Source organism: Boseongicola sp., assembly GCF_057460485.1.
Window position 1 is genome coordinate 1 of sequence record NZ_JBVCWP010000002.1, and the last position, 57,026, is coordinate 57,026.

The window sequence follows — 57,026 nt, forward strand, 5'->3', positions numbered from 1 at the left end:
CGACGGGAATGGATGAAGGCGAGCTTGCAAAGATCGCGGCGGCAGGACGACATGCCACGATTATTCGCGCGGGCAATATGACGCTTGGGGTTAACTTGTTGACACTGTTGACGAAGAAAGTTGCCGAGGCGCTGGACGAGGATTTCGATATCGAGATTGTCGAGGCGCATCACCATCACAAAGTGGATGCGCCGTCTGGCACGGCGTTGATGCTTGGCGAAGCTGCTGCTGAAGGGCGGGGCGTGTCACTTGATGACGTGTCGGACCGTGGGCGCGATGGGATCACCGGCGCGCGCAAGCGTGGTGACATTGGGTTCAATGCGATCAGGGGTGGTGACATCGCGGGTGAGCACGACGTTATCTTTGCGGCCCCCGGCGAGCGGATTGTTCTGCGCCACATTGCGACGGATCGGAGTATTTTTGCCCGAGGTGCACTGAGAGCGGCGCTTTGGGGGCAGGGCCGCGACCCCGGTGAATACGAAATGCTGGATGTGCTTGGTTTGAACTGATCCAAGTGAGGGCGGCCCTCGTATCATGTGTGATATAATAGGGAGATGTTGAATGGGCCGCCTTGTGAAGCTTTTTACACTTTCGACCGCGGTTGCCGGGCTGTTTGCGACGACCTCTTTGGCGGAAGGGTTTGAGCGCATCGAAGAAGAGCTTAATTTTGTAAGCTTGATGAAAGACCGCAATCTCCGGCGCTTTGGCATTCGTATTCAGGTGCAGGACAATGGCCAGATACAGGGTCGCGCGTTCGGCCAAAGCGTGACCGGTGCCTGGGACTGGAACGGTGGGTTCTTTTGCCGCGATCTTTTCTGGGGCGGCAAGGAACTCGATGCAGACAATTGTCAGCTTGTCGAGGTCATGGGAAACACAATCCGCTTTACATCCGACATGGGCAGTGGCGATTCCGCTGACCTTAGTATCGAGTAGCGCTCGCCAGACGGTCTTCCTGATATTAGCAAATCAGAAGTCGACTGCGATCCCTTTTTTCTCCCAATCACCGTAGCGGACAGGTTCGGGACCATCGCGCCCGCCAAGTTCTGTCGCAAGCGGATCGCCCTTGGCGCTCTTGCGCCGTTGTTCGGCTTCGGCCAAAGCGCGCTGGGCAGCCGCAGGCAGGGGGAGTTTTTCGTCTGACATCGCAAAAGGCTTCCTTGTTGTAGTATCCCCTTTGATATACGCGGGCGGCAACTTTGGACAAGGCGGGGCAGGCGGAATGACGCAAGCAGGTTTAGAGCCCAGACGGCGCGCTGTCGCACTGATGACGCAGGTGACCGAAGAGCATCTGCCGCTTCATACGCCGCATCGCCTTGATGAGGTGCTGATAGGGTTGCCGCCGGAAGAACGTGCGCGCGCTTTGCGTTTGGCCACCGAGGCCTTGCGCTGGGCCAACCGGTCGGATCGCCTTCTTGGCCCCCACCTGCGGATGAAGCCTGAGGATCAGGTGATGAACGCGCTGCGACTGGCGCTTTACGAAATCAATGTGACCGGTGCGCCAAGTCACGCGGCCGTCAACGCAGCGGTGTCGATTGTCAAGAAGAGCAAGGCCGGGCTGGTGAATGCTGTTTTGCGCAATGTCGTGCGCATGAAACAGGACTGGGATGCGTTGCCCCCCCCGCAGACTGCCAAATGGCTGCGCAAAAGACTTATTGCGACATGGAAAAAAGAGGCCGTCGCGGCGATGGAGATCGCGCATTCCCGCCCGCCAGCGTTGGACCTGACGGTGAAATCCGATGCAGCCGCCTGGGCCGAAAAGCTTGGCGCCGAGTTGCTGCCAACCGGCAATTTACGGCTTGCGGAGGCCGGGCAGGTGTCGGCAATCGAAGGCTACGACGATGGTGCATGGTGGGTGCAGGATGCGGGCGCCACACTGCCCGCGCTTATGCTTGACGCACAACCCGGAGAGCGCGTGCTTGATTTATGCGCGGCACCTGGCGGCAAGACCATGCAGCTTGTTGCAACCGGAGCAGATGTCACGGCTCTTGATATTTCAGACAACCGCGTGGTGCGCCTGCGCCAAAACCTTGCGCGTGTGGGGATGACGGCCGAACTTGTCATTGCGGACGCTTTGGAATGGACGCCTGAGGCCGCGTTTGACGCCATTCTTCTTGATGCGCCCTGCACCGCAACCGGCACATTGCGCCGCCATCCTGACCTTGGATATGCCAAAGACGGCACCGAGCTTGAAACACTTGTTCCGTTTCAGTCTGAGTTAATTGACCGCGCCCTCGGGTGGCTGAAACCCGGCGGACGTCTGGTCTATTGTACGTGCTCGCTGTTGCCGGAAGAGGGCGAGGCGCAATTGGCAGCTGCCTTGAAACGCCATCCTGATTTGACCGTTGGGACGTTTGTTCCCGAGGGCGTCGATCCTGCTTGGGTCGCACCGGGTGGAGGCTTGCGTTTGCGCCCTGATTACTGGGCAGAACGCGGTGGGATTGATGGCTTCTTTACCGCATTGCTGCAAAAACCCGCCTGAGCCGAATAATTTTCATGACGCGCCTAGGGGTCTTCGGATATCCTTTGCGTTAAGGTCCGAAGCAATCGGACGGTAGAGGCAGGGCGACCACGTTGTCCAGAGACGAAAGTTGGAACGCGCGAAAGACGCGCTTTATGAACCGTTTGCACGCGCGTGTGGCTTCGTTCTCGCGCCCGGCAACGGCATTTTCCACAACGCCTGAACCCCGAACAATAGGCTCATTTGCCCGGGGTCGTCAGATCACGGGCGGCAACTTCCTGTTCGCCGGTTTTCTTGTTGAAGCACCAGAAGTCGCAATTTGGGACTTGCCGATGCCGGACGAAGGCTTCGAAATTGAAATCCACGGGTTCACCTGGCTTGATGATTTGGCGGCTGTTGGTGATCACCATGCGACGAAGCGGGCGCAGCAGTGGACGCATGAGTGGATCGCTCGCAACGGTCGTGGCGCTGGCCCCGGCTGGACGCCTGATCTGACCGGGCGGCGGTTGATCCGCTGGATTAATCACGCGATCCTTTTGCTGAATGGTCAGGAACGGGAAACCAGCGAGGCTTATTTCCGGTCTTTGGCCTCACAAACGCTTTTCCTTAGCCGCCGGTGGAAGGCAGCGTCGCCCGGTTTGCCGCGGTTTGAAGCCCTGACAGGTTTGATTTACGCGGGCCTCGCGCTTGATGGGATGGACGCGCATGTGGGCGAGGCAACCCGCGCCTTGGCGCAGGAATGCGCGCGCGAAATTGATGCAGGCGGCGGGCTTTCGACCCGAAATCCCGAGGAACTTCTTGAGGTCTTCACGCTGTTGAATTGGGCGGCGGCGGCGCTTCAGGATATGGGGCGCTCACCGGGCGTGGCACATATTGCGGCGATCGAAGCCGTGGCGCCGGTGTTGCGGGCGTTGCGCCATTCAGACGGTGGGCTTGCGCGGTTTCATGGCGGCGGGCGTGGACTTGAGGGCCGACTTGACCGGTCCCTGGCCTCGTCGGGCGTGAAAGCCGTCACTAACGAAGGTCTGGCGATGGGCTATGCGCGTGTCAGCCATGGACGCACCAGTATTATTGCCGATGCGGCCGCACCACCACGGGTGAATGCCTCTGCCAACGGCCATGCCTCGACCCTGGCGTTCGAGCTGACGTCGGGTCGGCGGCCCGTCATCGTGAATTGTGGTTCCGGTGCGACGTTTGGCAAAAGTTGGCGCCGTGCAGGCCGTGCGACCCCAAGCCATTCTACGCTGGGGATCGAAGGTCTGTCGTCTTCTCGTCTTGGGGCGGCGGGCAAGATGTCGGATCGTGATTCGGAATTGCTGACGGATGCGCCGCGCGACGTCCGATTCGAGCGCGACGACGCCGACGGCGGCACGCGACTTGTCGCCGGGCATGACGGGTATCTGACAAGCCATGGGCTGACCCATGTGCGCACCCTGCACCTTGGCTATGACGGGCGCGCTTTATCGGGCGAAGATACGCTGATCGCCTTTAACGCATCAGATCGCAAACGCTTTGATCTGGTGTTTGATAAATCAAAGCTGCGCGGCATTCCGTTTTCCGTGCGGTTTCATTTGCACCCCGACGTCGATGCAACGCTAGATATGAACGGGACCGCAGTTTCGATGGCGCTTAAGAGTGGCGAGATCTGGGTTTTCCGCTCCCATGGCGAGGCCTCGATGGCGCTTGAACAAAGCGTCTATCTTGAAAAATCGCGCCTTTCTCCGCGTGCGACCAAACAGATTGTTCTCTCTGGCACGGCGATGGAGTATGCCACGCGCGTGAGCTGGTCCCTTGCCAAGGCGCAAGAGACCCCGTCGGCCATTCGTGACTATGCGATGGACGACATGATGGCCGTGGATTGAGAAAGAAAAGAAGACATCAATGATGAGTGACGTTCAGCCGGTACGCCGGGCTCTGTTGTCTGTTTCAGACAAGACGGGCCTTGAGGATTTTGCAAAAAACCTTGCGGTTCAGGGGGTTGAGCTGATTTCGACCGGTGGGACCGCCAAGGCGCTTCGGGCTGCGGGTCTTGAAGTCAGGGATGTGTCCGAGCTGACGGGCTTTCCTGAGATGATGGATGGCCGTGTGAAAACACTACATCCGGTGGTGCATGGCGGCCTTCTGGCGCTACGCGACGACACCGATCACGTCGCTTCGATGGAAGAACACGGGATTGGCGCGATCGATCTGGCGGTTGTGAACCTGTATCCGTTTGAGCAAACCGTGGCAGGCGGTGCCGACTATGCCACCGCGATCGAAAACATTGACATCGGTGGTCCGGCGATGATCCGCGCCGCGGCGAAGAACCATAAATTTGTCAGCGTCGTTGTTGATGTCGCCGATTATGAGGCGGTCCTTGCGGAGATTACGGCCAACGGCGGAACGACCTATGCGTTCCGTCAGCGTCTTGCGGCGACGGCTTACGCGCACACGGGGGCGTATGATGCCGCTGTTTCGACTTGGATGGCGAATGCCTTGGGGGATGCGACACCGCGTCGCCGGGTCTTCGCGGGCGTGTTGGCGCAAGCGCTGCGCTATGGCGAAAACCCGCACCAGGCGGCGGCGTTTTATACCGACGGCTCGGATGTTGCAGGGCTTGCGACCGCAATCCAGCATCAGGGCAAAGAACTGTCCTACAATAATATTAACGACACGGATGCGGCCTTCCGCTTGGTCGCTGAATTCGCGCCCGAGGGTGGTCCGGCCGTGGCGATCATCAAGCACGCAAATCCAAGCGGTGTCGCGCGGGGGGCTACATTTGCCGAAGCGTTCGGGCGCGCGTTTGATTGCGACCGCACCTCGGCTTTCGGTGGGATCGTCGCATTGAATGGCACACTGGACGCTGAAACTGCTCATGCGATCACCGGGATTTTCACCGAAGTCGTGATCGCTCCGGACGCAACCGAAGAGGCCAAGGCAGTCTTTGCGGCGAAGAAGAACTTGCGTCTTTTGACGACCCAAGGCCTGCCTGATCCGCATCTTGCGCGCCTTGCCGTGCGCCAGGTGGCCGGAGGCTGGCTCGTGCAGGATGATGATACTGGGCATGTGGGCGAAAGCGATCTGAAGGTTGTCACGAAGCGCGCGCCGTCCGCTCGGGAAATCGCTGATCTGCAATTTGCTTGGACAGTTGCGAAGCACGTTAAATCCAATGCGATTGTTTACGCCAAGGATAGTGCGACCGTGGGCATCGGGGCAGGGCAGATGAGCCGCGTCGACAGCTCGACCATCGCCGGATTGAAGGCGGGCCGCATGGGGGGCGACATCGGCGCGGCGCAAAGTCCCGCTATTGGATCTGTTGTGGCGTCCGATGCGTTCTTCCCCTTCGCTGATGGACTTCTGGCAGCAGCCGAGGCTGGTGCGACGGCGATCATTCAGCCAGGTGGGTCCAAACGGGACGACGAAGTCATTGCCGCGGCCGACGACGCGGGCCTTGCGATGGTCTTCACGGCCATGCGACACTTCCGTCACTGATGGTTAGCCTTGCCCCCATGACCCGGACTGCAATTGCGGTTTTTGTGATTGATCAGATCGTTAAGATCTGGGTCGTGCAGTTGTTGGACCTGAAAACCGTTGGTACGATCCTTGTGGCACCACCATTTCTCATACTTCGGATGGCGTGGAACGAGGGGATCAACTTCGGGTTATTTTCCGGGGCTGGCGATGTAATGCGCTGGGTTTTGATCGCGCTGGCTTTGGCCATTTCGGCGTGGATCGTCATCTGGATGCGGCGCGACAGGCCGGGCCCTTCGGTGCAGATTTCGGCCGGGTTTGTGCTTGGCGGGGCGATTGGCAACATCATTGATCGGCTGATTTACGGGGCTGTGGCGGACTTTTTGAATATGTCGTGTTGTGGCTTTGAAAACCCCTGGTCCTTCAACGTTGCGGATATTGCGATTTTCGTTGGTGCGTTTGGTCTGATTATTCTGGCAGGCGATCCGCCAAAGGACCGTGACGCCAAGGCCAAAGCGGGCTAAGACAGGCGTTATGATCCGAGGAAACTGGTACATGTCGACCCGTACACTACTGTTGCTTGCTGCTTTGACGCTTGCCGCCTGCGGTAACAGCACCGAGCGCATGCCGAACCTTTTGAATATCTCGCAGTCAGGAAGTGCGGGTCCCGACGAGTTCGGGGTTTTGCCGACCGAGCCATTGGTTATTCCCGAAGACCTTGCTGCTTTGCCGCGACCAACCCGCGGTCAGACAAACCGTACCGATCCAACACCGCGCGCCGAGGCGATCGTGGCGCTTGGTGGCAATCCGGCGGTTCTGTCACGTGCCTCCAATGATGGGGCTTTGGTGCGCTACACCGGGCGCTTTGGTGTCTCGCCAGACATTCGGACAACGTTGGCTGCGTCGGACCTGCGCTACCGCCAGCAAAACGATGGCCGTCTGCTTGAACGGATGTTCAACGTGAACGTCTACTTTCAAGCCTACGAGTCGCTCTCGCTTGATCAATACGCTGAACTTGAGAGGTTGCGGCGCGCAGGCATCCGCACGCCTTCGGTGCCACCAAATCCGGCCCGATAGCGCAAGTGTGCCTCACAAGTCCGTTGGTCCAACTTGAAGCAGCGCGCAATCGCCCTCATTTGTTTGCGAGACACTTTATTTAAGGAGAGGCCATGCGTCGGTTCATTACGGTCATTATTCCCTTTGTTATAGCCCTTGCAGGGCCGTTGCGGGCGGCGGATGTCACCTCGTTTTCACTGGATAACGGTATGGACGTGGTGGTTTTGGAAGATAATCGCGCGCCTGCGGTTGTGCATATGGTCTGGTACCGGGTCGGCTCTGCGGATGAGCCGCGCGGGGTTTCTGGGATTGCGCATTACCTTGAGCACCTGATGTTCAAGGCGACCGACGAGCTTGAAGCGGGCGAGTTTTCGGCGACAGTGGCGCGCAACGGTGGCAGTGACAACGCCTTCACGTCCTACGATTATACCGGCTATTTTCAGCGCGTCGCCTCGGATCGACTTGAGTTGATGATGCAGATGGAAGCCAGCCGGATGGACGGTCTTGCGCTTGTGCCGGAAGATATTGCAACCGAACGCGATGTGGTGATCGAAGAGCGCAACCAGAGGACTGAAAATGATCCCGGCGCACTTTTTGCCGAACAGCGCCGTGCCGCGCAGTACCTTAGCCACCCCTATAGCATTCCGATCATTGGCTGGAAACATGAAGCCGAGGCGCTGACGCTGGAAGACGCCGTTTCGTTTTATGAGCAGCATTATGGGCCCAACAACGCGATCCTTGTGGTTGCGGGCGATGTGCAACCGGACGAAGTGCGTCGTCTTGCCGAGCAATACTACGGTGTGATTCCACCCAATCCGAATGTGAAGCCACGTGAGCGTGTAACCGAACCTCCCCAGCTTGCTGAGCGCCGGCTCTCCTATGCGGATCCCCGCATCGGTCAGGCTTATGTAATCCGCACATATCTTGCGCCCGAACGGGATGCGGGTGCGCAAGGAGAAGCGGCCGCTTTGACGCTTCTGGCCGAGTTGTTGGGCGGGTCGGGCACGACATCGTTCTTCGCCGAGCAGCTTCAGTTTGAAAGCCAGGTCGCGATCTATTCGGCGGCGTTTTACAGTGGACTTTCGCTTGATGAAACAACGTTTGGTCTGATCGTTGTGCCAAGCGAGGGTGTCAGTCTTGCCGATGCAGAAGCGGCGATGGACAAGGCTTTGGATGCCTTTCTAGAGACCGGTGTGGATATGGCAGACCTCGAACGCATCCGCATGCAAATCCGGGCGTCAGAAATTTACGGGCAGGACAATCTGTCGTCTCTCGCACGCACCTATGGTGGCGGGCTTACCAGTGGGCTGACAATCGAAGACATCGAGGCATGGCCGCAAATCCTTGGCGAAGTGACAGCCGATGACATCATGGCCGTCGCGGCCACCATTTTTGAGCGCCGAAATGCTGTCACTGGTTGGGTGATGCCCGAAGGGTCCGAGGAGTTGATGCAATGATCCGTGTTGTCTTTGCCACGATGATGGCTATGGCTATGGCGGCCCCTTTGAAGGCGGCTGTTGAAATTCAGGAAGTTACGTCGCCCGGCGGCATTGAAGCCTGGCTGGTACAGGAGGACTCGATCCCGTTTGTGTCGCTGCAAATCCGGTTCCTGGGCGGTGCATCGCTTGATCCGACAGGCAAACGCGGTGTGATTAACTTGATGACCGGATTGATCGAAGAAGGCGCGGGCGAGATGGATGCCACCGCCTTTGCGGAAGCCCGCGATGGATTGGCGGCAAGCTTTGATTTTTCCGTCCAGGACGATGCTTTGAGCGTGTCGGTCCGAATGCTAAGCGAAAACCGCGATGAAGCCTCTCAGTTGTTGCGCGACGCATTGGTCAACCCGCGCTTTGATGAAGATGCGGTTGAGCGCGTGCGTGCGCAGGTTCTATCAGGCATCAGATCCGACGCCACGGATCCGAATTCGATTGCGAGCCACACATTCGACGCGATGGTGTATGGCGATCATCCCTACGGCAGCGACAATAGCGGAACCCTTGAAAGCGTGGCTGCGCTGACGCGAGACGACATTGTTGCGGCACATCGCGCTGTTTTGGCGCGGGACCGCATCTATGTCGGCGCGTCCGGTGATATCTCGGCCGAAGAGCTTGGGCTGTTGCTTGATAGTTTGCTGGGTGGCTTGCCTAAAACGGGTGCAGAATTGCCGGGGACGGCGGAGCTTAACATCACCGGGGGCATGACAATTGTACCTTTTGAAACTCCGCAATCGGTCGCGTTTTTTGGCCATGCGGGTATCCCGCGCGATGACCCGGACTTCTTTGCGGCCTTCGTTGCCAATGAGATTTTCGGCGGCTCGGGTCGCCAGTCTCGGCTTTCGGAAGAAGTGCGCGAAAAGCGAGGTCTGACTTATGGCGTCGGGTCGTATCTTGTGAACTTCGACAATGCCGACATGCTTTTGGGTCAGTTTGCTTCTGCCAATGACCGCGTTGCGCAAGCGATTGATGTCGTGAAAGCTGAATGGGCCAGGATCGCCGAAGAAGGCGTCACCGAGGAAGAACTGGCCGAGGCCAAAACCTATCTGACGGGTGCGTATCCCTTGCGTTTCGATGGGAACGGCCCGATTGCGCGGATCATTGTGGGGATGCAGACCATTGGGCTAACGCCTGATTACATCACAACCCGCAACGACCGGGTCGAGGCTGTGACCCTGGATGACGTCAAGCGTGTGGCGGCCCGGCTATTTCAGCCCGAAAACCTGCGGTTTGTCGTTGTAGGGAAGCCGGATGGATTGGACAGTACGAACTGATTGGACGAAAAAAAGGGCCGTGCAAGCACGGCCATCCAGTCAGGGAGGAACTAATATGCTGCGCGGTCGTAAATCTGCGCGGCTGGAATAAGAATCTGCTAATTCGTAAAGACACAATACCTATCAAAACGAGACTACACAGTCTGCGGACGCTGTGCGTGATTTTTCTTCATCACGCCTAAAAATGTGGCAATATTACCTCATCGCCGAATGTTATGGATCGCGCGACGCGCCTCAGATGAGGTTCTCCGCAAAAAGCCCTCAGATTGATAAAAAACCCTATTGTTGACCTGCATCAATGATTGTCACGTCGACACTTAACGCTTCTGCGCCCGAGCCTTGAGACACCCCTCGGATGGGCGCGGCATCGATCGCATCAAAGCCCGACCCAAGCCGGATATAGCGTTCGTCGGGGCAAACTCGGTTCGAGGCATCAAACCCAACCCAGCCCAAATCCCGCACATATAGCTCGGCCCAGGCGTGGCTTGCTTCCGCGATGGCACCTACGGCGTGAAGATATCCGGTCACATAGCGCGCGGGAATTTCCAGACTTATGGCTGCTGCGACAAGCGCATGTGCGTGATCCTGACAAACGCCACGCCCTGCTTCCAGCGCTTCTGCGGCCGTGGTCCGTTCGTCGGTTTCTCCCGGAACATAGGCAATCGCTTCACCGACGGCTGTGGCAAGTGCATGCGCTTCTGCAATTGGGCTTCCGGCGTCTTTTACGGCGGCTTCGGCAAGGTCGCGTATTGCGGGGCTTGCGTGGGTGAAAGGCCCGCGCCTGACGTACGCCAAAGGCGGTACTTTCTCGGAGTGGCCGCGCAGGACGCCAGACAGATCTGTCGTTTCGACCGTTCCGCTGACCTCGACAACGACATTTTCGACGGAGCCAAGGAAGGTCGCGGTTTCGATCAGATCACCGGCGCCGTCACGGAAGCTTGCGCCACGTACCGCGCCTTCGATATCCACGTTCCAATCCAGAATTTTCTGACCGTCAAACAGAGACGGCCAAAGCCGCAATGATTGCGCGACACCCCGCTTTGGCGGGTCAAATCGGTAGCTTGTGCGGTGGTTTACTTGTAAGCGCATTACCGGGCCTCCCCACTTAGATAGACGCCGCTAATGACAGCCGCCAAAGCCGCGATCTCGTCAATTGACCGCGACAAGAACTCGTGGAGCCCCTCTTCAAAGATATCATCGACGGTAATCTCGCTCATGTTAGCCACCAGAAGACGGGCCTGGGTTTGGGCTTCGGTTGTTTGCCCATAAGCGCGGGCAAGCCGGTCCAGATGCCAACAGGCCTCCTCGGCGCAGGTGATCAGCGATCGTGGTGCCTTACGGTTAAGGATCAGGAAATCGGCAATTTTAGCCGCTGTAACCTCGCCGCCATAGGCCCAACTGAACGCCCGGTGGGCGGACAGTGCCCGCAAAATCGTCCGCCACTGGTAGTTATCAAGTTCGGTCCCGACGAAATCCACCTGTGGCAAAAGCACAAAGTATTTCACATCCAAAAGGCGCGCGGTGCTATCGGCGCGTTCAAGGTATGTGCCGATATTCAGGAAATCGTAACCGTCGATCCGAAGCTGCGTGTCTTCGATTGTGCCGCGGATCAATGCGGCTGTTCGCAAGGTCCAATCAATCAGATCGCTCATCGACAGTTTCGAGCGTTCTGTCCGCTTCAACTCGCGCATTTCTTGATTGGCGTTGTTCAGCGCGTCCCACGTCTGGCTGGTCAGTGAGGTGCGGACAATGCGCGCGTTTTCGCGAGCATGTTCAATACACGAAGCGACGGACGAGGGATTATCGGAATCAAAAAATAGGAAGCTTTCCACGTTTCGTTCTCGAATATCGTCCCCGTATTTGGCCTTGAAGGTACCGGCCGAGCCGCTGGCGCGCAGGACAGATTCCCACTCGTTGCGAAAGCCGCCCGCAGTGTTTGGGATCAGCGCATTGCGTGAGCCAACTTCGAATAGACGGGCGACGGTTTCGGCGCGCTCAACAAGGCGCCCAATCCAAAAAAGGTTCTCGGCGTGGCGGGCAAGAAGGGTCATTCGGCCAACACCCAGGTGTCTTTGACGCCGCCACCCTGACTTGAGTTCACCACCAGCGAGCCGTCTGTCAACGCAACCCGCGTGAGGCCACCCGGTACAAGTTCTATGTTCTCTCCGACAAGGCAATAGGGCCGCAAATCGACATGGCGCGGTGCGATCCCTTCCTCGACGAATGTGGGACAGGTCGACAGCGCGAGTGTGGGCTGGGCGATGTAGTTTCCGGGATTGTCTTCGATTTTCAGGCGGAACACTTCGATCTGCTCCTTGGTCGAGCGCGGCCCGACCAACATCCCGTACCCACCCGATCCATGGACCTCTTTCACGACCAGCTCGCCAAGATTCTCAAGCACGTATTTCAGCTCGTCTTTCTTGCCGCACTGCCAGGTCGGGACGTTGTTCAGGATCGGTTCTTCGCCCAGAAAAAAGCGGATCATTTCGGGTACGAAGGTATATATTGCCTTGTCATCGGCGACACCGGCCCCCGGCGCACTGGCGATGGCAACACCGCCCGAGCGATAGACATTCATCAATCCTGGAACGCCGAGCATTGATTCCGGTCGAAAACAAAGCGGGTCAATGTAGGCATCGTCGATACGGCGATAAATCACGTCAACTTTCTTGGGGCCTTCCGTCGTGCGCATGTAGCAGAAGTCGCCTTTGACGAACAAATCCTGCCCCTCGACTAAAGCCACGCCCATCATGTCAGCCAGAAAACTGTGCTCGTAGTAAGCCGAATTGAAATGGCCGGGCGTCAGGATTGCAACCGTCGGCTCGCCATCGCATTTTGCGGGGGCGACGCTGGCAAGTGTGCGTCGCAGTTGCGCCGGATAGCTCTCCACAGGGGCAATCCGGTTTTCGCGGAACAATTGCGGGAACATCCGCATCATGATCTCGCGATTCTCCAGCATATAAGAGACACCTGACGGGGTGCGACAGTTGTCCTCAAGGACGAAAAATTCGTCGGGGCCGGTCCGTACAAGGTCGATGCCAACGATATGACTGTAGACACCGCGCGGCGGCTTGATCCCAACCACTGCTTTCTCGTAGGCCTCGTTTTGATAGACAAGACGCCCCGGAATAATCCCGGCTTTTACGATCTCACCGCGCCCGTAAACATCCATAAGGAAAGCGTTCAACGCCTTCGCACGCTGTTTGACGCCGCGTTCCAGCTTGCGCCATTCTTGGGCGGCGAAAATGCGCGGGAACATATCAAAAGGGATCAGCCGGTCCGGGTCGCCCCCTTCGCCGTAGACCGCAAAAGTAATGCCGATGCGCCGGAACAGGGCTTCGGCCTCGGATTGCTTGGTGTTGCGGAATTCCTCGGGCATCTCAGCCGCCCATGCACCAAGTCCCTCATAGGGTGGGCGGATCGCATTGCCTGAGCCCATTTCATTGAAGTAGTTTGGTTTTTTCAACATTATTCCCCTTGTTCTCGCTGACTATGATCGCCGAGGCTGGAAAGTCAAAGGGCAAGCGCGCCTGGCTTTCGGCAGGTAAAGTCTGGATTTATGCAATTGCCTGCTGTTCGGGCAGTTTTGGGACGCTAAGATTAAAGGTATGGGCAAAACGCCAATTCTGACGTTCACCAAGAAGGGTGTCTTTTGCCCGGCTGGGGGCTTTTATATTGACCCTTGGCGGCCGGTTGACCGGGCGTTGATTACGCATGGACATGCGGACCACGCAAGGGGCGGCATGGGGCGTTACCTGGCGACCAAGGCCGCGGCCCCGGTGATGCGGCATCGCCTTGGTGACATCGCGCTTGAGACCATCTCCTATGGCGAGCGCCGGCAGATCGGCGATGCAAAAGTCAGCTTCCATCCGGCCGGCCATGTTCCGGGTTCAGCACAAATTCGCATTGAAGTTGGCGGCGAGGTCTGGGTTGTTTCGGGCGACTACAAAGTCGTGGACGATGGTGTCAGCGAGCCTTTCGAGCCGGTGCGCTGTCACACGTTCATCAGCGAATGTACGTTCGGTTTGCCGGTCTTCAAATGGGACGCTCCGTCATCGGTGGCCGCCGATATGAACTCCTGGTGGGCTGCAAACGCGGCGTCGGGTCGGTTCTCGATCTGCGGGGCCTATGCGCTGGGCAAGGCACAGCGCATCCTTGCAAGCCTCGATCCTTCGATTGGCCCGATCCTGACGCATGGGGCGATTGAAAACACAAATGAAGTCCTGCGTGCACAAGGCATAAGACTGCCCGCGTCCATCCGTGTGACGCCCGATCTGAAGCCCGCAAATTATCCGGGGGCGTTTGTTCTGGCCGTGCCTTCAGCCATGGCAAGCGCCTGGGCCGGTAAATTCCGCCCGACATCCACGGCATTTGCAAGTGGCTGGATGGCGCTGCGAGGTGTGCGGCGTCGCCGCTCGGCGGATCGGGGCTTTGTGCTGTCGGATCATGCGGATTGGGACGGTTTGAACATGGCAATCAAAGCTACCGGCGCCGAGCGCGTGTTTGTGACCCACGGCTATACGTCGGCGTTCCGGCGTTGGCTGGAGGACCAAGGATATGACGCCGGGATCGTCGAAACCGAATTTGGCGCAGACAGCGAGGACGATCTTTGACGGACCGTGCGAAGCTAACTTCTTTTGGCGGTGGTTTTCCTCGGGCCACGCTTTCTATATGGTCCGCGAAAATCCCAACCTGAAAGGCATGAGATGAGCATCCCGAAACCTGTGGTTCTGTGCATTTTGGACGGCTGGGGGCTCCGCGCGGACCGCGAAGCAAACGCGCCGGTTCTTGCAAATACGCCGACGTTTGATCGGATTATGGCGACCTGCCCGAATGCGACTTTGATCACCCATGGGCCTGACGTTGGTTTGCCGACAGGGCAGATGGGTAATTCCGAAGTGGGTCACACCAACATCGGTGCAGGCCGCGTCGTTGCGATGGATTTGGGGCAGATCGATCTGGCGATTGAAGACGGATCGTTCTTCGACAACGAAGCCATTGGCGCTTTTGCCAAAAAACTACAGGGCAGCGGTGGCACGGCACATATTATCGGGCTGGCATCACCGGGTGGTGTACATGCCCATCAGACCCACATCGTCGCGGCAGCAAAGGTGCTGACCGATCGCGGTGTGAGTGTTGTGGTTCACGCAATTACAGACGGCCGCGACGTGCCGCCGCAATCAGCGCACGATCAGGTCGCTGCTTTGGCGCAAGCATTGCCGGAGGGCGTCAAAATCGTTTCAGTTTCCGGGCGGTATTTCGCGCTTGATCGCGACAATCGCTGGGACAGGGTTGAGAAAGCCTATCGTGCCATGGTGCTAGGCAAAGCTGATCCCGTGGCTGATGCGGTCGAGGCCATTGCTAAGCGGTATGAGCTTGGTCAGTCCGATGAATTCATCGAGCCCTATATCGCTAATGGTTACCAAGGGATGAAGGACGGCGACGGCGTATTTTTTGTCAATTTTCGTGCGGATCGTGCGCGCGAAATTTTGAGCGCGATAGGGGCGCCTGTGTTCTCGAATTTTGACGTCGGCGAGCGTCCGAAATTGGCGGCCCTTCTGGGAATGGTGGATTACTCGCAGGCGCATAACGCGTTCATGACCGCCGCTTTCCCCAAAAAGAAGATCGCCAACACGCTTGGTGAATGGGTTGCAAAGCACGGATTAACTCAGTTCCGCTTAGCAGAAACGGAAAAATACCCGCACGTTACGTTTTTCCTGAACGGCGGCAAAGAGACACCCGAGACCGGTGAGGATCGTTTTATGCCGAAGTCGCCCAAAGTGGCGACTTATGATTTACAGCCTGAAATGTCGTCGGTCGAAGTGACGGAGCATTTCGTGGCGGCGATCGAGGACGGCTATGATCTGATCATCGTGAACTACGCCAACCCGGACATGGTGGGTCACACCGGTGATCTGGCCGCCGCGATGAAGGCCTGCGAGGCCGTTGATCAGGGGCTTGCGCGTGTGATCGTCGCCTTAGAGGCGGCGGGAGGCGCGATGGTGCTGACGGCTGATCACGGGAATTGTGAGACCATGGTCGATCCTGAAACCGGCGGTCCGCACACGGCGCATACGACCAATCTTGTGCCGGTTGCCGTGATCGGCGCGCCGGATGGGGCCACTCTGATGGACGGACGACTTGCGGATCTTGCGCCGACGCTTCTTGATCTTCTCGGGTTGAACGCACCGCCTGAAATGACCGGGCAAAGCTTGATCACGCGATGAAGCATCTTCTGCTTTGCCTGTCACTGGCCTTCGCTCCGGCGGTTTCGGCGCAGGACTCCGCTGCGGATTTGGCGCGCGAAGCGTCTGATTTTCTGCAGGAGGCAGCTTTGGCTTTGTCCGAGGCAGACGGCGCAGGCAATCGGATTGCGGCTTTGACGGTCACGGTGCGCGCTTACGAGCGTGGGCTTGCCGCCATGCGCGAAGGTCTGCGTCTTGCAGCCCATGAAGAACGCGCAATCAGCAGCGCTTTGGAAGGGCGCGATGCCGAGTTGATGCAGCTTTTGGCGGCGCTGCAAAGCATCGAACGCAGCGGCGGTGCGGCGCAAGTCTTGCACCCCGACGGCCCGCTTCCGGCGATCCGCACCGGTATGCTGGCCAGCGAGTTGGTCCCGGCGCTTAATACGAGGGCGCAATCAGTCGCGCGCGAACTAGAAGGCATACAGGATATCGTTGCCTTGCAACTTGCGGGGCAAGCGCAGCTTGAAGATGGCTTGGCGGGCATTCGCGCGGCGCGGCTTGCTTTATCTGAGGCCGTCTCAAATCGCAGTGATCTGCCGCAAGCAGCCGCGACCGATGATGCTGCGATGGAGGCGTTGATAAACTCCTCCGAGACACTCGCCGCCTTCGCCGACAATTTTGTGACAGCAGCCCAGGGGCCGGACGCTGCCGGTGAAAGCTGGGCTTTGCCAGTGGTCGGCCGGGTCCTGCGCGATTTTAACGAGGCCGACGCGGTGGGTGTGCGGCGCCCCGGTTGGATTATTGCGACAAATGCAGCGGCAATCGTCACCACGCCTGTGGCGGCCACGGTTCGGTTTGCGGGCGCTTTGCCGGACTTCGGAAAGGTCGTGATTTTGGAGCCGCGTGCAGGCGAATTGCTGATTTTGGCGGGCGCGTCTGATCTGTTTGTGACCCGCAGTCAAATCCTGGCATTGGGCGAACCAATTGGCCTTATGGGCGGCGATTTTGCACGTGAACAAGAGAAATTGATCGAAAGCGAACAAGGCAGTGGTCAACCTGGCCGCGAAACGCTTTATATTGAGCTAAGACAGGGCCGGGAGGCCGTCGACCCCGGGTCGCGGTTTCATCGGCAGATAGATTAAGGAACTGTAATGAAAAGATTCTTTCTAGCGTCCGTCACCGGTATCATGCTTGGCGCCGTTGTGACTACGCAGGTGGCCGGACCGTTGTTGGCGCAAGAAGCCGACCGAAAGGCCTCGGTTTACGAACAATTGGACCTGTTCGGTGATATATTCGAGCGGATCCGCGCGCAGTATGTCGAAGAAGTAGACGAGGGCGACCTGATCGAAGCTGCGATCAGGGGCATGCTGACATCCCTTGATCCGCATTCGTCGTATCTGTCGCCAGATGACGCCGCCGATATGCGTGTGCAAACACGTGGTGAATTTGGTGGGCTTGGCATCGAGGTCACACAAGAAGAGGGCTTTGTGAAGGTCGTCTCTCCGATCGACGGAACGCCAGCTGATCAAGCCGGTGTCGAGGCGGGTGACTTCATCACCCACGTGGATGGCGAAAGCGTCCTGGGCCTTGGTCTTGATCAGGCAGTTGACCTGATGCGTGGCCCGGTCGGCAGTGAAATCATCATCACAGTGGTGCGGGAGGGCGCAGGCGAACCCTTCGATGTCTCCATCATCCGCGATATCATCACTTTGACTGCGGTGCGCTCGCGCACAGTTGGCGACACTGTCGTATTGCGCCTGACGACCTTCAGCGATCAGACATTCCCGTCGATGCGCGACCAGCTTGCTGAACAAGTGGAAGAGCTTGGCGGCCTGGACAACGTCAACGGCTTCGTTATTGACCTGCGTAACAACCCGGGCGGTTTGCTCAATCAGGCGGTGCGTGTTTCGGACGCGTTCCTTGACGCGGGCGAGATCGTGTCGACCCGTGGTCGCGATCCGCAAGATGGCGACCGCTTCAATGCAGAAGAGGGCGACCTTGCTCAAGGAAAACCGATCGTTGTTTTGATCAACGGTGGCTCCGCATCGGCGTCTGAAATCGTTGCGGGCGCTTTGCAGGACCATCGCCGCGCCATCGTTGTCGGCACCAAAAGCTTCGGCAAGGGCTCGGTGCAAACCGTGATGCCGCTTCGGGGCGAAGGCGCGATGCGCCTGACCACCGCACGGTACTACACGCCGTCGGGTCGCTCGATCCAGGCGTTGGGCGTGTCACCGGATATCATCGTGGCTCAGCCGCCGCGCCGCGAGGAAACTGAAGAGGAGACGCCGCAGCGTGGCGCCCGCTCCGAGGCTGATCTGCGTGGTAGCCTTAACAACGACAGCCTCAGCGAAGATGAGCGCCGCCTGATCGAAGCGGATCGTGCCAAGGCAGAAGCTTCCGCGGACCTGCGTGAAGAGGATTATCAACTCGCATATGCGATTGATATTCTTAAGGGTATTTCTGCGTTAGGTCCCGAATATGCGGCTGCGTTGGCGGCTCAAAAGGCCGACTAGTCACCCCTGATTAAGTGTTTAAACCGGCGAGGATTTCCTCGCCGGTTTTTCGTTTCTGAGGGTCGTTTAGCCATGCGCTCTCTTCATCTGCGTAGCTCGTCTGTTCAAAAATCCGCAATGTTTCCCACGGACGTTCCCGGTTAGGGTCCTGTGCGAAGGAGGTTTAAAAATGCCCGCAATCGTCGAAGTTCAGAACGTCACAAAGACCTATGATGGTGGGTTTGACGCGCTGAAGAACATCAACCTCGATATCGAGCAAGGTGAAATCCTTGCCCTTCTGGGTCCAAATGGAGCCGGGAAGACGACCTTGATTTCGACGATTTGTGGTCTGTCATCGCCGACAAGCGGCCACATCCAAGTCGGCGGGCATGACGTCATAAGCGACTATCGCGAGGCTCGCAAACTGATCGGGCTGGTGCCGCAGGAAATCAATCTCGAACCCTTCGAGTTCGTCATAAACACCGTGCGGTTTTCGCGGGGTCTGTTTGGCAAGCCAAGGAACGACGCGTTGATCGAAAACGTCCTGCGCGACTTATCTCTTTGGGACAAACGGAACGCGCGGATTGCCGAATTGTCAGGTGGTATGAAGCGCCGCGTCCTCATCGCAAAGGCGCTAAGCCACGAGCCACGAGTTTTGTTCCTTGATGAACCCACCGCAGGTGTGGATGTGGAGTTGCGCAAGGATATGTGGGCCATGGTCGACCAGCTTCGCCAGGACGGGGTCACGATCATCCTGACGACCCACTACATCGAAGAAGCGGAAGCCATCGCCGACCGCGTTGGCGTAATCAACAACGGCGAAATTCTTCTGGTTGAGGATAAGCAGGATTTGATTGTCCGCATGGGACGCAAGGAAATGCGGATCGAACTGACCGAGCGCGTTGAAACCATTCCCGACAGTCTGGCAAAATACAATCTGCAGCGCGCCGATGACGGGTCTGCCGTTGTTTACGTTTACGACACCCGTGGTGAACGCACCGGCATCACCGCTCTTTTGAAAGACCTTCGGGAGGCTGGCATGGGACTTCGAGACGTGCAGACGCACCAAAGTTCGCTGGAAGACATCTTTGTGACTCTCGTGCAGGAGGCCTCGGCATGAACTGGTACGGTATTCGCGCGATCTGGCGGTTTGAAATGGCGCGGTTCTTCCGGTCGATCATTCAATCGATTGTCTCGCCTGTTTTGTCTACGTCGCTTTATTTTGTTGTGTTCGGCGCCGCAATCGGCAGTCGTATCGATTCTGTTGAAGGCGTGAGTTATGGCGCGTTCATTGTGCCAGGGCTAATCATGCTCTCGGTGCTGACCCAGGCGCTACAAAACGCGAGTTTCGGGATCTATTTCCCGAAATTCATCGGGACAATTTACGAAATCCTTTCGGCGCCGATCTCCTCCCTTGAAATAGTCGTCGGTTACGTAGGCGCCGCCGCGACAAAGGCGATGATAATCGGCATAATCATTCTGATCACGTCCTTTTCCTTCGTAGATATTTCGATCCAACACCCGTTTTGGATGATCGCCTTTCTGGTCCTGACTTGCGTGTCTTTCTCGCTTTTGGGGTTTATCATCGGCATCTGGGCGAGAAGCTTTGAGCAACTAAATCTCGTTCCGCTTCTGGTGATCACGCCGCTCGTTTTCCTTGGCGGATCGTTTTATTCAATCACCATGCTCCCGCCAATCTGGCAGACGATTTCCCTGTTTAACCCTGTGCTTTATCTTGTCTCCGGCTTTCGGTGGTCGTTCTTTGGCGCATCGGACGTGCCCGTCCTTGCAAGCCTCATCGCAATCACTGGCTTTACCGCGCTTGGTCTTGCGATCGTCTGGTGGATTTTTCGCACGGGGTATCGCCTGAAAGCCTGAAGACTAATGTCAGAAATTCAAAATAAATTGCGCTTCTTCTTGGGGGCGGATACTCGTGGGGGAGGCGTTAGCCGGGGTGCTGGCGCCTTCTAGGATGTGACCGCAGACGCAACATATCGATGAACAGCGCGACATCTTCACTTGTTGCGGCCCAAAGGACACCCTACATCGGTCTCCATGAAGCGCTTTATTCCATTCATGAAATCGCCGCCAACGGTCTCGGTCCTTCGACTGCAGGGGATCATCGCTGCACAAGCCCGCGGAGCTGCGTTGAATGACGCAGGCCTTGCGGACCTGATACAAAAAGCCTTCACCAAGGGCAAACCTGCGGCTGTCGCTTTGGCGATCAATTCGCCCGGCGGAAGTCCAACGCAGTCGTCGCTTATTGCGGCCCGCATTCGTCGCCTGGCCGAGGAAAAAGACATCAAGGTTTACGCCTTTGTCGAAGACGTTGCCGCGTCGGGGGGGTACTATATCGCCTCTGCGGCGGACGAAATTTGGGTGGATCGCCACTCGATTGTTGGCTCTATCGGGGTCATCTCCGCTGGGTTTGGCTTTACTGATCTGATCGAGCGCTACGGGATTGAACGTCGCGTTTACACAGCTGGCAAATCAAAGAGCATGCTTGATCCGTTCCGTCCCGAAAACGCGGACGATGTGACACGGCTCAAGGCGCTACAGGAACACATTCACCAAGGCTTCATCGATCACGTAGAAACCCGTCGTGCCGGACGTCTGAATGCGGACATGGAACTGTTTGCCGGAGACATCTGGGTGGGAGACGCCGGAATTGAAACGGGCCTCATCGACGGTGTTGCTCATCTTGTGCCGAAAATGAAAGACCTCTTCGGCGACAAGGTGAAATTCCGAGTGTTCCAACAGCGCAAACCATTGCTTGGTCGCCTCGGGGCGCAAGTGACAGACGATGCGCTGGGAGCCTTTGAGGACCGCGCCTCCTTCGCGCGTTTCGGGGTCTGACGTCTCATATGCTAATCAAGACTGTCACGCTTTTTCTTGTTGTCATCGCCGTTCTGGCGATGTTTGGAAAAGTGCGTTGGATTTTGCCTTGGAAAACCCGCCTTGATACTGCGAAATGCTCGGCCTGCGGCCGCCACCGTATTGGCAAAAGTGCTTGCCCCTGCGGGAAGGGGTAAGGCATGGAGTTTCTCTTTGCGGGCATAGGTCTGGTGATCTTGCTTCTGGCCGGCGACCTTTTGGTGCGCGGGGCCGTGAATTCCTCCCTGCGGCTTGGGGTTCCTGCGTTGATCGTCAGCCTGACGGTCGTGGCCTTCGGTACATCGGCGCCAGAGCTTCTGATCTCTGTTGCAGCTATTATGGACGAAGCTCCGGGTCTTGCGCTTGGCAATGTGGTCGGGTCGAACACTGCAAATATCCTTCTGGTCCTCGGCATACCCGCATTGATTTCAACGCTGAATACCTCCGAATGCGACACGCGCAAAAGCTATTTGACCATGCTGTTTGCCAGCATAATCTTTGTCGGCCTGGCCTTTATGGGGCCGATCACATGGGTTCACGGGGTGGTCCTTCTGGCGATGTTGGCACTGATCCTGGGCGATCAGGCAAGGCAGGCGTTGGTCCACCGACGGTCGATGAAAGCGATGGAAGACGACCTTGAAGGCGTCGATCCGGATATGCCGTGGTGGAAAATTTGTCTGTTCCTGCTGCTTGGCCTCATCGGTCTGCCGCTTGGGGCGAATATTTTTGTGGACGCGTCGCTTGTCATCGCCAGAAACTTCGGTGTGTCCGACAGCGTGATCGGGCTGACGCTTGTTGCTTTGGGCACCTCGCTGCCTGAATTGGCAACGACCGTCATGGCCGCCATCAGGCGTCAGGCAGACGTTGCTTTGGGCAATGTGATCGGCTCAAACATGTTTAACCTGTTGGGCATCATGGGCGTCGCAAGCTTCTTCGGCGATATCCCGGTTGCCACGACCTTCATGAGGTTTGACTTCTGGGTGATGCTTGGTGCCTCTGTCCTGATCGCACCGTTTGTCTTTTCGAACGCCCGGAACATGACTCGCCGCTGGGGCATCTCGCTTTGCGCGGCTTACGTCGCCTACATTTGGGTCGTGGTGCAGGTATGAGCAGTGCTGCGTTGGTCACAGGGGCTGGCAAGCGGCTTGGGCGCGCTATGGCGCTTTCGCTGGGGCAGCGTGGGTTTGACGTTGCGGTCCACTACAATAATTCGGCGGACGAGGCCGAAGAAGTCTCGGCGGAAATTCGCGCCATGGGCCGGAAGGCGATTGCGGTTCACGCAGACCTTACCGTCGAAGAAGATATGCAAAGACTGGTTCCCGCCGCCGCGGCAGCCTTGGGCCAACCCCTGACAGTCCTTGTGAATTCAGCCTCGATCTTTGAATACGACAATATCGAAACCGCCACCCGCGAAAGCTGGGATCGGCATCTGGAATCGAACCTGCGTGCGCCGTTTGTCCTGACCCAGGCCTTCGCTGCACAGGCCCCGGATCCCGATATCGGCGGTGAATGGAGCGACGCGACCGCTAAGGCGCTTGTGGTGAACATGATCGATCAGCGTGTCCGCAAACTGACGCCCGAGTTAATGACTTACACGATTGCCAAGATGGGCCTCTGGGCGCTGACTCAGACGTCTGCGCAGGCGCTTGGCCCGAAAGTGCGGGTCAATGCCATCGGGCCGGGGCCTGCCATGCAAGGCACGCGCCAAAGCCGGGAACACTTCGCAAACCAGCGCGCGGCGACGATCCTGAAGCGTGGGGCGGACCCGTCCGGGATCACGCATGCCCTTGCCTATTTTCTGGATGCTCCGGCCGTCACGGGTCAGCTCATTTGCGTCGATGGCGGCCAGCATCTGGCTTGGATGACGCCTGACGTGCAGGGCGTCGAATAGTCAGACTTCGCTGCGATGACAAAAGTTTTGCACCGCCGCTGAGCTATCGCATTTCTGTTAAGAAAACCTTAATGTTTTCAGTTGGTTGCGCCGCGTTAAGCAAAATATTGAATGATTCCAAGGCCCTACTGAACAGCCTAATTTTTAGGCAGTCACGCGAATGCTGCATTATCAAACGAAAAAATCCCTCCGGTTCCAATTTGTCCCAAGGTTTATCCACAGAAGAAGTGGATGCCTTTTCTCTTGCTCTTGGCCTTGTGGCGGTGCAGCGAGGGAGAGAATCGTATAAGAGCGAATGCTATGCCTGAAGAGATCCGTAAACCCAGCCTGACCGGCCATGATGTTATCCAGTCGTATCTGAAAACGTTGGATGGCTCGCCCGGGGTCTATCGCATGCTCGATGAGAAGGGCGCGGTGCTTTACGTCGGCAAGGCCCGCAATCTGACGGCCCGTGTGTCAAGTTACGCCCGGGCGACCGGCCACAGCCCGCGGATCGCCCGTATGATCCGTGACACCGCGACGATGATGTTCCTCACGACGCGGACCGAGACCGAGGCGCTGCTTCTTGAACAGAACCTGATCAAGCAATTAAAGCCCCGCTACAACGTTCTTCTTCGCGATGATAAATCGTTTCCGAACATCCTTTTGTCGAAGGAACACGCCTTTCCGCAGATCAAGAAACATCGCGGCGCGAAGAAAGAGAAGGGCGAGTATTTCGGTCCCTTCGCAAGCGCAGGTGCGGTGAACCGGACGCTTAATCAGCTGCAAAAGGTGTTCCTTTTACGGAACTGCTCGGACTCGACCTTTGAAAGCCGCACGCGTCCCTGCCTTCTCTATCAGATCAAGCGCTGCGCTGGGCCTTGCGTTGGGCTGATCTCCGACGACGCGTACGCTGGTTTGGTCAAAGACGCTCAGAAATTCCTTCAGGGGCGCTCAACACAAGTGCAGGAGACGCTTGCCGCCGAGATGCAGAAAGCCTCCGAGGCAATGGAATTCGAGCGTGCCGCCGCGTTGCGTGACCGCCTGCGCGCGCTGACCTTCGTTCAGGGCAGCCAGTCCGTAAACCCGACCGGGGTGGCCGAGGCGGATGTCATTGCTCTGCACGTCGAGGGGGGACAAGCCTGCGTTCAGGTCTTCTTCATCCGCGCCAACCAAAATTGGGGCAACCGCGATTACTACCCGCGCACGGGTGCGGGGGCCGATGCGCGCGAGATCATGCAGGCTTTCATCGGTCAGTTTTACGACACCAAAGATCCGCCGAGGCAAATCCTGCTGTCGGATGGGATTGAAGACATCGAGTTGATGTCTGAGGCGCTCGCTTTGAAAGCGGGCCGGAAGGTCGAGATTCTCATCCCGCAGCGCGGTGAAAAGAAAGAACTTGTCGCCGGTGCCTTGCGCAACGCACGCGAAAGTCTTGCGCGCAAGATGTCCGAAACCGCGACGCAGGCGAAACTGCTTACAGGGCTGGGAGAGGCCTTTGATCTGGACAGTGCTCCGACCCGTGTTGAGGTCTACGATAACTCACACATTCAGGGCGCACATGCTGTTGGTGCGATGATCGTCGCGGGTCCCGACGGATTTCTCAAAAGCCAGTATCGCAAGTTTAATTTCAAAGACGACAGCATCACGCCCGGCGATGATTTTGGCATGATGAAAGAGGTTCTGACACGCCGGTTCAAACGCCTTTTGAAAGAAGACCCTAGCCGCGAGACCGAAAACTGGCCTGATCTTTTGCTGATCGACGGCGGTGCGGGGCAGGTCAGCGCGGTGCGTCAGATACTGGCCGAGTTAGGTGTGGAAGACGTGCCGATGGTCGGCGTGGCCAAGGGCGTGGATCGCGACCATGGCAAGGAAGAATTTCACCGGACGGGCTTGCGTCCCTTTGCACTTCAGCGTGGCGATCCGGTGCTGTATTTCATTCAGCGCATGCGGGACGAGGCTCACCGGTTTGCCATTGGCGCGCATCGTCAGAAGCGCTCAAAGACTGTTGGCGCAACACCCCTTGATGAGGTTCCGGGCGTAGGATCGACGCGTAAACGCGCCCTTCTCGCGCATTTTGGATCGGCAAAGGCTGTCGGGCGCGCGAACCTCACCGACCTGAAGGCGGTCGACGGGATTTCAAATGCGATTGCCGAGACGATCTATGATCACTTCCACGGCAACTAGCCCAGGACAGCAACCACAGCTGCTGCATAAAACGCCAGGCTCGCCACCAGCACAAAGCAATGCCAAATCGTCAGGTGAAACGGCAGCTGCAGCCAAAGGTAGAACCCCGTGCCGACCGTATAAAGCAGCCCGCCGCCGACGATCAGACTGCCTGTCAGCGGCGGCAAAGCGGCGAATATCGCGAACGCGACCAGGCCACCGGCCCAACCCATCCCAAGATAGAGCGCGATGCTTGTGCGACGAAAGCGAAACCGGCAGATCATCTTCAGCGAGATGCCCGCCGCCGCCGCCCAAAGCGCTCCGACAATCACAAATCCCTGTCCTGCAATCATCGCAAACCCGGTGAATGTACCTGCAATCTTAAGATAAATTGCAGAATGGTCGAGCCATTTAAACAGCCACTCCCAATCGGGGTGCGGGAAGATATTGTAAACCGCCGAGCACAGGATCATCGCCGCAAAGCTTAGGCCATAAAGCACCATCCCGATCACAGATGCCGCCCCATGCGCTGACACAACAGCCAGCACCACAAGCAACGGCACGAAGGTCAAAATAACGATCGTCCCGATCAGATGCACCGCAAGGTCCGAAAGGTATTCGGTCCGGGTGTAACCTGCGCGTCTAGCCAGCAAAATGTGGATGGCCGCGGCATATCTGGGCTCGGTAACTCGCATATGGACCCATAGTGCGCGGGTTCAAGGTTTCTCGCAACGCTCACCCAACGGCACTTTCCCTTTGGGGCCGAGGGTATTAAGTGCAATGCATGACATGGAACATTCCAAATATCCTGACGATGGTCCGCCTCATTGCGGCGCCCGGACTTGTGCTCATGTTTCTCTATTTCACGCGCCCCTGGGCTGATTGGTTCGCCCTCACCCTGTTCGTCAGCGCAGCGCTGACCGATTGGATCGACGGCTACCTTGCCCGTGCCTGGAAACAGGAGACCAAGCTTGGCGCGATGTTGGACCCGATTGCCGACAAGGCGATGGTGGTGATCGCGCTTTTGATGATTGTCGCACTCAGTGGCGATCCCAGGGTTGGCATGGATCCGTGGATCCTTCTTCCCGCAACAATCATCATGTTCCGTGAAGTGTTCGTGTCGGGCCTGCGCGAGTTTCTTGGCGATACCGCCGGCACGCTAAAGGTCACCAAATTGGCCAAATGGAAGACGACGGCGCAAATGGTTGCCATCGCGGTTCTGTTTTCCACGGGTATTTTCCAACACATGTGGATCGAACGCACGGTTGGCATGGATCGCGATATCCTCGCGGAGATTTTGGCTGGCGGCGACGATCCGGTGAACGTCCGGCTGATCAGCGATGCCTATTGGTACACGTGGTGGATTGGTGTCGGTCTACTTTGGGCGGCCGCCACTCTGACCATCGTGACGGGATGGGACTACTTACGAAAATCTCTCCCATATCTAAAGGATACGGAATGATCGACGTCCTTTACTTTGCGTGGCTGCGCGAGCGTATTGGCGCGCCGAAAGAGCAGATCGACACAACTGCCGAAACCGTCGCAGATCTCGTCGAATATCTTAAAACCCGCAGCGATGCACACGCTTTGGCGTTTTCAGACATGGCGTCGGTGCGCGTTGCCATTGACCAGGAACTGACCGAGATGTCGGCACCATTGGCTGGCGCGCGCGAGGTTGCGTTCTTCCCCCCGATGACGGGCGGCTGATGGGCGTACGCGTTCAGTCCGCGCCATTCGACATGGGCGCCGAAGTTCAGTCATTTACTGATGGAGCCAACGGTGCAGGTGCCATTGTCACGTTTTCCGGCCTTGTGCGAGATGAAGGCGGCACCCTGTCGGCGATGGAAATTGAACACTACCCCGGCATGACCGAAAAAGCGCTTGAGGCGATCTGTGCGAAAGCTGTGGCGCGGTGGTCGTTGGCCGATGCGCTGGTGATCCATCGTTTTGGATCATTGGCCCCTGGCGAGCAAATTATGATGGTCGCCACTGCGGCGCGCCATCGGGCTGATGCGTTTGCGGCGGCAGAATACTTAATGGATTACCTTAAATCCCGCGCGCCATTCTGGAAAAAAGAGCGCGGCGCGGATGGCGAAACTTGGGTTGCGGCGAAAGAGGCGGACGAAGACGCATTGAAGCGCTGGTAGGCGGCTAGGTAATTGATTTAAAATGCGTGTGACGCAAATCGGCTTCTCGCATCTCCTATGGCTTCGACGCATCTCGCGCCGAAGTCTCAACAAGAACCGATTTCTGTGAGAGGTCTTGCATTGCGTGCATGGACATATGTAACCTCCCAAACCTAACTCAGCGTTAACTATCCGATGCCCCGGTGCGCTTTGGGGCGTGTACTTTCAATGTGACAGGGGCTGGCGGAGGAAAGCTCATTCTTACCGGCAAACTGCCTAAGAAAGCGGTTGCCAATCTTAACGGAGGCTGCACAAAACAGTGCTGTTCTGCCAGCTTACTGAAACATGCACCGACGCAAAACCGACGTTGCGATTGGCGTGCGTTTCCCTTGATTTGCTGGCATTAATCATCCGGCTTTTTTCGCGCATCGCCCCTCGTGCGCACGGCGTGTTAAGTTTTGCCGCGCGGTTTGGCCCTTAGCGTCGGGTCCGCCACAGTTGGGTCCTCGGGCCAGGGGTGGCGAGGATAGCGCCCCCGCATGTCTTTGCGGACATCAGCATAAGACGTCGCCCAAAAGCCGGGGATATCCATTGTCGTCTGAACGGGCTTGTTGCCCGGTGACAGCAGCGTAACCCGCAAGGGCCGCCCAGCCACTTGCGGATGTCGCGTAACACCGAACATTTCTTGAAGTCGCAGAGTTATTTCCGGCGCCTCCTGCGCATAATCTATTGGAATCCGACGCCCCAAGGGCGTGACGAAATGGGCCGGGGTTTCGCGATCAAGGACTTGCGTTTGTTCCCAATTCAACCCTGCGCGAAGCGCTGGCAAAAGGTCGAACCCTTTCCAATCATGGGCGCTTTTAACGCGACCAAGGTGAGGGAGCAGCCAGCCTTCCAGGCTATCCAGAAGGATTTGATCGCTCATATTCGGAAGGTCGTGGCCCGCATCCCGAACCAATGCCACGCGCGCGCGGAACCGTTCGGTGGCTGGTGAAAAAGCAAGGCCAAGATGCCTGATACCGTCCAACATTGCCGTTGCCACACGATCGTGTGGCGCCTTCGTCCACGGCTTTGAAGTCAATGCAATCGCGCCTAGGCGCTCTTCGATCCGAGCGATAACGCGCCCGTCGCGCCGCGACCATTCCACGACCTCCGTGGTCTCAATGCGGTCGCCCAATACCGTGCGCAGAGCGGCCTCTGATATCTGCAAAGCGGTGCGGATCATCGCTTCCCGCGGGTGTCCATCTGTGTCGGTCACTACCAAAAGACGCGCGCCCGCAATCGGGTCGGACGCGTCCATCTTTGCACCCTTCCCCCCCGACAAAAGCCAGCGCGGATCATCTCCCGGACGTCGAAGTCCAATGCGGTCAGGGAACGCCAAGGCGGCCTGTTCGGCAGGGTCATGAAGCGTGGTTGGCGGTGCGCGGCCGCGAAGGCGTTTGGCTTCTGCGCGGATGCGCTCAAGGCCCGCGTCGCGTTGCCCACTTCTCAATGCTGTCAGGCGCAAACCGAGGTCAGCGCCCACGCCACGCAGCGGGTCACGATCCCCCAGAAGAGCTGCAAGCGGGGCGGCATCGGCGCCCGCGATAGCGATCATATGGGCCAGTCTTGGGTGCAGCGGCGTCCTTGCCAAAACGCGTCCGTGATCCGTGAGACGTTGATCCACGAGGGCCCCGAGACTGGCCAGCAACCCGCGTGCTTCCGCCATAGCGCCGTCGGGCGGCGGAGTGAGAAACGGCACGCCAACGCTGCCCCATTCGGCCAGTTCAAGCGCAAGGCTTGCCAGATCAGCGGTTTCGATTTCGGCAGGGGGAAACGGCGCCAACGCGCCTTCCTCACCTTTTGTCCAGAGACGATAGCAAACGCCTTTTGCAACACGGCCGGCACGCCCGCGACGTTGGTCAGCTTCTGCACGGGTGACGCGCTCGGTGACCAGCCGAGACATCCCTGATCCGGGATCATAGCGCGCACGGCGGGCGCGTCCGCCATCCACAACAACACGAATATCCGGAATGGTTAGCGAGGTTTCTGCAATCGCGGTCGCCAGAACCAGCTTTCTTCCTGATACAGGCCGAAGGGCGCGTTGTTGTTCCTTGAATGGCAACGATCCGTAGAGCGGGAGAAGTGTGAAGCCGTTCAGGCGGTTACTCAGCAGGGATGCGACTTGACGAATCTCCCGTTCGCCCGGGAGGAACGCTAGAATTCCGCCTTCGCTTTTCGACGCAGCGTGCTCAATCAGGGCGGCCATCGCCGGTTCAAGCCGTTGCCCTTTTGGATTTGGTTTTTCCAACCAACGCGTGTCGACCGGGAAGCTTTTCCCATCAGAGGTAATAATCGGTGCGCCGCCCATCAGTTCCGCGACAGGACCGGCGTCCAGTGTCGCGGACATCACCAGCAAGACCAGGTCTTCGCGAAGGGCAGACCTGACATCAAGAACAAGGGCCAGCCCAAGGTCGGCGTTCAGCGATCTCTCGTGGAACTCATCGAAAATCACCGCGCCGACGCCTTCAAGGGTAGGGTCGCTTTGGATCATGCGGGTCAGGATGCCCTCTGTCACAATTTCGATACGCGTCGCGCGTCCCACCTTCGCTTCGCCTCGAATGCGGTAGCCGACGGTTTCTCCGACGGTTTCTCCAAGTGTCGAGGCCATGCGTTCGGCCGCCGCGCGCGTTGCCAGGCGACGGGGTTCCAGCATCAGAATGCGACCGTCTACAAACCGCGCTTCCAGCATTGCCAATGGCACGCGCGTTGTCTTGCCCGCGCCGGGTGGAGCCTGCAACACGGCTTGTCGGTGAGCGCGCAGCGCCGTGTTCAACGTGGCCAGTATGTCGTCGATGGGAAGAGGGCTTGTCATGGTCTGCTTATCGCAAGGTGCGAAGGAGGGTGAAAGCCCCACTGGACAGGCCGCCGCGGGCGCGCCAAAGTCGCCGCCGATGACCGAAAAGAGCTCCAAAGATACGGCATGGCTAGCCAAAGCTGTTCAGAATGGCGATCGGCGTGCTTTAGCGCGCGCAATTACACTGATCGAAAGCGCGCGGGCTGATCATCGCGGCGATGCGGACGCATTGCTTGAAACGCTCGCATCGTCGGGTCGTCAAGCGTTGCGGATAGGTCTTTCGGGCACACCGGGTGTCGGTAAATCCACGTTTATTGAAGCGTTTGGATGCCGGTTGACGAAAGCGGGGCGTAGGGTTGCAGTTCTCGCCGTCGATCCGTCGTCAACGCGAACCGGCGGGTCCATCCTAGGCGACAAGACCCGGATGGAGCGACTTGCCCGCGAACCCAATGCGTTTATCCGACCGTCGCCAAGCCAGACCCATCTTGGTGGTGTGGCACGCCGTACACGGGACGCGGTGGCGCTTTGCGAAGCGGCTGGGTTTGATATCGTTTTGATTGAGACGGTCGGTGTTGGTCAATCTGAAACCATCGTGGCCGAGATGTCGGACCTGTTTGTGCTGCTTTTAGCGCCCGCAGGGGGCGACGAACTGCAAGGCGTGAAGCGCGGGATTATGGAGATTGCGGATCTCGTCCTTGTGAACAAGGCCGATGGTGACTTGAAATCGACCGCCATCCGAACAGCAGCCGACTATGCCGGAGCGCTTCGGCTTTGGCGCAAACGCGATGGAGACCCGGAAGATTTTCCAAAGGCGATGACGGTATCGGCGCTTGACGAAACCGGGTTGAGCGAGGCTTGGGGCGAGATGCAGAAGCTTGCGGTGTTTCGTCAGGAGACAGGGTTTTGGGATTCAAGGCGGGCGCAGCAGGCGCGTGGTTGGTTCGCAGACGAAGTGCGGCAAGGTCTTTTACGTCGCCTTGCATCTGATCCAAAAGCGGATGCGGCAATGGCGCGGCTTTCGGACGATGTCGCCGAGGGCCGTCGTGCGCCCGGGGCGGCTGCGGCTGAGGTGCTTGGCCGACTTGGGAACGATCCTGTTTAGGCACACGTCTTTCGACGACAGAGACTTGACGCCCGCTGGGATTCCACCTATCCACCGCGAACGGATTCTTGGGCAGGGCCGATGGCGCTGCCCGTTTGTATTGAGGGGGGCCCCGAGCGGCCTTCTTTACTGAGACAAAAGATCGAGGATTAGCCCATGTCGCGCCGCTGCGAATTGACCGGAAAGGGCCCGATGTCTGGCAACAATGTCAGCCACGCCAAAAACCGAAGCAGGCGTCGGTTCTTACCGAACCTGACCGAGACAGCACTGATGTCTGAAACGCTCGGACGCACTGTGCGCCTGCGCGTATCAACGTCGGCTCTGCGTACTGTAGACCACCGTGGTGGTTTGGATGCGTTCCTTGCGAAAGCAAAGGACATTGATCTGTCGTCCAACGCGCTTAAGGTGAAAAAGGCGATCGTTAAGGCACAAGAAGTCGTCGCCTGATCCGTCCGCTTAGATTTACTGGAAAACCCCGCCCTATTGGGCGGGGTTTTCGCGTTTAGTGGTTTGTTTGCGCGACGTGAAGGGGCTTGTTCACCCAAAGTGGGACGACGTTACTTACTGGTTCCAGTCGTTTGTTGTCCAAAAGGGCCAAAACCTCAGTGGGCACCAGGATGATCTCAGATGTCGTAGCGCCCTCACGGTCGGCTTCGTCCCTTAGCACGGAATATTCGCCGAACCAGACAATATCGGGCGGGGTGCGGTCAATGCCACGATCTTCGCCGGATTGCCGGTCGGGACGAGCCCTGGAGAAAGTCTGAACATGCCCGAAGTCACGCGTATTTTATTTGTCTGTCTGGGGAATATTTGCCGATCTCCGACAGCAGAGGGTGTTTTGCGCTATAAGGCGCCGCATCTTGATATCGACAGTGCCGGGACGAGCGACTGGCATAAGGGCGATCCGCCCTATGGACCGGCGATCGACGCGGCGGGTTTACGCGGTTACGATCTGAAGCTGCTGCGTGCGCGGCAGGTGGTTGTTCAGGATTTTGAAGACTTTGATCTTATCCTTGCGATGGACAGCGAGAATCTGGATACCCTTGCCCACATGCAGCCCGTTAAGTCGCGAGCGAACCTTCGGTTATTTCTCGACTATGCGCCCCAAACGGGGCGTAGAGAGGTTCCTGATCCCTATTACACCCGCGACTTTGAAGGCGCGCTGGATCTTATTGAATGCGCCTCAGACGGAGTGCTTGCATCGCTAGAGCCTTAGCCACGACAGAATGTTTCTGCGGCGTTGCCGAAATTGCGATATCTCTCCCAAAAAGATGCATTCGACCGGCTGCTGGACTGGCGGATTTCCTGCGCGCGATGGGGATTGCTGAAGAATGTGGCTGCCAAACGTTGATCGCGCGTGGTCAGAGTTCGGTTTGCAGCATCCTGAATGCAACCACACAAGGCGTAATTCCCGCCCGCGCGATCCGAATTCAAACAGGCGCTCTTGATCGTGTTGGCGTGCGAAGGTCCGGCTATCGTTGCCATGAGTACACCAATAAACGCAAAACGTTTCATGCTATTACCTTGTATGTCTTGCCCCGTTGGCGCGATTGGTTCGCGCTCTTCGTTAGTTGGTTCTGCCACAGGGGGGGTGACAGAGCGAGACTTTTTTGGCGCGCTCAAAGCAGTGCTGGATAAAGGGACGCCACGAGGATGCCTGCCATTGCCCAATTGAAAAGGCGCAATCGGTTGGGATTTGTGAGAACGCGCCGCATTTCGCGCCCCAATATGCACCACGTGCTGACCGAGGGAAGGTTAACCGCGCCAAACACTGCAGCTACAAAAAACATGGCAAGGGGGGTGTCATCTGGCGCGTAGAGCGTGACAGACGTAAGAGCCATTGACCATGCTTTCGGGTTCACCCATTGGAACGCCGCTGCCTGCAAGAAGGTAAGGGGTTTGCCCGCCGCCATTCCTTCTTTTGGAGCGGCCGCATGCGCGATCTTCCAGGCAAGCCACAGGAGGTAGGCGACACTGAAAATGGTGAGGACATCGCGTAAACGCGGCCACGTTTCGAAGATTTGGGACAATCCTATGCCCATCAGAAATGCCATAAAAACGAAGCCCAAAGCAACGCCTAGCATGTGAGGAATTGTGCGTTGAAATCCGAAATTTGCGCCTGATGCCATAAGCATAAGGTTGTTCGGGCCCGGCGTGATGGATGTCACGAAGGCGAAGGTCACAAGAGGTAGAAGCGTGTCAGTCCACATGGATGCAATTATTAACAAACTTTGGCCTCATGGGATTGCATAGTCGCTTGTGAGGGCGGCAATTGCGCAATAAATTCACAATATGGACGCTATAAACAAAAAGATATTGCGTGAACTGGCTCTCAATGCGCGCCTATCGAACCTTGACCTTTCTGACCGCGTCGGTCTGTCACCTTCGGCATGTTTGCGGCGGGTGCAAGAACTTGAGCGCACAGGAGTAATCACCGGATATCGCGTTCAGACGGACCGTGTGCGCCTTGGAATCGGGTTCACGGCCTACATTACTGTCGGCTTGTCAATCCACACCAAGGATAGCCAGGAAGCCTTCGAACGCGCGATTTCCCGCGCACCGGAAGTGATCGAATGCCACAATGTGACTGGCACCGTTGAATACCTCTTGCGTGTCGAGGCGGCCGACTTGGCTGCTTATAAAGTCTTTCATACAAACGTTTTAGGGACTTTGCCCCAAGTGAGTGCGATCACGTCCTACGTTGTTATGGGCTCGCCCAAGGATTTGCGGGCCTGACGGGGCGTCATTTGCGAAACAATGCGCGCTGATTGCCTTTAAAGAGCCAGTATCTTTAACAACAGTCGGCGAACAGAGTTTAGATACCTGCCTAGTAAGAGGCATGGAAAGGCCCACAAAGATCGAATGGAACACAGGCGCATTATTGCTGACGCGCTTGCGCTGATGCTTCTGGCCGGATGTGGCGGAAACTCGGAAGTCGCTTACGACGATCCACCCAGTACCATTGTCACTCAGGCGTGGCGCGTCGTCGATGTGGTGGCGGTTGTTCCCGATACGCTCAGTGTTTCAAACAACAATATGTTTGCGCCTCGGGCCGGTATTGTTTGGCAGGGAGAACCCGTCGGGGATTGCCGCGCGCAGGTGGCAGCCGTCCTTGATGACGGCCTGACGTTTCAGTGCGTCACGCCCACGGGGTTGCAAGCGCGTCTGCTGCGGTGCATGTCATCCGCCTTATCCCGTGCGGTTTTGATGCGGAAATGGGTGAGGCAATTGTTGCCAACGAATTTATTTCCGCCAATCTGGAAGCAAATATGGACATGGCAGCTATCGCGGCTGCCATCAATTGGCAGAGCCAGCGTGAGCGTGTTGTCTAACACATCGCTGCTGTCATACGCGGGTGGTTGGGGTTTGGTCCTCACCAAAGATGGGAATTTTGCAGCATTGGCCGATAGTCCCTTGCCTCGGACAGTTTAGACCACATCTTCCAAAAAAGACCCATGACTTTGAGGATACCGTGAAAGCTTCTCTTTCCCGCATACTGAACCATCGCCGCTTCGAGCCAACGATCATGATTTTGATCATCGTAAACGCGATTGGTCTGGCGCTTGAAACCAGTCCGGCGATCATGGCAGCGGCTGGGTCTTTGATCCTTTGGATCGACAAGCTGATCCTTGGGATCTTTGTCGTCGAGATTCTCCTGCGGCTCGCTGTCGATTTTCGTGGTTTCTGGCGAGACCCTTGGCGCATATTCGATTTCATAATTGTCGCCGTTGCGCTTGTTCCTGCGACTGGGGCGCTTTCGGCGCTGCGTGCATTCCGTATTTTGCGGGTGCTACGCCTTGTGTCTGCTGTGCCGCAAATGCGCCGCGTGGTCGCTGGATTGCTGACCGCCCTGCCTGGCATGGGGTCCATTGTTGCTCTGCTGGGTCTGATCTTTTTTGTCTTTAGCGTAATATCCACGAAGCTGCTTGGGGGCGCCTTTCCTGAGTGGTTTGGCACGCTTGGCGCGTCGGCTTATACGTTGTTTCAGGTCATGACGCTTGAGAGTTGGTCCATGGGCATCGTTCGCCCCGTTATGGAGGTTTTCCCCTTGGCTTGGCTGCTGTTCGTGCCATTTATAATTGTGACTGCGTTTGCTGTTTTGAATCTGTTCATCGGCGTGATCGTTGACGCGATGCAATCTGAGAATGCAGAGATCGCGCATGACGAGCGCGAATCGATGAAAATTGAAAGTGCAGAGATTTTGCGCGAGGTGCGCGGGCTTCGCGCTGAGCTTGCGGCGCTGAAAGTAGACAGATAGGGTCTGGCGGCAATGAAGCTCTTTGTTGGCCTTGGAAATCCCGGCGCAAAATATGCCCAAAACCGCCATAACATCGGGTTCATGGCGCTTGATCGCATTGCATCGGAGCACGGTTTCGCGCCGTGGCGCGGAAAGTTTCAGGGGCAGGTTTCTGAAGGGCAGCTTGGGGGCGAAAAAGTTATCCTTTTGAAGCCCGAGACTTTCATGAACCTTTCGGGACAATCCGTCGGTGAGGCGATGCGCTTTTATAAGCTGACGCCCGCTGACATCACCGTATTTCACGACGAAATTGATCTTGCTCCGGCGAAGTTGCGGGTGAAGCAGGGCGGCGGCCATGCTGGGCACAACGGGCTGCGGTCGCTGCATCAGCACATCACTTCCGAGTATCAGCGGGTTCGCATGGGCGTCGGGCATCCGGGTCACAAAGATGCTGTTGCAGGATTTGTCTTGAAGGACTTTGCCAAGGCTGATCAGAATTGGCTGGACGATATGCTTCGCGGTGTTTGCGACGGTGCTGGATATCTGGCTGACGGTGATACAGGACGGTTTCTAAATGCCGTTGCTTTACGGCTTAATCCGCCAAGATCGTCCCCTTCGGCCGCGTCCAAAAAGAGTGTGCCCGAGCAGGTGCATGCGCCTGTAGAGAATGATGCACGGTCGCCTTTGCAGCGCCTTGCGGACAAGTTTCGTTGAGCTTTGACATACCTGGTGCGTTCCGGTCGCAATCTGTTGCATGCGCGAAGCTCTATTCTCCATTTATGGCGTGACTCATGGGGCTTTGCGCTGATCGTTTGCGCGGCGGTTCGGCGGTAAGCGACTATGTACTTGGCTGATTGGGCGACCCGCGACGACAAAGCGACAACGTTCCCCTAAGATTGGCAGGCGCACGTCACGCATTGGGCATTGAAGGACTTGCTCTGGAGGGTGTTTACCCTTCGCAAGAGGGTGACAACGAAGCGCTTTGGGCAGCGGTCGAGCCAACGCTTTTGCGTTTCCCGAAGCGAATATTTTTATGGCGGCAAAGCGCGCCGCAGACCAACGAGGTTCTGCGTGCGGCAGTGATCCTTCCTGCGCTTGCGCTTATCGAGGAGCGTTTTGGACGCCCGCTTGATCTTTTCGAGTTGGGAGCAAGTGGAGGGCTTAACCTCTATGCCGATCAGTTCCATCGACAGTTTCCGGGGGCTGCGATTGGCAATCCAGACGCGACTGTGCGGCTTCACCCGGACGGGAGTGGACCGCTTCCGCCGACGCGGCTTCAGACCGTTGTCTCGCGGCGAGCGGTTGATCTAAACCCGCTGGACCCAACAGATCCAACGGATCAGCTTCGGCTTTTGGCCTACCTCTGGCCGGACCAGCCCGACCGCATGTCGCACACGCGTGCAGCAATCGGAATTGCGAAGGTGGATCCGCCCAAGATTGACTGCGGGGACGCGAGGGACTGGTTGGCCGAGGTTTTGGAAGCCCCGGCAAAGACAGGCCGCGGTGTCTATCAAACGGTGGCTTGGCAGTATTTTACCTCTGAGACCCGCGCCAAAGTGCGCGAGGCGACTGAGAAAACTGGATCATGCGCGACGGATGAGGCGCCTTTTGTTCAATTGTCGATGGAAGCGGAGGGCGGCGTTGGGGCGGCGGTCAAACTTGAAATGTGGCCGGGTGGGGCTTCCCGACAGATTGCACATGGAGACTTTCATGGACGTTGGGTAAACTGGACCGGCGTTTAAGGCGCGCTAAATGCAGCTTCAGGGGAGCGAAAAAATGCAAAAAGACCCGGCCGTGAATATACTTGGGGAACCGTTGGAGTCTTGTTCAACAGATCCGGTGACAGGGTATTTTCGCGATGGAGCGTGCAACACCTGCGACGAAGACACAGGACAGCACACGGTGTGCGCAGTATTGACCGCCGAATTCCTGGCGTTTTCAAAATACCTCGGAAATGACCTGTCGACGCCGCGCCCGGAATTCATGTTTCCGGGGCTGAAACCCGGAGATCGGTGGTGCCTTTGCGCAGCGCGTTTCTTACAGGCCGCCGAAGAAGGCGCTGGGCCGCTTATTCGTTTGGAAGCGACGCACTTGAAGACGCTGGATACTGTCCCGCTTGACGTCCTTATGGCGCATGCATTCGAGGAATAACCTGTCCGGTCGGACGGATTAAGCCGACTATCCGCCCGTATTCATCTCGACGCCAAGCGCTTTTGCCACGGTAAAGATATCCTTGTCGCCTCGGCCGCACATGTTCATGCAAATGATATGATCTTTCGGCAAATCCGGGGCGATTTTCATCACATGGGCAAGCGCGTGGCTTGGCTCGAGGGCGGGGATAATACCTTCCAACTCGCAACACAGCTTGAACGCTTCCAGCGCTTCAACATCCGTGATGGCGACATACTGCGCGCGACCGATCTCGTGGAGCCATGAGTGTTCTGGCCCGATGCCCGGATAGTCGAGGCCCGCTGAAATGCTGAAGCCTTCGAGGATTTGCCCATCGTCGTCCTGAAGGAGGTAAGTGCGGTTTCCGTGAAGCACGCCGGGGCGACCGCCGGTGAGCGAGGCGCAGTGTTCCATCTTTGCGTTAACGCCCTTGCCACCTGCTTCGACGCCAATAATAGAGACTTCTTTGTCATCCAGGAACGGAAAGAACAGACCCATCGCGTTGGAACCACCACCGATGGCGGCGATGAGAGTATCGGGGTGGCGGCCTTCGGCCTCCATCATCTGAGACTTGGTTTCGGTACCAATAATTGCCTGAAAATCGCGGACCATTGCCGGATAAGGGTGCGGCCCGGCGACTGTTCCGATGCAATAGAACGTGTCGCGGACATTTGTGACCCAGTCGCGAAGCGCGTCGTTCATCGCGTCTTTCAAAGTTCCGCGGCCCGAAGTGACAGGGACAACCTCAGCGCCAAGAAGCTTCATGCGGAAGACGTTTGGTGCCTGACGTTCGACATCGTGGGCGCCCATATAAACCACACATTTTAAACCAAATTTCGCGCAAACGGTCGCAGTAGCAACGCCGTGTTGGCCAGCGCCTGTTTCGGCAATGATCCGTGTCTTTCCCATACGCCGTGCAAGGATGATCTGACCCAACACATTGTTGATCTTATGGGCGCCGGTGTGATTCAGCTCGTCGCGTTTCATGTAGACTTTCGCGCCGCCAAGATGCTCGGTCAGGCGCTCAGCGTGGTAAAGCGGCGAAGGACGGCCGACATAGTGCTTCCACAGGAAATTCATCTCGTCCCAGAAACTCTGGTCCGTCTTCGCATGCTCGTATTGGGCTTCCAACTCGAGGATCAGCGGCATCAGCGTTTCAGAAACAAAGCGCCCGCCGAAATCACCAAAGCGCCCGTTCTCGTCGGGGCCGGTCATGAATGAATTGAAAAGATCGTTCGCCATCACACTCTCCACATCTGACTGCGCAGGTCTAACGAGGTGTCAGACCTGCGTAAAGCCGTCGCGGCGCTTAGCCGCGCGACGACACCATTCCGACAAGCTCATAGGTTTTTTCAAGGATGGGGGTCGCAATCGAGTCGGCACGGTCTGCACCCTTCCCCAGAATGCGGTCGATCTCGGCAGGATCCGACAAAAGTCGCGTCATTTCGGTAGAAATTGGCGACAGCTTGTCCACAGCTAGATCGGCGAGCAGAGGCTTAAACGTGCCCCACTGCATGCCTTCTACCTCGGTCATGATATCGGCTTGTGTGCGACCGGAAAGGGCGGCGAATATGTCGACCAGATTTCGCGCCGCGGGACGTTCTTTCAGCTCGTCGTAGTTTCCGGGCAAAGGCTCGGAGTCGGTCCGTGCCTTACGGAACTTTTGCGCAATCTTGTCTGCGTCGTCGCTCATGTTGATACGGCTCATGTCACTTGGATCGGATTTAGACATCTTCTTGGTCCCGTCGCGTAGGGACATCACCCGTGTTGCAGGGCCTTCGATCACCGGTTCTGTGATCGGGAAGAAATCTACACCATAGTCATGGTTAAACTTTGCCGCCACATCCCGCGTAAGTTCAAGGTGCTGTTTCTGGTCTTCGCCAACCGGGACGTGGGTCGCGTGATAAAGAAGAATGTCCGCCGCCATGAGGGCAGGGTAGGCGAATAGCCCAAGTGATGCGTTCTCGCTGTTCTTGCCTGCCTTGTCCTTCCACTGGGTCATCCGACCCATCCAGCCCATGCGGGCGACCGTGTTAAAGATCCACGCAAGTTGAGAATGGGCCGGGACCTGACTTTGGTTGAACAGGATCGATTTCTCCGGGTCGATGCCACAGGCAATGAAAAAGGCTGCAAGCTCGCGGGTGTTGGCGCGAAGCTTCTCTGGTTCTTGCCAAACAGTAATCGCGTGGAGATCGACGAGACAGTAAACGCATTCGTATTTGCCCGCGTCCTGCATATCGACAAAGCGTTTCAAAGCGCCAAGGTAATTTCCAAGCGTCAGGCCTCCCGAAGGCTGGATGCCTGAGAAGACGCGCGGAGTGAATGCCGCATTCGTCATATTGTACCCTTTCGAAAGGTGGATTTCCGCGTCCACGCGGCTTACCGAGAGGGGGCAGTCCCGTCAAGAAAGGCAAATGCCCCATGAGCCATGATTCCCAACCTTCTCAGCCCGTCGTAAACCCCCTTCCTCCGGTTGTCGTGGCGTTGGCGCTGGCGATTTTCGCGGTCGAGGTTTTGCTGAGTGCGGGCGCTCGGGGCCTTATCGGCGGGGACGCCGGGGGTGGCTGGCGCGTAGAGGCTATCCAAAGCTATGGATTTTTCGCGCCTCTGCTTGAGGTCATCGTTCAGCGGCAAATGTGGACAACACCCGAATTGGTTCGCTTCGTTTCGTATCCGTTCATTCACCTCGGATTCACACATGTTCTGTTTGTGATAGTGTTCCTGCTGGCTCTTGGAAAGCTGGTGGGTGAAGCCCTAGGAGGTGTCGCGGTTATTGCGACGTTCTTTATCTCGGCCATATTCGGAGCGTTGGTTTTCGCGGGTCTGACGGGGGACCCGCGCCCTCTCGTCGGCGGATACCCGGCCGTTTACGGGCTAATTGGAACCTATACGTTCATTCTTTGGGTCAGTTACGGGCAAACGGGACAAAACCAGTATCAGGCTTTTACACTTATTGGGTTTTTGCTTGGTATCCAGTTATTCTTCGGTGTGTTTTTTGGAAGCTCAAGCGAGTGGGTTGCCGAAGTTGCCGGGTTTATAGTCGGTTTTCTGGTTGCCCCTTTCGTAGCACGAGGCGGTATGCGCCGGATGTTAGCGCGAATTCGTCAGCGTTGACGGCGAAAGGCTGCGGTAAGATCGCGGCCGCTGAATGCGCCGAAGGCGATGCCGGCGATGGCGTAAAGACCCATGCCAAAGAGCACCAGCAGCGCGAGAACCGCGAATTTAAGCACACCCACCATTAGATCGGGTGTGATCAGCAGTTCGGCGCACCAAAGGCCAATGCCCATGATGGCAGCAGCAATAATGATGCGACCAATACGTTTGCGCGCGCGGACATCCAACGCGCTAGCCTGACCCATCGCGCGGCTCTTCCACCACAAAAGGGCAAACATAGCCCAGCCCGCGACTGTGGTTCCGATAGCGGCTGCGATGTAGCCGATTGTTGGGGCCAAGCCGACGGCAAGCACGGCATTTATGACCATTGCGACCATCGCGAAATAGAATGGTCGTCTCGTATCCTCCCGAGCGAAATAAAGCGGTTGAAGAACTTTTTGCATGACGAAGGCGGGAAGGCCGAGCCCATATACGGCCGTTGCAAGCGCCGTTGCGGCGGTGTCTTCGGGACCAAAGGCACCGCGTTCAAAAAGGATCTCGACAAGCACCACAGGGATCACAAACAGCGCAACCGCCGCAGGGATCGAGAGGGCAAGCGACATCTCTGTGGCGCGACTAAAGGCATCCTGGCCGCCCGTGGTGTCCTGCGCTTGTAGGCGCCGCGACAGGTCGGGGAGAAGGACGATCCCGATCGCAATCCCGACGACACCCAACGGGAGTTGGTAAAGTCGGTCGGCGTAAGACAGCCATGCGATGGCTCCGTCAAAGAAGCTTGCCACTTGCCGCCCGACGATGAGGTTGACCTGAACAACGCCCCCGGCCAGTGCGGCAGGTGCGGCGATGATTGCGAGGCGCTTTAATTCTGGCGTCCACACCGGCTTTTTAGGCCGCAAATCAAACCCGTTACGGCGTGCGGCGACCCAAACAAAGGCAAGCTGCGCAATGCCCGCCAAGACCACTCCGAACGCCAGCAGCGTTCCGTGCGTGCCTTTTCCGTCAGAAGCAGACACCAAATCTGATGTGAAGGTGCCGGTCTCAGCAAATATCAGTGCTGCAATGAGAATGATGTTCAGCAAAACGGGCGCAGCCGCAGCCGCAACGAAGCGTCCACTTGCGTTCAGGACCCCGGAGACCAGCGCCGCAAGCGAGATAAACAGAATATAGATGAAAACAATGCGCCCCAGAGTGACCGTTATGTCGAAGCGTTCATCGCCGACAAACCCCGAGGCCATCGCCCACACAAGCCACGGCATAAAGACAGTCGCTAAGCAGCTGAGCACCAACAAAATGGCCGCGAGCCCGGCGAAGGCATCCCGCGCAAAAGATTGTGCCCCGTCGTTGGCCTCAAGTTTCTTTGAGAACATTGGCACGAAAGCCATGTTGAACGCGCCTTCGGCAAAAAAGCGTCGGAACATATTTGGTAGGGAAAACGCGACCAGAAATGCTTCGGCGACTGGGCCGGTTCCAAGCCAGGCCGCGATTAGAATATCGCGCACAAACCCGAATATGCGGCTCAGAAGTGTCCAGAAGCCGACGGTGAGAACGCCTGAAACAAGACGGATCGGCTTCACCGCGCGAATTCCCTTTTGTTAAAGCGCCTCATTTGTCGAGTGCCCGTTTGGCGCCGTCCAGGATTGCGGCGCGCAGTCGGTTTTCCAGCGTTTTCTGCTTGCTGGCTGCATGGAATTTCAGACCAAACATGTCTTTGACGTAGAACGTATCGACGACCTGCGCGCCGTAAGTCGCGATGACAGCGCTGGCGATATAGACGTTCGCCTCGGCAAGGGTCCGCGCCAGATCGTACAGCAGTCCGGTGCGGTCCCGAGTGTCGACTTCGATGATGGTGTAAATATCCGAGCCCTCGTTGTCGAAGGTGATCGAAGTGGCGACGTTGAACGCCTTCTCGCGTTTTTTCAGCTTGTCGCGGTCGGCCAGTGATTTGCGCGGAAGAACTTCGCCTTTGAACGTTTTTCTGATCATCGACTTCAGGCGTGGAAGCCGAGCGGCCTCGTATTGGGCGCCGTCTGCATCCTGTATCCAGAACACTGCTGTCGCGTACCCGTCGGACGATGTGTAGGTACGTGCGTCTACAACGTTGGCCCCGACAAGCGCCAAGGCCCCTGCGAGGCGGGCGAAAATGCCGGGATGGTCTGCAAGTGCAAAGCAAACCCGCGTCGCATCGCGGTCGTCGTCTGGTTTGATGTCGATGCGGATCTCGTCGTCGGCGATGTCTTTCAGAAGATTGGCAAAAATCACATGCGCTTCGCTTGGCAGGCCTTGCCAGTAAGTGCCATAGTGACGTGCAGTTTCGGTGCGAAGAGGTTTGCTTTGCCAGTCCGAAAGGGCCGCGCGAAGGGCTTTCTTGGCTTCTTTCTCGGCCGTTTCGCGGTTTACGTCTTCTAGACCATGTTCGAGGGCAGAAGACGTCTGCCAATAAAGGGCGCGGATCAGTTGCGCCTTCCAGTTATTCCAGACATCGGGTCCGACACCTCGGATGTCACAGACCGTCACGACCGTCAGTAAATCGAGCCGTTTCTGGGTTTTTACTGCTTTCGCAAAATCACGAACCGTGCGGGGTTCGGAAATATCGCGCTTTTGTGCCATGTCCGACATCAAAAGGTGATAGCGGACAAGCCATTCGACGGTCTCAACCTCGTCCTGTTTTAACCCGAAGCGTCGCGCCACTTTTCGTGCGATTTGCGCCCCGAGCACCGAGTGATCTTCGGGCCGGCCCTTGCCTATGTCATGAAGGAACAACGCGGCATAAAGCACTTTGCGGTTTACGCCGCGTTTGAGAATGCCGCTTGCGACCGGAAGCTCCTCGACAAGCTCACCGCGCTCAATCTGCGCCAGTGTCGAGATGCATTGGATCGTATGCTCGTCCACCGTGTAGCTGTGGTACATGTTGAACTGCATCATCGCGACGACGGGCGCGAATTCAGGGACAAAGGCTGCAAGCACGCCTAGTTCGTTCATCCGACGTAGAGCGCGTTCGGGGTTGCCGCGTTTCAGTAGCAAATCTATGAAAATGCGGTTTGCCTCAGCCGAGGTGCGCATTGTGTCGTCGATCAGGTGAAGGTTGGCTGAGATCAAACGCATGGCGTCAGGATGCAGGAGATAGCCGGTTCGAAGGGCTTCATCGAAAATGCGAAGAAGGTTGAGATTGTCCGCCAGAAACGGCTTTTGACGTGTGACGGTCAGACGGTTTTGTTTGATAGTGTATTGGACGTTAACTTTTCGGCGGCGACGGAAGAAGTTGACCAATGAAGGTGCTTTTTTGACGTGCTTTGCTTCAAGTGCGGTCAGAAAGATGCGTGTCAGTTCTCCCACGGTTGTTGCGTGCCGAAAGTAGTCCTGCATGAAGAATTCGACGGCGCGCCGCCCTGCTTTGTCGACGTACCCCATGCGTTTTGCAACTTCGACCTGCATGTCGAAAGTAAGTTGATCCATGGCGCGACCGGCAACAATGTGAAGATGGTTGCGGATCGCCATGAGGAACGTTTCGGCGGCAACGAAGTCATCATATTCGTCTTGGCGCAGCAGGCGCATCCTGACCAAATCAGCGGCATCACGGACACCGTGGATGTACTTGCCGATCCAGAACAGCGTTTGCAGGTCGCGCAAGCCACCTTTGGCTTCTTTGACGTTTGGCTCTACCATGTAGCGCTGGCCACCTTGTTTCCGGTGACGCTCGGCGCGTTCGGCAAGTTTGGCTTCGATGAATTCCGAAGCTGTGTTCTTGAACAGGTCTGATTTCAGCTTTTTAGAAAGCTCCTGCGCGATGGCCTGGTCCCCGACCAGAAAACGATGCTCAAGAAGCGCGGTACGAATCGTATAGTCTTCGCGACCAAGGCGAATGCAGTCTTTCACCGTTCTGCTTGAATGACCGACTTTCAGATGCAGATCCCAGCACATATAGAGGATGCTTTCGATCAGGCTTTCGGCCCATGGGGTGATTTTCCATGGGTTCAAAAACAGCAGGTCAACATCCGAATATGGCGCCATTTCTCCGCGTCCGTATCCTCCGACGGCCAAAACCGCTATCCGCTCGCCCTCGGTCGGATTTGGATTGGGGTGGAGGTAGGTCTGAGCCACATGCAGCACGGTGCGGATCACGCCATCGGTTAAAAATGCGTAGGAGACAACGGCAGGTCGCGCGGCAAGAGGCGCGCGTTCGAAAGCGTCTTCGATGATCTTGCGACCAGACGAAATGGCTGTTTTCAACGTATCGACAGTAACCCGCCGGACAGCGCGACTGTCGGCGCCATCTGGCAGATTAGCCGCGATTTCGGCACGTATGGCGGCTTCGTCAAAAATCTCAGACGCAGGCGCGATCAGGTGTTTTGTTGGGTCTTCACCCAACGGTGGCGCGAGGTCAGAGACCGGCGCCTCCAAAGCTTGTTGGAGCGGGGTCAATGACGATCACCTGATTGTTCTGAATTTGCGCAACGGCCAAGCCGCGCTCGTTGGTGCCATTTGGGAAGAACCGGAACGGGCCGTAGACACCGGCGAAGCCGGCGCCTTGGGTCAATGCTGGTTGCGTCAGAGCGTTAGAATTGCCTTGGGCAACCAGCGCTCCGATTGCGGCGATACCGTCGTAGGCAAGGCCTGCAACGGGCGTCGGCAATGCCCCGTACGCCGCCTGATAGCGCGCGTTGAACCGCGCCGTGCGATCAGGCGAAGGGGTTGCAAACCATGCGCCTTGCAACCCCTTTAGCGACAATGCGCTTGTCGGGATATCAAGTCTTTGCAGGCCAATAAATTGTGCAGCTTCGGCGTCGATCCCGTTTTCTGGGAGAAGTTCTGCAAGGAAGGGCAGAGCCCCGGAAGTACCGGATGTCACAAAGAGCGACGAAGCCCCCGACGCCCGGTAAGCGCGAGAAATGTTCGGGATCTCAGCGATGACACCCTGCTGTGAAAGCGGGAAGGATGATGTCCCTGCCAAACGTGCGCCGTTGGCTGCTATCGCGCGCTGAATTGCATCTCGTCCAGCAATCTCAGCGCCATCTTCGGCGTGGACGATATAAATATCGCCGTTTGCCTGGCTGGCAGCGTACCGCACGAGACGGTCAGCGGAAGTTTGGAACGTGTTTCCCAAAAGGAAAACGTTGCCGCCAGCAATGGCGGGGTTGTTTGAGAAAGTGAGAACGTTCACGCCGCGCGCCGCAACTGCCTGTCCGGCGGCCGAGGCCGCCTCGCCAAACAGCGGGCCGACAATGATCCGCGCGCCGTCACTCACCGCCTGATTTGCAGCCAGTGCTGCACCTTCGGCCGTTCCAGCCGTATCATAAACGCGCAAGTCGACTTCAACGCTTTGAAGGTCGCTCACTGCCAATCGCGCTGCGTTTTCAAGCGATTGTGCTAGATCACCGGCAACGCCTGAAGTTTTTGGAACAAGCAAAGCAACCGGGACGGCGCGCGAGGCATTTATCAACGGACCGGAACCAAGCGATGCATCACACGCCATCAGCGCGCCCATTGCAAAAAGTGCAACAAAGCCAGAGAGTAACTTGCGGCGAAGAGCCAAAAAAGCGACCATTGGATAGGTACCTCAAAACGGTGGAAACATTTTGCGCGACCCTATGCAGAATCGACGATCAAGTAAATCGCGGACGCGGAAATGGTAAGTGAAGCGAGCCAGGTGCCGCTTGCTGCGGGCCTATACTTCGTTGCAACTCCAATTGGAAATGCGCGCGACATCACTCTTAGGGCGCTTGATATTCTTCGCGCGGCGGATGTGCTGGTGGCAGAGGACACGCGAACTTTGCGGCGTTTGATGGAAATTCACGGCGTGCCGTTGGATGGCAGACGGGTGTTGGCGTATCATGACCATAACGGTGCTGCGATGCGGCCGCGACTGCTGGATGCAGTGCGCACAGGCAAATCCGTGGCCTATGCCTCGGACGCTGGAACGCCACTGGTCGCCGACCCGGGGTATTCGCTTGGACGCGCCATGACTGGCGAGGGGCTTGTCATCACTTCGGCCCCGGGGCCGTCGGCGGTACTTGCTGCACTGACCTTAAGCGGACTGCCGAGTGATTGTTTCATTTTTGCTGGATTCTCGCCAACAGCGAAATCTGCACGAAAATCGTTTCTGGAAAGCTTTCGCGACGTTGCGGGCACGCTTGTCTTGTTTGAAAGTCCGCGCCGTCTGTCGGCCATGCTTGCCGCTGCCGTTGAGGTTTTGGGTCCAGAGCGTGACGCGGCGGTCTGTCGCGAACTGACCAAGCGATTCGAAGAGGTTCGGCGCGGAACGCTCGCTGATTTGGCCGAGCAGTACGACGGTATAGTGCCAAAGGGCGAGATCGTCTTGTGCATCGCAAAAGGCGCGACAGAAGTTGACCCCGCGCGAGTACGAGACGCAATGACTGAAGCGATGAAGACGCAAAAACTCAAGGCCGCCGCGACGGATGTGGCGGATCGCTTTGGAGTGTCAAAACGGGATCTCTACCAACTTGGCCTTGAGATTCAGAGTGAAGATTAGCTTAAAACTTGTCCCGGTTAGCGAGTGGTGGCCCCGCAAAGGAGCGGGCAATGAACAAGCAGACGCGCGCTCTGGCGATCTATCTTAAACGCATATTTGCTGAAGAATGCGGCAAGCGTCGCGTCTGTGACGACGGGGCCAAAGTCGTGAGGCGCCGATGGCGCAGTAAGTCCGGCGAATTTGATCTTGTTTTTCAGCTCGGATCCCTTTTTTGTCTTTGTCGAAGTCAAAAGAGCCAAGGACTTCGCTACGGCCGTGGACCGGATAACAAGGCGCCAGCCTGGCCGTATCGGGGTGTGTCTGAAGAGTTTGCCGCGCAATCTCCGCAGGGGCTAGAAACGGGCATTCGGATCGACGTGGCCTTGGTGAATGACACGGGCGCGTGCCCGATTATCGAAAACGTTTCCCTTTCGGCGCATAGGTTCCGTGCGTTGCAGTGCTTGCAAGGATGGGTCACAAGGTCTCGAACCGATCTAAAGGGAGGGCTTCGTTGTGCGTGTTGCAATTCAAATGGATCCAATTGGATCAATCGATATCAACGCTGATTCGACCTTTCGATTGGCGGAGGAAGCGCAGACGCGCGGAGCCGAGCTTTTCTACTATACGCCGGATGCGTTGGCTCTGGACGAGGGGCGTGTCACCGCGCGGGGCCATGCCCTGACGGTGCGCCGCGAGATTGGGAACCACGCCGATCTTGGCCCCGAAGAGACCGTTGATCTCGCTGATTTCGACGTCGTGTGGCTACGACAGGACCCGCCATTTGATATGGGATATATTACCAGTACGCATATTCTAGAACGTCTACCGGCTTCAACGTTGGTCGTGAACGATCCGTTTTGGGTGCGAAATTACCCTGAGAAGCTTCTTGTTTTGGGCTTTCCTGATCTCACTCCACCAACCACAATTGCGCGCGATCTCAAGACGATACAGGCATTTCGCGACCGTCATGGCGACATGATTTTGAAGCCTCTGTATGGCAACGGCGGCGCTGGCGTCTTTCGGCTTGTGCATGCAGACCGCAACCTCGTCAGCTTGCATGAACTGTTCACCAGCATGAATCGTGAGCCTCTGATTGCGCAGAAGTTTGTGCCGGATGTTTCAAACGGAGATAAGCGGGTTATCCTTGTGGACGGCGAGCCAATTGGGGCCATCAATCGGGTTCCTGCCGCCGGAGAGACGCGATCAAACCTGCACGTCGGGGGGCGGGCTGAAAAGGTCGAATTGTCGGCGCGGGATCACGAGATTTGCGCCGCTATTGGACCGCTCTTGCGCGAAAAGGGTCAGGTTTTCGTCGGCATAGATGTCATTGGAAGTTATCTGACTGAGATTAATTTGACTTCGCCAACCGGCATTCAAGAGCTTGAGCGCTTTGACGGAATCAATGCGGCTGGTGCGATCTGGGACGCGATCGAAGCCCGCAAAACCTAGTCCACAAGTGGTTTAGATCGGTTGGCCCGCCAGCCGGAACGCCACGGCCTCTGCGATTTTATTTAGCGACGCGTTTTCGGTGTTTAATAGGTCAGAGATTGTGCGGGCGACGCGAAGTACCCGATGCTATCCGCGCCCAAAAATCCAAGCTTTTCGTCCGCCTGCATCAGAAACTTCTTTCCTTCGGCATCTGGCATGGCAACGGCGTCTAGCCAGATGCCGCCTAAGTCCGCATTTGCACGGATTTCAGTAGCTTGCGCATATCTCGCAGTCTGCCGTGCGCGCGGCGGCCAGGCGACCGGCTACAACTGCCGAGGCCTCGCCCTTTGGGGTGTGACTTCCAAGATCGGAGAACGAGACCTGCGGCACCTCGGTGCGTGAATGCACCATCGAGGTTTCAAGGGCTTCTTCAGAACTAAGCTCCGGAAGAATTCCGGGCGATCGTGCCGCAAGCACTGACTTGCCTGCCCCTGTTGTCCCAACCAACAACAGATGGTCTCGACCTGCAGCAGCGATTTCAAGCGCGTTTTGCGGGTTTCCTGTCCGCGGACGTCACGCAGATTGAGCTGCGCCGGTCCGTTTTGGATTTCGACCAGCTCTGAGATCGCAAGGGGTCGATCCTCGTTCAGGTGTGCAATTGCTTCTGAAAACCTGGCAGGTGCGTAGACAGCCGTGTCTCCAACCCATACCGCCTCTGTCCGATGCTTTCGGACACATAAGGGTGCGGCTGGAGTCGACAGCTGCAAGTGCGGCGGAAAGGGCGCCCGCGACCAGAATAAGACCGCCGTCCAGGGAGAGTTCCCCAAAGCTACCGATCTGTCGACGTCGTCCGGTGGGATCACGCCAATCGCTGGGAGGACGGCCAGCGCGATGGGAAGATCGAATAGGAGCCTTCCTTTGGCATGTCTGCGGGCGACAGATTAACCGTTCCGCGTTTCGGCGGCAGCGCGATTGATAAACTGGTTAGTGCCGCACGACCCCGCTCGCGGGCTTCGGTCATTGTTTTGCGGGGCAAGCCGATGATGGAAGACGACGGCACGCCCGGCGACAGAGCGTCTTGTCCCTCGATGCCTTCAACGGCAACCCTATGCGGGCGTGCATCCATGAATATGTTCGCTGCGGGTATGCCCGAGGTTTGGTTAGGCAAACCTTAGTGTAGGTAGCCCGCCGGGCGTGGTTCGGCATGGCTGTCACGGCGAAGGCTGGCCAAAAGTGATCCAACCCGAAAATGGAGCCGTAGAAATTGTAAGCGATAGAGTAAACACAGGTTAATCGGTCAACTCAGGGAGAACTATGATGGCGCTGGACGGGGTCAACGATCATTCACTCTCACGAAAGGCAATGAAAGCTGAATTGCTTGATGCCGAGACTGAACTGAGACTTGCTTATGCGTGGCGTGATGACCGTGATGAGGAAGCTCTTCACCGGCTCATTACAGCCTATATGCGCCTGGCGATTTCCATGGCTTCAAAGTTCCGACGCTATGGCGCTCCAATGAACGACTTGATTCAAGAAGCAAATCTTGGTTTGATGAAAGCAGCCGAAAAGTTTGATCCCGACCGCGGTGTGCGCTTTTCGACCTATGCTGTTTGGTGGATCAAAGCGTCTATCCAGGATCACGTCATGCGCAATTGGTCGATGGTTCGGACAGGCTCCACAAGTTCGCAAAAATCTCTTTTCTTCAACCTGCGCCGCGTGCAGGCTCGTCTCGAGCGTGAGGCTGCGGGTCGAGGTGAGGCACTTGATCGCCATAAAATGCGCGAGATGATTTCGCAAGAAGTCGGGGTTCCGCTGCACGATGTGGAAATGATGGAAGGTCGCTTGGCGGGCTCTGATTTCTCGTTGAATGCGACGCAGTCGTCGGACGATGAGGGCCGCGAATGGATTGAAACTCTGGAAGACGAAGGCGCACAGCAGTCCGCGCGCGTGGAACAGAAGAAAGATAACGATACGCTTCGGACTTGGTTGGTGACCGCGATGTCCGCGTTGAACGAGCGCGAACGGTTCATTGTTCGGGAACGCAAACTTCGCGACGATCCGCGCACTTTGGAAAGCCTCGGCAACGAGCTTGGTCTTTCGAAAGAACGGGTTCGGCAGCTAGAAGCGGCGGCATTTGGGAAAATGCGAAAGAACCTCGAAGCGCAATCCAAGGAAGTTTTCGAGTTTTTTGTCTAAACCTCAACTGCTCCTAAATAGAGGGATCGGCGGATGACGGTCCGGTTTTTGTTGCGCACACCATGGCTTGCCCCTTGGACAGCGTGCCCGTAACACTTGATCGGCAAACGCGTGGAGTGCTGACATGTTGCAAGGCAAACGCATATTACTGATCATTGGGGGCGGAATTTCTGCCTATAAATCCCTCGAATTGATCCGTCTGATCAAACGTGAGGGAGGGTCCGTGACGCCGGTCCTGACGCGCGCGGCCGAGCAATTCGTGACACCGCTTTCGGCAGCGGCCCTTGCCGGACATAAAGCCTACACGCATCTTTTCGATCTGACCGATGAAGCCGAAATGGGTCATATTGAGCTTAGTCGGTCCGCTGATTTGGTGGTTGTCGCACCGGCAACTGCGGATTTGATGGCCAAAATGGCAAATGGTCAGGCCAATGACCTGGCATCTACCCTTCTATTGGCAACTGACACACCCGTGCTGGTCGCACCGGCGATGAATGTCCGCATGTGGCTTCACCCAGCAAATCAACGCAACATTGCGACGCTAGAGGCAGACGGCATCCATCGTATTGGCCCCAATGAAGGGGACATGGCTTGTGGTGAATTTGGTCCTGGTCGCATGACAGAACCGGTGGAGATCCATGCCGAGATCATGGCCCTATTGGCCACTGGCCCTCTGGGTGGCCGGCACATTATTGTGACGTCTGGTCCGACACACGAGCCGATTGACCCCGTGCGGTACCTTGCGAACCGCTCGTCCGGGCAACAGGGGAGTGCCATCGCTTCCGCCCTGGCGGGCCTTGGCGCGCAGGTTACTTTCGTCACTGGGCCGGCACGTACAGCGCCTCCTTTGGGCGTCAAGGTCGTGAAAGTTGAAACAGCGAGCGAGATGCTTGATGCGGTGATCTCGGCATTGCCTGCAGATGCGGCGGTTTTTGCTGCGGCAGTAGCGGATTGGCGCGTTGCCGAAGTCGCGGCTGGTAAAATTAAGAAAGCGAAAGCCGAAGGGCCGCCCGCGCTGGCCCTTATGGAGAACCCGGACATATTGGCGACAGTATCGCAAATGACGAAGGGGCGCCCCGAACTTGTCGTCGGCTTTGCGGCCGAAACTGACGATGTCGTGGCTCACGCAGCCCAAAAGCGCAAGCGCAAGGGGTGCGACTGGATCGTTGCGAATGACGTCTCGCCAGAGACGGGGATCATGGGCGGTAGCGAGAATGCCGTCACCGTAATTGACGCCGACGGTCCTGAAACTTGGCCGCGGGCATCAAAAGATGATGTAGCCCGCAAACTGGCACTTCGTATTGCCGCGGCGCTTGGTTGACATGCGCCCGGTCATTAAAATAATGCGACTAGACGGGGCCGACCCTGAGATCGCCTTGCCAGATTACGCGACATCGGGAGCGGCTGGAGCAGATGTTCGGGCGAACTTGGCGTTTGCTGATCGCGGGGGAATTGTTCTGTCACCCGGTGAGCGAATGTTGGTTTCAACTGGCTTTTCCGTACATATTCCGGAGGGATATGAAATCCAGATCCGTCCTCGCTCGGGACTGGCGTTGAAGCATGGGATCACGCTGGCAAATACGCCGGGTACGATCGATTCCGATTACCGGGGGGCGGTTGGGGTCATTCTCATAAACCTCGGCGCGAAGCCTTTTGCGGTCGCCCATGGCGACCGGATCGCGCAGATGGTGGTGGCGCCGGTGGTGCAGGCGCGGTTTGAACTTGTGACTGAACTGTCAGGCACCGACCGGGGTGCCGGCGGCTTCGGATCGACGGGACGCGGCTGATGACGCTCGTATTGGCTATGGCCGCGATGCTTTGGGGGATCGGGCATATCCTGCGAATGCCCACGAATGCGCGATTTTTGATGATTGCGCTTCTTTATGTCGGCGTTCTTGTGGTGCAAGCAATTTTCCCGGAAGGGCATGCATTGCGTGCTGCAACTGGCGGGTCCTTGGGCGAATGGATCTCGCTTGGCTTTCTCGCGGGTATGGTTTGGATATATTCGCAGGGCCTCAAAAAGCTCCGTACTCGGGTTCGTCCGGAGAATTTGCCAAAAACCGAAAATGTTCCATCAAGCTCGGAACTTGAACGCAATGCGCGCCATATTGTGTTGCGCGAAATTGGCGGCCCTGGGCAGAAACGACTGAAAAATGCCGCCGTTCTTGTTGTTGGGGCCGGAGGGCTGGGGTCGCCAGCACTTTTGTACTTGGCAGCATCGGGTATCGGGACGATTGGTGTTATCGACGATGATGTGGTCGAGAATTCGAATTTGCAGCGGCAGATCATCCACACAGATGATCGTATCGGAATGCCAAAAGTGTTTTCTGCAGAACAGGCAATGCGCGCTCAAAACCCTTTTGTTGAAGTGCGTCCCTACCACCGACGTTTGACGGCCGATATCGCGCGTGAGTTGTTTCAAGACTACGATCTGATCTTGGACGGATGTGACGATGTTGAAACTCGGTATCTTGTAAACGAAACGGCCGTGGGACTGCGCATTCCGCTGGTTTCCGCCGCGATCACGCAGTGGGAGGGTCAGATCAGTGTTTTTGATCCGTCACGAAAGGGGCCTTGCTACGCCTGTGTATTCCCGGAACCTGCGGCGGCCGGACTTGCGCCTTCTTGCGCGGAGGGGGGCGTGTTGTCGCCGTTGCCCGGCGTGGTCGGTGCGATGATGGCTGTTGAAGCGGTTAAGTTTCTGGCGGGAGCGGGCGAAACGTTGCACGGGCGCTTGCTGATCTACGACGCACTCTATGCGGATACGCGGATCATCGCCGTAGAACGCCGGAACGATTGCAAGATTTGTGGGACCGCCGGCTAGAGCACTGGAATGGTGATCTTGCGGGGAATAGGGTCAAAGGATGACGCGAGTCGCAACAGGAGCCATTATGTCGAACCCCCTACTTAGCGAGTGGACCACCCCCTTTGCCTTACCGCCCTTTGCGGCCATCGCAGATGATGATTTCGAACCAGCCCTTGACGTAGCTTTGAGCGAGGCCCGCGCCAATATTGCGGCCATAGTAGACACCGCAGAGCCGCCCGATTTCGCGAACACAATTGAAGCGCTTGAGCTTGCAGACGAGGCTTTGGGTCGCGTCTTGTCGGTGTTTTTCAATCTTTCAGGAACCGACGCCAACCCCAAACGCGAGGCGCTTCAGCGCAGGTTTTCGCCTTTGATCTCTGACTATTCGTCTGAAATCACACGCAACCGAGCCTTGTTTCAGCGGGTGGAAGCAATCTGGGGGGCCAGGGACACACTTGATTTGACTGACGAGCAGGCGCGTGTGCTGATGCTGACCCATCGCAGCTTTGTGCGTGCGGGTGCTTGCCTGGAGGGGCCCGAGAGTGAGCGATTGGCTGAGGTTAAATCGCGATTGGCGACGCTTGGCACTGAGTTTACGCAAAACATCGTTGCCGAAGAACGCAGTTGGGTGATGGATCTAACCGACGCCGATCTTGCGGGTCTGCCGGACTTTCTGATTGAGGCAGCAAAGGCGGCCGGCGACGAAAAGCAGCGGCCTGGGCCTGTCATCACGTTGTCGCGTTCGCTGATCGTCCCGTTCCTGCAATTTTCAACGCGCCGAGACCTGCGTGAGAAAGCATGGCGTGCCTGGACTTCGCGATGTGCCAATGGCGGAGAGACGGACAATCGCGCGAAGGTCGCGGAGACGCTGAAGCTGCGGGCTGAACGGGCGCGCCTGCTGGGGTACCCCGATTTCGCGTCTTTCAAGTTAGAAACCGAGATGGCGAAGACTCCCCAAGCTGCCCAAGATCTGCTGATGCAGGTTTGGGAGCCTGCGCGCGCTGGTGCGCTGGCAGATGCAGGGCATCTTGAAGAGATGCTGCATTCTGATGGCGTGAAGGGCGATCTGCAGCCGTGGGACTGGCGGTATTACGGCGAGAAGCGCCGCGCGCAAGAACATGATTTGGATGAAAGCGCTCTGAAGCCCTATCTTCAGTTGGACCGCATGATCGAGGCTGCGTTTGCCTGTGCGACCCGCCTTTTTGGGATCGAGGCGCGCCCGCTTGACGGCGTGTCACTCAATCATCCGGATGCACGGGCGTGGGAAATCGTGCGAAACGGTGAGCATCTGGCGGTTTTCATCGGCGACTATTTTGCGCGTGGCTCCAAGCGGTCAGGTGCATGGTGTTCCGCCTTGCGGTCGCAGCGCAAACTTGGTGGGGACGTTCATCCCGTCGTGATCAACGTCTGCAATTTTGCGAAGCCCCCAGAGGGACGCCCCGCATTGTTGAGTTACGACGATGCCCGGACGCTGTTTCATGAATTTGGCCACGCGCTTCATCAAATGTTGAGTGATGTCACTTACGAAACCATTTCCGGAACGAGCGTCGCCCGAGATTTTGTAGAATTGCCGAGCCAGCTCTACGAACACTGGTTGGAAGTTCCGGAAGTTCTTTCTGAATTCGCCACACACGCTGAAACCGGCGCGCCGATGCCGCAAGACATGCTTGATCGGCTTCTTGCTGCCGGAACTTATGATATGGGGTTTAAGACAGTGGAATATGTTGCGTCGGCTCTTGTGGACCTCGATTTTCATCAAGGCGATCTGGCGACCGACCCGATGCAAAGACAAGCCGAAGTTTTGGATCGCATCGGTATGCCGCCCGCGATCGCGATGCGACATGCAACGCCGCACTTCGCGCATGTGTTTGCCGGAGACGGCTATTCCAGTGGTTACTACAGCTACATGTGGTCCGAGGTCATGGATGCGGATGCTTTCGAGGCGTTTATTGAAGCTGGCGGACCGTTTGACGCAGGGATTGCGGCAAAACTTGAACAGCACGTTTTGTCCGCGGGCGGCTCAAAGGATGCAGCAGATCTTTATCTGGCCTTCCGAGGTAAAATGCCGGGCCCTGAAGCTTTGCTGAAGGGCAGAGGGCTGGCGGTGTGATTTTCCCGGCTGAGGCTGAAGCCAAACTGATTGCCGCTGTGCGCCAGATCGCGGCAGAGGAAATACTGCCTCGGTTTCGGTTTTTGGGCGAAGGTGACATCGCAACAAAGTCTCGGATGGACGATCTGGTTACCGTGGCGGACCGCGAGGCGGAGAGGCGTTTGAGTGAGGTCGCAATCACGATTTTGCCGGGTGTTGCTGTTGTCGGAGAAGAGGCAGTTTCCGAAGACGCGAGCGTTCGCGATGCAATTGATTGCAGCGTTTGTCTTATCGTCGACCCCATAGACGGCACCTGGAATTTCGCAAATGGGCTTGCAAATTTCGGGGTGATTTTGTCGTTGTCGCAGAATGGCGAGACCGAGTGGGGGATGATCTACGATCCAATCGGAGACGACTGGGTGATTGCCACACGTGGGCAGGGCGCACGATTTGTGAAATCAGATGGGGCTGAAACGCAACTGCGGTTCACGCAGGATTGCGACCGGATCGCTTCGAATGCGATCGGCTATGTCCACAGCTATCTTTTTGAAGGTGACGAACGCCGTCGCCTGTTTTCACGGCTACCGGAATTTCACAAAACCGACGCCCTTCGGTGCTCGGCGCACGAGTATCGACTTCTGGCGCGAGGTATCGTCGATTTTTGCGTCTCGCCAGTTCTGAACCCGTGGGATCACGCAGCCGGATGCCTGATTTCTGAAGAGGCCGGTGGAGTTGCACGCCTCCTGACTGGCGAGCCGTATCGTCCTACCCAGCGCGAAGGTCGGCTTATTGTCGCGTCTTCGGAGGCAAACTGGCAAATGGTTGCGGATGCCATCACTGGCCCAGACGGCACTATTTAACCGGCAACCAGCCCCATCTGTTCCAGCTTCAGCAAGACCTGATGCGCGCAGTGGTCCACTTCGGCATTCTCTGTATCAAGACGAAGCTCGGGTTCGGCGGGGACATCATAAGGATCGGAAATCCCAGTGAATTCCTTGATTTTCCCCTCACGGGCGAGTTTATATAGACCCTTCCGGTCGCGGCGCTCGCATTCTTCAAGGCTTGTTGCAACGTGGATTTCCACGAACGCGCCAAACATCTCGACGTCTTCACGAACTGCCCGCCGTGTTGTCGCGTAGGGG

General features: G+C 57.2%; 53 protein-coding genes and 1 pseudogene (1 of these 54 running past the window's edge). 40 read left to right on the plus strand and 14 right to left on the minus strand.

Annotated elements, in window-relative coordinates:
• The coding region (dapB, locus tag AC221Y_RS00550; protein ID WP_486706628.1) for a 4-hydroxy-tetrahydrodipicolinate reductase at positions 1-509 on the plus strand (509 nt) is incomplete at its 5' end.
• Between the two features lie 52 nt (positions 510-561).
• Positions 562-933 (plus strand): dihydrodipicolinate reductase, encoded by a 372-nt coding sequence (locus AC221Y_RS00555; protein WP_299754254.1) that lies wholly within the window; start codon positions 562-564, stop codon positions 931-933.
• Between the two features lie 33 nt (positions 934-966).
• Here the strand turns inward: AC221Y_RS00555 and AC221Y_RS00560 are convergent, their stop codons facing one another.
• Positions 967-1,143: a DUF1674 domain-containing protein gene (locus tag AC221Y_RS00560; protein WP_299754256.1), complete on the minus strand. Its 177-nt coding sequence runs from the start codon at positions 1,141-1,143 to the stop codon at positions 967-969.
• 76 nt (positions 1,144-1,219) lie between these two features.
• On the opposite strand from AC221Y_RS00560, the gene AC221Y_RS00565 reads away from it, so the two are divergent.
• From AC221Y_RS00565 to AC221Y_RS00595, 7 genes are all read left to right on the plus strand, one after another.
• Entirely contained in the window at positions 1,220-2,479 is a 1,260-nt protein-coding gene (locus tag AC221Y_RS00565) for an RsmB/NOP family class I SAM-dependent RNA methyltransferase (protein WP_299754258.1), read from the plus strand.
• 134 nt (positions 2,480-2,613) lie between these two features.
• Entirely contained in the window at positions 2,614-4,320 is a 1,707-nt protein-coding gene (locus tag AC221Y_RS00570) for a heparinase II/III family protein (protein WP_299754260.1), read from the plus strand.
• A gap of 22 nt (positions 4,321-4,342) precedes the next feature.
• On the plus strand, positions 4,343-5,929 hold the full coding sequence (gene purH, locus AC221Y_RS00575) for a bifunctional phosphoribosylaminoimidazolecarboxamide formyltransferase/IMP cyclohydrolase (RefSeq protein ID WP_299754262.1): 1,587 nt from the start codon (positions 4,343-4,345) through the stop codon (positions 5,927-5,929).
• A 17-nt stretch (positions 5,930-5,946) separates the two neighbouring features.
• Positions 5,947-6,432, plus strand: a complete 486-nt coding sequence (lspA, locus tag AC221Y_RS00580) for a signal peptidase II (RefSeq protein WP_299754264.1) — start codon at positions 5,947-5,949, stop codon at positions 6,430-6,432.
• A 31-nt stretch (positions 6,433-6,463) separates the two neighbouring features.
• Positions 6,464-6,985 carry a DUF3035 domain-containing protein gene (locus AC221Y_RS00585; RefSeq protein ID WP_299754266.1) on the plus strand — a complete coding sequence of 174 codons (522 nt, stop codon included), beginning with the start codon at positions 6,464-6,466 and terminating at the stop codon, positions 6,983-6,985.
• Positions 6,986-7,077: 92 nt separating this feature from the next.
• Positions 7,078-8,421, plus strand: a complete 1,344-nt coding sequence (locus AC221Y_RS00590; RefSeq protein ID WP_486706629.1) for a M16 family metallopeptidase — start codon at positions 7,078-7,080, stop codon at positions 8,419-8,421.
• The gene (locus AC221Y_RS00595; protein WP_299754403.1) at positions 8,418-9,731 is read left to right on the plus strand and encodes a M16 family metallopeptidase; all 1,314 of its coding nucleotides are present in this window, start codon (positions 8,418-8,420) and stop codon (positions 9,729-9,731) included. Before AC221Y_RS00590 ends, AC221Y_RS00595 begins: the two co-directional genes overlap by 4 nt.
• Before the next feature lie 279 nt (positions 9,732-10,010).
• Here the strand turns inward: AC221Y_RS00595 and AC221Y_RS00600 are convergent, their stop codons facing one another.
• From AC221Y_RS00600 to AC221Y_RS00610, 3 genes are read right to left on the minus strand one after another with little or no spacing between them, the layout of a single operon-like run.
• Complete coding sequence (locus tag AC221Y_RS00600) at positions 10,011-10,820, minus strand: transglutaminase family protein (RefSeq protein WP_299754401.1); 810 nt, start codon at positions 10,818-10,820, stop codon at positions 10,011-10,013.
• Positions 10,820-11,782, minus strand: a complete 963-nt coding sequence (locus AC221Y_RS00605) for an alpha-E domain-containing protein (protein ID WP_299754399.1) — start codon at positions 11,780-11,782, stop codon at positions 10,820-10,822. Before AC221Y_RS00605 ends, AC221Y_RS00600 begins: the two co-directional genes overlap by 1 nt.
• Positions 11,779-13,200 (minus strand): circularly permuted type 2 ATP-grasp protein, encoded by a 1,422-nt coding sequence (locus AC221Y_RS00610; RefSeq protein WP_486706630.1) that lies wholly within the window; start codon positions 13,198-13,200, stop codon positions 11,779-11,781. Before AC221Y_RS00610 ends, AC221Y_RS00605 begins: the two co-directional genes overlap by 4 nt.
• Positions 13,201-13,339: 139 nt before the next feature.
• Between AC221Y_RS00610 and AC221Y_RS00615 the strand changes: the two genes are divergently transcribed.
• The 10 genes from AC221Y_RS00615 (at position 13,340) to uvrC (ending at position 25,339) form a co-directional block, all read left to right on the plus strand.
• Positions 13,340-14,344, plus strand: a complete 1,005-nt coding sequence (locus AC221Y_RS00615) for a ligase-associated DNA damage response exonuclease (RefSeq protein WP_299754398.1) — start codon at positions 13,340-13,342, stop codon at positions 14,342-14,344.
• 93 nt (positions 14,345-14,437) lie between these two features.
• Positions 14,438-15,958, plus strand: a complete 1,521-nt coding sequence (gene gpmI, locus AC221Y_RS00620; protein WP_299754397.1) for a 2,3-bisphosphoglycerate-independent phosphoglycerate mutase — start codon at positions 14,438-14,440, stop codon at positions 15,956-15,958.
• On the plus strand, positions 15,955-17,058 hold the full coding sequence (locus AC221Y_RS00625) for a murein hydrolase activator EnvC family protein (protein WP_299754395.1): 1,104 nt from the start codon (positions 15,955-15,957) through the stop codon (positions 17,056-17,058). The genes gpmI and AC221Y_RS00625 overlap by 4 nt, the downstream gene beginning before the upstream one ends.
• Positions 17,059-17,067: 9 nt before the next feature.
• Entirely contained in the window at positions 17,068-18,429 is a 1,362-nt protein-coding gene (locus AC221Y_RS00630) for a S41 family peptidase (RefSeq protein WP_299754393.1), read from the plus strand.
• Between the two features lie 169 nt (positions 18,430-18,598).
• Entirely contained in the window at positions 18,599-19,528 is a 930-nt protein-coding gene (locus tag AC221Y_RS00635; RefSeq protein WP_299754391.1) for an ABC transporter ATP-binding protein, read from the plus strand.
• The gene (locus tag AC221Y_RS00640; RefSeq protein ID WP_299754389.1) at positions 19,525-20,286 is read left to right on the plus strand and encodes an ABC transporter permease; all 762 of its coding nucleotides are present in this window, start codon (positions 19,525-19,527) and stop codon (positions 20,284-20,286) included. Before AC221Y_RS00635 ends, AC221Y_RS00640 begins: the two co-directional genes overlap by 4 nt.
• 177 nt (positions 20,287-20,463) lie before the next feature.
• Positions 20,464-21,264 (plus strand): S49 family peptidase, encoded by an 801-nt coding sequence (locus tag AC221Y_RS00645; protein ID WP_299754387.1) that lies wholly within the window; start codon positions 20,464-20,466, stop codon positions 21,262-21,264.
• 179 nt (positions 21,265-21,443) lie between these two features.
• Positions 21,444-22,391 (plus strand): calcium/sodium antiporter, encoded by a 948-nt coding sequence (locus AC221Y_RS00650; protein WP_299754385.1) that lies wholly within the window; start codon positions 21,444-21,446, stop codon positions 22,389-22,391.
• Positions 22,388-23,173 (plus strand): SDR family oxidoreductase, encoded by a 786-nt coding sequence (locus AC221Y_RS00655; RefSeq protein ID WP_486706631.1) that lies wholly within the window; start codon positions 22,388-22,390, stop codon positions 23,171-23,173. The genes AC221Y_RS00650 and AC221Y_RS00655 overlap by 4 nt, the downstream gene beginning before the upstream one ends.
• A 300-nt stretch (positions 23,174-23,473) precedes the next feature.
• Entirely contained in the window at positions 23,474-25,339 is a 1,866-nt protein-coding gene (gene uvrC, locus AC221Y_RS00660) for an excinuclease ABC subunit UvrC (protein WP_299754381.1), read from the plus strand.
• Here the strand turns inward: uvrC and trhA are convergent.
• Positions 25,336-26,013 (minus strand): PAQR family membrane homeostasis protein TrhA, encoded by a 678-nt coding sequence (gene trhA, locus AC221Y_RS00665; protein WP_299754379.1) that lies wholly within the window; start codon positions 26,011-26,013, stop codon positions 25,336-25,338. The two genes, uvrC and trhA, sit on opposite strands and share 4 nt — an antisense overlap.
• An 89-nt stretch (positions 26,014-26,102) precedes the next feature.
• On the opposite strand from trhA, the gene pgsA reads away from it, so the two are divergent.
• The 3 genes from pgsA to AC221Y_RS00680 are packed head-to-tail and all read left to right on the plus strand — an operon-like array spanning position 26,103 to position 27,465.
• Positions 26,103-26,780, plus strand: coding sequence for a CDP-diacylglycerol--glycerol-3-phosphate 3-phosphatidyltransferase (gene pgsA, locus AC221Y_RS00670; RefSeq protein WP_299754377.1), 678 nt, complete (start codon positions 26,103-26,105; stop codon positions 26,778-26,780).
• Positions 26,777-27,025: a molybdopterin converting factor subunit 1 gene (gene moaD / locus AC221Y_RS00675; protein WP_299754375.1), complete on the plus strand. Its 249-nt coding sequence runs from the start codon at positions 26,777-26,779 to the stop codon at positions 27,023-27,025. Before pgsA ends, moaD begins: the two co-directional genes overlap by 4 nt.
• Positions 27,025-27,465 (plus strand): molybdenum cofactor biosynthesis protein MoaE, encoded by a 441-nt coding sequence (locus AC221Y_RS00680; RefSeq protein ID WP_299754373.1) that lies wholly within the window; start codon positions 27,025-27,027, stop codon positions 27,463-27,465. The genes moaD and AC221Y_RS00680 overlap by 1 nt, the downstream gene beginning before the upstream one ends.
• Positions 27,466-27,895: 430 nt before the next feature.
• Here the strand turns inward: AC221Y_RS00680 and hrpB are convergent, their stop codons facing one another.
• Positions 27,896-30,298 (minus strand): ATP-dependent helicase HrpB, encoded by a 2,403-nt coding sequence (gene hrpB / locus AC221Y_RS00685; protein ID WP_486706632.1) that lies wholly within the window; start codon positions 30,296-30,298, stop codon positions 27,896-27,898.
• 79 nt (positions 30,299-30,377) lie between these two features.
• Between hrpB and meaB the strand changes: the two genes are divergently transcribed.
• The 3 genes from meaB (at position 30,378) to AC221Y_RS00700 (ending at position 32,598) form a co-directional block, all read left to right on the plus strand.
• Complete coding sequence (meaB, locus tag AC221Y_RS00690; RefSeq protein WP_299754412.1) at positions 30,378-31,382, plus strand: methylmalonyl Co-A mutase-associated GTPase MeaB; 1,005 nt, start codon at positions 30,378-30,380, stop codon at positions 31,380-31,382.
• Positions 31,383-31,538: 156 nt separating this feature from the next.
• Entirely contained in the window at positions 31,539-31,829 is a 291-nt protein-coding gene (rpmB, locus tag AC221Y_RS00695; protein WP_299754369.1) for a 50S ribosomal protein L28, read from the plus strand.
• Positions 31,830-32,148: 319 nt separating this feature from the next.
• Positions 32,149-32,598, plus strand: a complete 450-nt coding sequence (locus AC221Y_RS00700) for a low molecular weight protein-tyrosine-phosphatase (RefSeq protein WP_299754367.1) — start codon at positions 32,149-32,151, stop codon at positions 32,596-32,598.
• A gap of 403 nt (positions 32,599-33,001) precedes the next feature.
• Here the strand turns inward: AC221Y_RS00700 and AC221Y_RS00705 are convergent, their stop codons facing one another.
• Positions 33,002-33,592 carry a LysE family translocator gene (locus AC221Y_RS00705; protein ID WP_299754410.1) on the minus strand — a complete coding sequence of 197 codons (591 nt, stop codon included), beginning with the start codon at positions 33,590-33,592 and terminating at the stop codon, positions 33,002-33,004.
• Positions 33,593-33,674: 82 nt separating this feature from the next.
• On the opposite strand from AC221Y_RS00705, the gene AC221Y_RS00710 reads away from it, so the two are divergent.
• The 6 genes from AC221Y_RS00710 (at position 33,675) to AC221Y_RS00735 (ending at position 37,770) form a co-directional block, all read left to right on the plus strand.
• Positions 33,675-34,118: an Lrp/AsnC family transcriptional regulator gene (locus tag AC221Y_RS00710; RefSeq protein WP_299754365.1), complete on the plus strand. Its 444-nt coding sequence runs from the start codon at positions 33,675-33,677 to the stop codon at positions 34,116-34,118.
• A 126-nt stretch (positions 34,119-34,244) separates the two neighbouring features.
• Entirely contained in the window at positions 34,245-34,814 is a 570-nt protein-coding gene (locus AC221Y_RS00715; protein ID WP_486706633.1) for a DUF6778 family protein, read from the plus strand.
• A 40-nt stretch (positions 34,815-34,854) separates the two neighbouring features.
• A complete protein-coding gene (locus AC221Y_RS00720) occupies positions 34,855-35,640 on the plus strand; it encodes an ion transporter (protein WP_299754361.1) in 786 nt (261 codons plus the stop codon).
• A 12-nt stretch (positions 35,641-35,652) separates the two neighbouring features.
• On the plus strand, positions 35,653-36,333 hold the full coding sequence (pth, locus tag AC221Y_RS00725; RefSeq protein ID WP_299754359.1) for an aminoacyl-tRNA hydrolase: 681 nt from the start codon (positions 35,653-35,655) through the stop codon (positions 36,331-36,333).
• Positions 36,334-36,473: 140 nt separating this feature from the next.
• Positions 36,474-37,361 (plus strand): DUF2332 domain-containing protein, encoded by an 888-nt coding sequence (locus tag AC221Y_RS00730; protein WP_486706634.1) that lies wholly within the window; start codon positions 36,474-36,476, stop codon positions 37,359-37,361.
• Positions 37,362-37,395: 34 nt separating this feature from the next.
• Positions 37,396-37,770, plus strand: a complete 375-nt coding sequence (locus tag AC221Y_RS00735) for a DUF2237 family protein (RefSeq protein ID WP_299754354.1) — start codon at positions 37,396-37,398, stop codon at positions 37,768-37,770.
• Positions 37,771-37,797: 27 nt separating this feature from the next.
• On the opposite strand, the gene trpB is transcribed toward AC221Y_RS00735, so the two are convergent.
• Both trpB and trpS read right to left on the minus strand, forming a co-directional pair.
• Complete coding sequence (gene trpB / locus AC221Y_RS00740; RefSeq protein ID WP_299754352.1) at positions 37,798-39,030, minus strand: tryptophan synthase subunit beta; 1,233 nt, start codon at positions 39,028-39,030, stop codon at positions 37,798-37,800.
• Between the two features lie 67 nt (positions 39,031-39,097).
• A complete protein-coding gene (gene trpS, locus AC221Y_RS00745; RefSeq protein WP_299754350.1) occupies positions 39,098-40,126 on the minus strand; it encodes a tryptophan--tRNA ligase in 1,029 nt (342 codons plus the stop codon).
• Positions 40,127-40,209: 83 nt separating this feature from the next.
• On the opposite strand from trpS, the gene AC221Y_RS00750 reads away from it, so the two are divergent.
• Positions 40,210-40,902 carry a rhomboid family intramembrane serine protease gene (locus AC221Y_RS00750; protein ID WP_486706635.1) on the plus strand — a complete coding sequence of 231 codons (693 nt, stop codon included), beginning with the start codon at positions 40,210-40,212 and terminating at the stop codon, positions 40,900-40,902.
• Here the strand turns inward: AC221Y_RS00750 and murJ are convergent.
• From murJ to AC221Y_RS00765, 3 genes are read right to left on the minus strand one after another with little or no spacing between them, the layout of a single operon-like run.
• Positions 40,893-42,473, minus strand: a complete 1,581-nt coding sequence (gene murJ / locus AC221Y_RS00755) for a murein biosynthesis integral membrane protein MurJ (RefSeq protein WP_486706636.1) — start codon at positions 42,471-42,473, stop codon at positions 40,893-40,895. The two genes, AC221Y_RS00750 and murJ, sit on opposite strands and share 10 nt — an antisense overlap.
• A 28-nt stretch (positions 42,474-42,501) precedes the next feature.
• The gene (locus tag AC221Y_RS00760) at positions 42,502-45,318 is read right to left on the minus strand and encodes a [protein-PII] uridylyltransferase (RefSeq protein ID WP_299754344.1); all 2,817 of its coding nucleotides are present in this window, start codon (positions 45,316-45,318) and stop codon (positions 42,502-42,504) included.
• The gene (locus AC221Y_RS00765) at positions 45,278-46,441 is read right to left on the minus strand and encodes a penicillin-binding protein activator (protein ID WP_299754342.1); all 1,164 of its coding nucleotides are present in this window, start codon (positions 46,439-46,441) and stop codon (positions 45,278-45,280) included. Before AC221Y_RS00765 ends, AC221Y_RS00760 begins: the two co-directional genes overlap by 41 nt.
• An 81-nt stretch (positions 46,442-46,522) precedes the next feature.
• Between AC221Y_RS00765 and rsmI the strand changes: the two genes are divergently transcribed.
• Positions 46,523-47,386, plus strand: coding sequence for a 16S rRNA (cytidine(1402)-2'-O)-methyltransferase (gene rsmI / locus AC221Y_RS00770; RefSeq protein WP_299754340.1), 864 nt, complete (start codon positions 46,523-46,525; stop codon positions 47,384-47,386).
• A 492-nt stretch (positions 47,387-47,878) separates the two neighbouring features.
• A complete protein-coding gene (gene gshB, locus AC221Y_RS00775; protein ID WP_299754338.1) occupies positions 47,879-48,814 on the plus strand; it encodes a glutathione synthase in 936 nt (311 codons plus the stop codon).
• 12 nt (positions 48,815-48,826) lie between these two features.
• Here the strand turns inward: gshB and AC221Y_RS00780 are convergent.
• Positions 48,827-49,919 (minus strand): annotated as a pseudogene (locus tag AC221Y_RS00780) (magnesium chelatase domain-containing protein).
• Between the two features lie 191 nt (positions 49,920-50,110).
• On the opposite strand from AC221Y_RS00780, the gene AC221Y_RS00785 reads away from it, so the two are divergent.
• The 6 genes from AC221Y_RS00785 (at position 50,111) to AC221Y_RS00810 (ending at position 56,744) form a co-directional block, all read left to right on the plus strand.
• On the plus strand, positions 50,111-50,989 hold the full coding sequence (locus AC221Y_RS00785) for an RNA polymerase factor sigma-32 (protein ID WP_299754336.1): 879 nt from the start codon (positions 50,111-50,113) through the stop codon (positions 50,987-50,989).
• A 124-nt stretch (positions 50,990-51,113) separates the two neighbouring features.
• Positions 51,114-52,310 carry a bifunctional phosphopantothenoylcysteine decarboxylase/phosphopantothenate--cysteine ligase CoaBC gene (coaBC, locus tag AC221Y_RS00790; RefSeq protein WP_486706637.1) on the plus strand — a complete coding sequence of 399 codons (1,197 nt, stop codon included), beginning with the start codon at positions 51,114-51,116 and terminating at the stop codon, positions 52,308-52,310.
• A 1-nt stretch (position 52,311) separates the two neighbouring features.
• On the plus strand, positions 52,312-52,776 hold the full coding sequence (gene dut / locus AC221Y_RS00795) for a dUTP diphosphatase (RefSeq protein ID WP_299754332.1): 465 nt from the start codon (positions 52,312-52,314) through the stop codon (positions 52,774-52,776).
• Entirely contained in the window at positions 52,776-53,813 is a 1,038-nt protein-coding gene (locus tag AC221Y_RS00800) for a HesA/MoeB/ThiF family protein (protein WP_299754330.1), read from the plus strand. Before dut ends, AC221Y_RS00800 begins: the two co-directional genes overlap by 1 nt.
• 67 nt (positions 53,814-53,880) lie before the next feature.
• Positions 53,881-55,905 carry a M3 family metallopeptidase gene (locus AC221Y_RS00805; protein WP_299754328.1) on the plus strand — a complete coding sequence of 675 codons (2,025 nt, stop codon included), beginning with the start codon at positions 53,881-53,883 and terminating at the stop codon, positions 55,903-55,905.
• Entirely contained in the window at positions 55,902-56,744 is an 843-nt protein-coding gene (locus AC221Y_RS00810) for an inositol monophosphatase family protein (protein ID WP_486706638.1), read from the plus strand. Before AC221Y_RS00805 ends, AC221Y_RS00810 begins: the two co-directional genes overlap by 4 nt.
• Here the strand turns inward: AC221Y_RS00810 and AC221Y_RS00815 are convergent.
• Positions 56,741-57,026: the 3' end of a bifunctional sulfate adenylyltransferase/adenylylsulfate kinase gene (locus AC221Y_RS00815; protein WP_299754324.1), read on the minus strand. The gene runs 1,421 nt beyond the window's last position; 286 of the gene's 1,707 nt are visible here — the last part of the coding sequence; its start codon lies beyond the right edge, outside the window; it ends in the stop codon at positions 56,741-56,743. The two genes, AC221Y_RS00810 and AC221Y_RS00815, sit on opposite strands and share 4 nt — an antisense overlap.

Bases quoted from the DNA above. Each gene is read 5' to 3' on its own strand.
- AC221Y_RS00555 (WP_299754254.1), top strand. From the start codon at position 562: ATGGGCCGCCTTGTGAAGCTTTTTACACTTTCGACCGCGGTTGCCGGG.
- AC221Y_RS00560 (WP_299754256.1), bottom strand. From the start codon at position 1,143: ATGTCAGACGAAAAACTCCCCCTGCCTGCGGCTGCCCAGCGCGCTTTG.
- AC221Y_RS00565 (WP_299754258.1), top strand. From the start codon at position 1,220: ATGACGCAAGCAGGTTTAGAGCCCAGACGGCGCGCTGTCGCACTGATG.
- AC221Y_RS00570 (WP_299754260.1), top strand. From the start codon at position 2,614: ATGAACCGTTTGCACGCGCGTGTGGCTTCGTTCTCGCGCCCGGCAACG.
- purH (WP_299754262.1), top strand. From the start codon at position 4,343: ATGAGTGACGTTCAGCCGGTACGCCGGGCTCTGTTGTCTGTTTCAGAC.
- lspA (WP_299754264.1), top strand. From the start codon at position 5,947: ATGACCCGGACTGCAATTGCGGTTTTTGTGATTGATCAGATCGTTAAG.
- AC221Y_RS00585 (WP_299754266.1), top strand. From the start codon at position 6,464: ATGTCGACCCGTACACTACTGTTGCTTGCTGCTTTGACGCTTGCCGCC.
- AC221Y_RS00590 (WP_486706629.1), top strand. From the start codon at position 7,078: ATGCGTCGGTTCATTACGGTCATTATTCCCTTTGTTATAGCCCTTGCA.
- AC221Y_RS00595 (WP_299754403.1), top strand. From the start codon at position 8,418: ATGATCCGTGTTGTCTTTGCCACGATGATGGCTATGGCTATGGCGGCC.
- AC221Y_RS00600 (WP_299754401.1), bottom strand. From the start codon at position 10,820: ATGCGCTTACAAGTAAACCACCGCACAAGCTACCGATTTGACCCGCCA.
- AC221Y_RS00605 (WP_299754399.1), bottom strand. From the start codon at position 11,782: ATGACCCTTCTTGCCCGCCACGCCGAGAACCTTTTTTGGATTGGGCGC.
- AC221Y_RS00610 (WP_486706630.1), bottom strand. From the start codon at position 13,200: ATGTTGAAAAAACCAAACTACTTCAATGAAATGGGCTCAGGCAATGCG.
- AC221Y_RS00615 (WP_299754398.1), top strand. From the start codon at position 13,340: ATGGGCAAAACGCCAATTCTGACGTTCACCAAGAAGGGTGTCTTTTGC.
- gpmI (WP_299754397.1), top strand. From the start codon at position 14,438: ATGAGCATCCCGAAACCTGTGGTTCTGTGCATTTTGGACGGCTGGGGG.
- AC221Y_RS00625 (WP_299754395.1), top strand. From the start codon at position 15,955: ATGAAGCATCTTCTGCTTTGCCTGTCACTGGCCTTCGCTCCGGCGGTT.
- AC221Y_RS00630 (WP_299754393.1), top strand. From the start codon at position 17,068: ATGAAAAGATTCTTTCTAGCGTCCGTCACCGGTATCATGCTTGGCGCC.
- AC221Y_RS00635 (WP_299754391.1), top strand. From the start codon at position 18,599: ATGCCCGCAATCGTCGAAGTTCAGAACGTCACAAAGACCTATGATGGT.
- AC221Y_RS00640 (WP_299754389.1), top strand. From the start codon at position 19,525: ATGAACTGGTACGGTATTCGCGCGATCTGGCGGTTTGAAATGGCGCGG.
- AC221Y_RS00645 (WP_299754387.1), top strand. From the start codon at position 20,464: ATGAAGCGCTTTATTCCATTCATGAAATCGCCGCCAACGGTCTCGGTC.
- AC221Y_RS00650 (WP_299754385.1), top strand. From the start codon at position 21,444: ATGGAGTTTCTCTTTGCGGGCATAGGTCTGGTGATCTTGCTTCTGGCC.
- AC221Y_RS00655 (WP_486706631.1), top strand. From the start codon at position 22,388: ATGAGCAGTGCTGCGTTGGTCACAGGGGCTGGCAAGCGGCTTGGGCGC.
- uvrC (WP_299754381.1), top strand. From the start codon at position 23,474: ATGCCTGAAGAGATCCGTAAACCCAGCCTGACCGGCCATGATGTTATC.
- trhA (WP_299754379.1), bottom strand. From the start codon at position 26,013: ATGCGAGTTACCGAGCCCAGATATGCCGCGGCCATCCACATTTTGCTG.
- pgsA (WP_299754377.1), top strand. From the start codon at position 26,103: ATGACATGGAACATTCCAAATATCCTGACGATGGTCCGCCTCATTGCG.
- moaD (WP_299754375.1), top strand. From the start codon at position 26,777: ATGATCGACGTCCTTTACTTTGCGTGGCTGCGCGAGCGTATTGGCGCG.
- AC221Y_RS00680 (WP_299754373.1), top strand. From the start codon at position 27,025: ATGGGCGTACGCGTTCAGTCCGCGCCATTCGACATGGGCGCCGAAGTT.
- hrpB (WP_486706632.1), bottom strand. From the start codon at position 30,298: ATGACAAGCCCTCTTCCCATCGACGACATACTGGCCACGTTGAACACG.
- meaB (WP_299754412.1), top strand. From the start codon at position 30,378: ATGACCGAAAAGAGCTCCAAAGATACGGCATGGCTAGCCAAAGCTGTT.
- rpmB (WP_299754369.1), top strand. From the start codon at position 31,539: ATGTCGCGCCGCTGCGAATTGACCGGAAAGGGCCCGATGTCTGGCAAC.
- AC221Y_RS00700 (WP_299754367.1), top strand. From the start codon at position 32,149: ATGCCCGAAGTCACGCGTATTTTATTTGTCTGTCTGGGGAATATTTGC.
- AC221Y_RS00705 (WP_299754410.1), bottom strand. From the start codon at position 33,592: ATGTGGACTGACACGCTTCTACCTCTTGTGACCTTCGCCTTCGTGACA.
- AC221Y_RS00710 (WP_299754365.1), top strand. From the start codon at position 33,675: ATGGACGCTATAAACAAAAAGATATTGCGTGAACTGGCTCTCAATGCG.
- AC221Y_RS00715 (WP_486706633.1), top strand. From the start codon at position 34,245: ATGGAACACAGGCGCATTATTGCTGACGCGCTTGCGCTGATGCTTCTG.
- pth (WP_299754359.1), top strand. From the start codon at position 35,653: ATGAAGCTCTTTGTTGGCCTTGGAAATCCCGGCGCAAAATATGCCCAA.
- AC221Y_RS00735 (WP_299754354.1), top strand. From the start codon at position 37,396: ATGCAAAAAGACCCGGCCGTGAATATACTTGGGGAACCGTTGGAGTCT.
- trpB (WP_299754352.1), bottom strand. From the start codon at position 39,030: ATGGCGAACGATCTTTTCAATTCATTCATGACCGGCCCCGACGAGAAC.
- trpS (WP_299754350.1), bottom strand. From the start codon at position 40,126: ATGACGAATGCGGCATTCACTCCGCGCGTCTTCTCAGGCATCCAGCCT.
- AC221Y_RS00750 (WP_486706635.1), top strand. From the start codon at position 40,210: ATGAGCCATGATTCCCAACCTTCTCAGCCCGTCGTAAACCCCCTTCCT.
- AC221Y_RS00765 (WP_299754342.1), bottom strand. From the start codon at position 46,441: ATGGTCGCTTTTTTGGCTCTTCGCCGCAAGTTACTCTCTGGCTTTGTT.
- rsmI (WP_299754340.1), top strand. From the start codon at position 46,523: ATGGTAAGTGAAGCGAGCCAGGTGCCGCTTGCTGCGGGCCTATACTTC.
- AC221Y_RS00785 (WP_299754336.1), top strand. From the start codon at position 50,111: ATGGCGCTGGACGGGGTCAACGATCATTCACTCTCACGAAAGGCAATG.
- coaBC (WP_486706637.1), top strand. From the start codon at position 51,114: ATGTTGCAAGGCAAACGCATATTACTGATCATTGGGGGCGGAATTTCT.
- dut (WP_299754332.1), top strand. From the start codon at position 52,312: ATGCGCCCGGTCATTAAAATAATGCGACTAGACGGGGCCGACCCTGAG.
- AC221Y_RS00800 (WP_299754330.1), top strand. From the start codon at position 52,776: ATGACGCTCGTATTGGCTATGGCCGCGATGCTTTGGGGGATCGGGCAT.
- AC221Y_RS00805 (WP_299754328.1), top strand. From the start codon at position 53,881: ATGTCGAACCCCCTACTTAGCGAGTGGACCACCCCCTTTGCCTTACCG.